The sequence below is a fragment of the Collinsella sp. HCP28S3_B9 genome (assembly GCF_052066095.1).
Lineage (GTDB): Bacteria > Actinomycetota > Coriobacteriia > Coriobacteriales > Coriobacteriaceae > Collinsella.
On record NZ_JBQHST010000012.1, the window covers coordinates 1 to 57,671 of the forward strand.

At 58.8% G+C, this 57,671-nt stretch carries 58 protein-coding genes (1 of these 58 running past the window's edge); 4 read left to right on the forward strand and 54 right to left on the reverse strand.

Features of this window, described 5'->3' with window-relative positions; genetic code table 11:
• From ACTNBB_RS04090 to ACTNBB_RS04120, 7 genes are all read right to left on the reverse strand, one after another.
• Window positions 1–186: transposase (locus tag ACTNBB_RS04090; protein ID WP_441056732.1), on the reverse strand; the 186-nt coding region annotated here is incomplete at its 3' end.
• 350 nt (window positions 187–536) lie between these two features.
• A complete protein-coding gene (locus tag ACTNBB_RS04095; RefSeq protein ID WP_441055697.1) occupies window positions 537–836 on the reverse strand; it encodes a hypothetical protein in 300 nt (99 codons plus the stop codon).
• Window positions 833–1,306, reverse strand: a complete 474-nt coding sequence (locus ACTNBB_RS04100; RefSeq protein WP_002604484.1) for a PcfB family protein — start codon at window positions 1,304–1,306, stop codon at window positions 833–835. Before ACTNBB_RS04100 ends, ACTNBB_RS04095 begins: the two co-directional genes overlap by 4 nt.
• Window positions 1,307–1,342: 36 nt before the next feature.
• Entirely contained in the window at window positions 1,343–2,287 is a 945-nt protein-coding gene (locus tag ACTNBB_RS04105) for a DUF6017 domain-containing protein (RefSeq protein ID WP_002604485.1), read from the reverse strand.
• A gap of 128 nt (window positions 2,288–2,415) precedes the next feature.
• Window positions 2,416–2,634, reverse strand: coding sequence for a hypothetical protein (locus tag ACTNBB_RS04110; RefSeq protein WP_002604486.1), 219 nt, complete (start codon window positions 2,632–2,634; stop codon window positions 2,416–2,418).
• Window positions 2,635–2,838: 204 nt separating this feature from the next.
• A complete protein-coding gene (locus ACTNBB_RS04115) occupies window positions 2,839–3,450 on the reverse strand; it encodes a DUF1836 domain-containing protein (RefSeq protein ID WP_441056737.1) in 612 nt (203 codons plus the stop codon).
• A 154-nt stretch (window positions 3,451–3,604) separates the two neighbouring features.
• Entirely contained in the window at window positions 3,605–4,543 is a 939-nt protein-coding gene (locus tag ACTNBB_RS04120; protein WP_441056739.1) for an NAD(P)/FAD-dependent oxidoreductase, read from the reverse strand.
• 186 nt (window positions 4,544–4,729) lie between these two features.
• On the opposite strand from ACTNBB_RS04120, the gene ACTNBB_RS04125 reads away from it, so the two are divergent.
• Window positions 4,730–5,962: an MGDG synthase family glycosyltransferase gene (locus ACTNBB_RS04125; protein WP_427717453.1), complete on the forward strand. Its 1,233-nt coding sequence runs from the start codon at window positions 4,730–4,732 to the stop codon at window positions 5,960–5,962.
• A 473-nt stretch (window positions 5,963–6,435) separates the two neighbouring features.
• Here ACTNBB_RS04125 and dut read toward each other — a convergent pair whose 3' ends face one another.
• From dut to ACTNBB_RS04140, 3 genes are read right to left on the reverse strand one after another with little or no spacing between them, the layout of a single operon-like run.
• Window positions 6,436–6,879: a dUTP diphosphatase gene (gene dut, locus ACTNBB_RS04130; protein WP_441056741.1), complete on the reverse strand. Its 444-nt coding sequence runs from the start codon at window positions 6,877–6,879 to the stop codon at window positions 6,436–6,438.
• A gap of 4 nt (window positions 6,880–6,883) precedes the next feature.
• Window positions 6,884–7,327, reverse strand: coding sequence for a transcriptional regulator NrdR (gene nrdR / locus ACTNBB_RS04135; RefSeq protein ID WP_154516361.1), 444 nt, complete (start codon window positions 7,325–7,327; stop codon window positions 6,884–6,886).
• Between the two features lie 52 nt (window positions 7,328–7,379).
• Window positions 7,380–7,829 (reverse strand): LysM peptidoglycan-binding domain-containing protein, encoded by a 450-nt coding sequence (locus ACTNBB_RS04140; RefSeq protein WP_441056743.1) that lies wholly within the window; start codon window positions 7,827–7,829, stop codon window positions 7,380–7,382.
• Window positions 7,830–7,991: 162 nt separating this feature from the next.
• On the opposite strand from ACTNBB_RS04140, the gene lexA reads away from it, so the two are divergent.
• Both lexA and ACTNBB_RS04150 read left to right on the forward strand, forming a co-directional pair.
• Window positions 7,992–8,636: a transcriptional repressor LexA gene (gene lexA, locus ACTNBB_RS04145; protein ID WP_427717464.1), complete on the forward strand. Its 645-nt coding sequence runs from the start codon at window positions 7,992–7,994 to the stop codon at window positions 8,634–8,636.
• A complete protein-coding gene (locus ACTNBB_RS04150) occupies window positions 8,636–9,340 on the forward strand; it encodes a heparan-alpha-glucosaminide N-acetyltransferase (protein ID WP_441056745.1) in 705 nt (234 codons plus the stop codon). The genes lexA and ACTNBB_RS04150 overlap by 1 nt, the downstream gene beginning before the upstream one ends.
• On the opposite strand, the gene hflX is transcribed toward ACTNBB_RS04150, so the two are convergent.
• The 42 genes from hflX to pyrR form a co-directional block, all read right to left on the reverse strand.
• Window positions 9,325–10,614 carry a GTPase HflX gene (gene hflX / locus ACTNBB_RS04155; RefSeq protein ID WP_441056748.1) on the reverse strand — a complete coding sequence of 430 codons (1,290 nt, stop codon included), beginning with the start codon at window positions 10,612–10,614 and terminating at the stop codon, window positions 9,325–9,327. The genes ACTNBB_RS04150 and hflX overlap by 16 nt on opposite strands.
• A complete protein-coding gene (gene miaA, locus ACTNBB_RS04160; protein WP_441056750.1) occupies window positions 10,614–11,552 on the reverse strand; it encodes a tRNA (adenosine(37)-N6)-dimethylallyltransferase MiaA in 939 nt (312 codons plus the stop codon). Before miaA ends, hflX begins: the two co-directional genes overlap by 1 nt.
• Window positions 11,552–12,922: a tRNA (N6-isopentenyl adenosine(37)-C2)-methylthiotransferase MiaB gene (miaB, locus tag ACTNBB_RS04165; RefSeq protein ID WP_441056752.1), complete on the reverse strand. Its 1,371-nt coding sequence runs from the start codon at window positions 12,920–12,922 to the stop codon at window positions 11,552–11,554. Before miaB ends, miaA begins: the two co-directional genes overlap by 1 nt.
• A 64-nt stretch (window positions 12,923–12,986) precedes the next feature.
• Window positions 12,987–13,304 (reverse strand): stage V sporulation protein S, encoded by a 318-nt coding sequence (locus ACTNBB_RS04170; RefSeq protein WP_118079896.1) that lies wholly within the window; start codon window positions 13,302–13,304, stop codon window positions 12,987–12,989.
• Between the two features lie 74 nt (window positions 13,305–13,378).
• The gene (locus ACTNBB_RS04175) at window positions 13,379–14,464 is read right to left on the reverse strand and encodes an ATP-binding protein (RefSeq protein ID WP_441015470.1); all 1,086 of its coding nucleotides are present in this window, start codon (window positions 14,462–14,464) and stop codon (window positions 13,379–13,381) included.
• Between the two features lies 1 nt (window position 14,465).
• Window positions 14,466–16,019 carry a ribonuclease Y gene (gene rny / locus ACTNBB_RS04180; RefSeq protein ID WP_427726813.1) on the reverse strand — a complete coding sequence of 518 codons (1,554 nt, stop codon included), beginning with the start codon at window positions 16,017–16,019 and terminating at the stop codon, window positions 14,466–14,468.
• A gap of 257 nt (window positions 16,020–16,276) precedes the next feature.
• Window positions 16,277–16,969: a regulatory protein RecX gene (locus ACTNBB_RS04185; RefSeq protein ID WP_441056754.1), complete on the reverse strand. Its 693-nt coding sequence runs from the start codon at window positions 16,967–16,969 to the stop codon at window positions 16,277–16,279.
• Between the two features lie 11 nt (window positions 16,970–16,980).
• Window positions 16,981–18,129: a recombinase RecA gene (gene recA, locus ACTNBB_RS04190; protein ID WP_154516331.1), complete on the reverse strand. Its 1,149-nt coding sequence runs from the start codon at window positions 18,127–18,129 to the stop codon at window positions 16,981–16,983.
• Window positions 18,130–18,386: 257 nt separating this feature from the next.
• Window positions 18,387–18,902, reverse strand: a complete 516-nt coding sequence (locus ACTNBB_RS04195) for a CinA family protein (protein WP_427717479.1) — start codon at window positions 18,900–18,902, stop codon at window positions 18,387–18,389.
• A 27-nt stretch (window positions 18,903–18,929) separates the two neighbouring features.
• A complete protein-coding gene (gene pgsA, locus ACTNBB_RS04200; protein ID WP_441041356.1) occupies window positions 18,930–19,478 on the reverse strand; it encodes a CDP-diacylglycerol--glycerol-3-phosphate 3-phosphatidyltransferase in 549 nt (182 codons plus the stop codon).
• A 99-nt stretch (window positions 19,479–19,577) separates the two neighbouring features.
• Entirely contained in the window at window positions 19,578–20,927 is a 1,350-nt protein-coding gene (rimO, locus tag ACTNBB_RS04205; protein WP_441056757.1) for a 30S ribosomal protein S12 methylthiotransferase RimO, read from the reverse strand.
• A gap of 26 nt (window positions 20,928–20,953) precedes the next feature.
• Window positions 20,954–21,451, reverse strand: a complete 498-nt coding sequence (locus ACTNBB_RS04210) for a YajQ family cyclic di-GMP-binding protein (RefSeq protein ID WP_427793479.1) — start codon at window positions 21,449–21,451, stop codon at window positions 20,954–20,956.
• A gap of 26 nt (window positions 21,452–21,477) precedes the next feature.
• Entirely contained in the window at window positions 21,478–22,968 is a 1,491-nt protein-coding gene (locus ACTNBB_RS04215; protein WP_441056759.1) for a RodZ domain-containing protein, read from the reverse strand.
• Window positions 22,968–25,751 (reverse strand): DNA translocase FtsK 4TM domain-containing protein, encoded by a 2,784-nt coding sequence (locus ACTNBB_RS04220; protein WP_441056761.1) that lies wholly within the window; start codon window positions 25,749–25,751, stop codon window positions 22,968–22,970. The genes ACTNBB_RS04215 and ACTNBB_RS04220 overlap by 1 nt, the downstream gene beginning before the upstream one ends.
• Window position 25,752: 1 nt before the next feature.
• Window positions 25,753–27,423, reverse strand: a complete 1,671-nt coding sequence (locus ACTNBB_RS04225) for a ribonuclease J (RefSeq protein ID WP_117654800.1) — start codon at window positions 27,421–27,423, stop codon at window positions 25,753–25,755.
• Between the two features lie 642 nt (window positions 27,424–28,065).
• The gene (locus ACTNBB_RS04230; RefSeq protein WP_427794772.1) at window positions 28,066–30,312 is read right to left on the reverse strand and encodes a polyribonucleotide nucleotidyltransferase; all 2,247 of its coding nucleotides are present in this window, start codon (window positions 30,310–30,312) and stop codon (window positions 28,066–28,068) included.
• 150 nt (window positions 30,313–30,462) lie between these two features.
• Window positions 30,463–30,741 carry a 30S ribosomal protein S15 gene (gene rpsO, locus ACTNBB_RS04235; protein ID WP_154516313.1) on the reverse strand — a complete coding sequence of 93 codons (279 nt, stop codon included), beginning with the start codon at window positions 30,739–30,741 and terminating at the stop codon, window positions 30,463–30,465.
• Between the two features lie 138 nt (window positions 30,742–30,879).
• A complete protein-coding gene (recO, locus tag ACTNBB_RS04240; protein ID WP_427794773.1) occupies window positions 30,880–31,629 on the reverse strand; it encodes a DNA repair protein RecO in 750 nt (249 codons plus the stop codon).
• 15 nt (window positions 31,630–31,644) lie between these two features.
• Window positions 31,645–32,718, reverse strand: coding sequence for a GTPase Era (era, locus tag ACTNBB_RS04245; protein ID WP_441056763.1), 1,074 nt, complete (start codon window positions 32,716–32,718; stop codon window positions 31,645–31,647).
• A gap of 12 nt (window positions 32,719–32,730) precedes the next feature.
• Entirely contained in the window at window positions 32,731–33,108 is a 378-nt protein-coding gene (locus ACTNBB_RS04250) for a diacylglycerol kinase family protein (RefSeq protein ID WP_427726826.1), read from the reverse strand.
• A gap of 9 nt (window positions 33,109–33,117) precedes the next feature.
• Window positions 33,118–33,627: an rRNA maturation RNase YbeY gene (ybeY, locus tag ACTNBB_RS04255; protein WP_427726828.1), complete on the reverse strand. Its 510-nt coding sequence runs from the start codon at window positions 33,625–33,627 to the stop codon at window positions 33,118–33,120.
• A complete protein-coding gene (locus ACTNBB_RS04260; protein ID WP_427747936.1) occupies window positions 33,624–34,610 on the reverse strand; it encodes a PhoH family protein in 987 nt (328 codons plus the stop codon). Before ACTNBB_RS04260 ends, ybeY begins: the two co-directional genes overlap by 4 nt.
• On the reverse strand, window positions 34,591–35,883 hold the full coding sequence (locus ACTNBB_RS04265; RefSeq protein WP_441056766.1) for a MiaB/RimO family radical SAM methylthiotransferase: 1,293 nt from the start codon (window positions 35,881–35,883) through the stop codon (window positions 34,591–34,593). The genes ACTNBB_RS04260 and ACTNBB_RS04265 overlap by 20 nt, the downstream gene beginning before the upstream one ends.
• Window positions 35,884–35,892: 9 nt before the next feature.
• Window positions 35,893–37,041: a molecular chaperone DnaJ gene (gene dnaJ, locus ACTNBB_RS04270; RefSeq protein WP_427726832.1), complete on the reverse strand. Its 1,149-nt coding sequence runs from the start codon at window positions 37,039–37,041 to the stop codon at window positions 35,893–35,895.
• An 81-nt stretch (window positions 37,042–37,122) separates the two neighbouring features.
• Window positions 37,123–38,226, reverse strand: coding sequence for a DnaJ domain-containing protein (locus ACTNBB_RS04275; RefSeq protein WP_441056768.1), 1,104 nt, complete (start codon window positions 38,224–38,226; stop codon window positions 37,123–37,125).
• 58 nt (window positions 38,227–38,284) lie between these two features.
• On the reverse strand, window positions 38,285–39,517 hold the full coding sequence (locus ACTNBB_RS04280) for a coproporphyrinogen-III oxidase family protein (RefSeq protein ID WP_441056770.1): 1,233 nt from the start codon (window positions 39,515–39,517) through the stop codon (window positions 38,285–38,287).
• A gap of 2 nt (window positions 39,518–39,519) precedes the next feature.
• Window positions 39,520–40,563: a tRNA dihydrouridine synthase DusB gene (gene dusB / locus ACTNBB_RS04285; RefSeq protein WP_427717514.1), complete on the reverse strand. Its 1,044-nt coding sequence runs from the start codon at window positions 40,561–40,563 to the stop codon at window positions 39,520–39,522.
• A gap of 4 nt (window positions 40,564–40,567) precedes the next feature.
• On the reverse strand, window positions 40,568–42,379 hold the full coding sequence (gene lepA / locus ACTNBB_RS04290; protein WP_441056772.1) for a translation elongation factor 4: 1,812 nt from the start codon (window positions 42,377–42,379) through the stop codon (window positions 40,568–40,570).
• A gap of 96 nt (window positions 42,380–42,475) precedes the next feature.
• Window positions 42,476–42,742 carry a 30S ribosomal protein S20 gene (rpsT, locus tag ACTNBB_RS04295; protein WP_022094714.1) on the reverse strand — a complete coding sequence of 89 codons (267 nt, stop codon included), beginning with the start codon at window positions 42,740–42,742 and terminating at the stop codon, window positions 42,476–42,478.
• A 133-nt stretch (window positions 42,743–42,875) separates the two neighbouring features.
• Window positions 42,876–43,838: a DNA polymerase III subunit delta gene (holA, locus tag ACTNBB_RS04300; protein ID WP_427747932.1), complete on the reverse strand. Its 963-nt coding sequence runs from the start codon at window positions 43,836–43,838 to the stop codon at window positions 42,876–42,878.
• 78 nt (window positions 43,839–43,916) lie between these two features.
• Window positions 43,917–46,220, reverse strand: coding sequence for a DNA internalization-related competence protein ComEC/Rec2 (locus ACTNBB_RS04305; RefSeq protein WP_441056774.1), 2,304 nt, complete (start codon window positions 46,218–46,220; stop codon window positions 43,917–43,919).
• Window positions 46,217–46,927, reverse strand: a complete 711-nt coding sequence (locus ACTNBB_RS04310) for a helix-hairpin-helix domain-containing protein (RefSeq protein ID WP_441056776.1) — start codon at window positions 46,925–46,927, stop codon at window positions 46,217–46,219. The genes ACTNBB_RS04305 and ACTNBB_RS04310 overlap by 4 nt, the downstream gene beginning before the upstream one ends.
• 214 nt (window positions 46,928–47,141) lie before the next feature.
• A complete protein-coding gene (gene thiI, locus ACTNBB_RS04315; protein WP_441056778.1) occupies window positions 47,142–48,386 on the reverse strand; it encodes a tRNA uracil 4-sulfurtransferase ThiI in 1,245 nt (414 codons plus the stop codon).
• A complete protein-coding gene (locus ACTNBB_RS04320; protein WP_370450597.1) occupies window positions 48,387–48,668 on the reverse strand; it encodes a DNA-directed RNA polymerase subunit omega in 282 nt (93 codons plus the stop codon). It lies immediately after the preceding gene.
• Window positions 48,669–48,673: 5 nt separating this feature from the next.
• Window positions 48,674–49,243, reverse strand: coding sequence for a guanylate kinase (gmk, locus tag ACTNBB_RS04325; RefSeq protein ID WP_370450596.1), 570 nt, complete (start codon window positions 49,241–49,243; stop codon window positions 48,674–48,676).
• Window positions 49,244–49,552 carry an integration host factor, actinobacterial type gene (mihF, locus tag ACTNBB_RS04330; protein WP_006236130.1) on the reverse strand — a complete coding sequence of 103 codons (309 nt, stop codon included), beginning with the start codon at window positions 49,550–49,552 and terminating at the stop codon, window positions 49,244–49,246. It lies immediately after the preceding gene.
• Between the two features lie 240 nt (window positions 49,553–49,792).
• The gene (pyrF, locus tag ACTNBB_RS04335; RefSeq protein WP_427747926.1) at window positions 49,793–50,509 is read right to left on the reverse strand and encodes an orotidine-5'-phosphate decarboxylase; all 717 of its coding nucleotides are present in this window, start codon (window positions 50,507–50,509) and stop codon (window positions 49,793–49,795) included.
• Window positions 50,503–51,411, reverse strand: coding sequence for a dihydroorotate dehydrogenase (locus ACTNBB_RS04340; RefSeq protein ID WP_427717595.1), 909 nt, complete (start codon window positions 51,409–51,411; stop codon window positions 50,503–50,505). Before ACTNBB_RS04340 ends, pyrF begins: the two co-directional genes overlap by 7 nt.
• Window positions 51,412–51,425: 14 nt before the next feature.
• Window positions 51,426–52,193, reverse strand: a complete 768-nt coding sequence (locus ACTNBB_RS04345) for a dihydroorotate dehydrogenase electron transfer subunit (protein ID WP_154516544.1) — start codon at window positions 52,191–52,193, stop codon at window positions 51,426–51,428.
• Window positions 52,194–52,309: 116 nt separating this feature from the next.
• Entirely contained in the window at window positions 52,310–53,599 is a 1,290-nt protein-coding gene (locus ACTNBB_RS04350; RefSeq protein ID WP_154516264.1) for a dihydroorotase, read from the reverse strand.
• Complete coding sequence (locus ACTNBB_RS04355; RefSeq protein ID WP_035138537.1) at window positions 53,583–54,527, reverse strand: aspartate carbamoyltransferase catalytic subunit; 945 nt, start codon at window positions 54,525–54,527, stop codon at window positions 53,583–53,585. The genes ACTNBB_RS04350 and ACTNBB_RS04355 overlap by 17 nt, the downstream gene beginning before the upstream one ends.
• A gap of 4 nt (window positions 54,528–54,531) precedes the next feature.
• Window positions 54,532–55,116, reverse strand: coding sequence for a bifunctional pyr operon transcriptional regulator/uracil phosphoribosyltransferase PyrR (gene pyrR / locus ACTNBB_RS04360; protein ID WP_138374176.1), 585 nt, complete (start codon window positions 55,114–55,116; stop codon window positions 54,532–54,534).
• Window positions 55,117–55,566: 450 nt separating this feature from the next.
• On the opposite strand from pyrR, the gene rpmB reads away from it, so the two are divergent.
• A complete protein-coding gene (rpmB, locus tag ACTNBB_RS04365) occupies window positions 55,567–55,755 on the forward strand; it encodes a 50S ribosomal protein L28 (protein ID WP_022094725.1) in 189 nt (62 codons plus the stop codon).
• 196 nt (window positions 55,756–55,951) lie between these two features.
• Here the strand turns inward: rpmB and ACTNBB_RS04370 are convergent, their stop codons facing one another.
• Window positions 55,952–56,257, reverse strand: a complete 306-nt coding sequence (locus tag ACTNBB_RS04370; protein ID WP_441056780.1) for a hypothetical protein — start codon at window positions 56,255–56,257, stop codon at window positions 55,952–55,954.
• Window positions 56,258–56,655: 398 nt separating this feature from the next.
• On the reverse strand, window positions 56,656–57,671 hold the 3' portion of the coding sequence (locus ACTNBB_RS04375; RefSeq protein WP_441056782.1) for an ATP-binding cassette domain-containing protein. It continues 472 nt past the right edge of the window; the window shows 1,016 of its 1,488 coding nt (coding positions 473–1,488); the start codon falls outside the window, past its right edge; its stop codon occupies window positions 56,656–56,658.

The window sequence follows — 57,671 nt, forward strand, 5'->3', positions numbered from 1 at the left end:
CCTCGTGTAGTGGCCGCTGCGGTAGGCCTCCCGGCCCGCCGTCCTCTCGTAGCGCTCGGCCCCGACGAGCTCGGACGCCTCCTCGTCGAGCAGTGCGTTGAGCGTCTCCTCTACGGTCTTCCTCACCAGATTCTTTATGTCGTTGCGCAGCGACTCCTCGTCGACTGATACTATGTTCGCAGACACGGCCCGTGCCCCCTTCGTTGGTGATTTGTTGTTTAGTCGCTAGAAATCATATGACGGGGCGCGGGCCGTGTTCCGCTATGCGGTTGTCAATTTGCGAAAGAAATTATGCGTCACCTTTCCGTTACAAATCGGACATTTTATCCAATATTTTTTAAGCATTATATTTCACTCGTCCTTTTTACACAAAAAAATGGGCTCTTCTGGTTCTGTATGGAGTTGCTTTCGCCGCCGTCCCTGTCCTCGTCCCCCACTGATAAGCGGGAGTAAAGGGCTGTGATTTTGCTGTAATCATTCATGTGCATACCCTCCTGCGTCAATATATGTGTTGCTTACAGTTAAGATTATGCACCTCATCGGGCAGAGCCGTACTCCGCGCCCTTGCGGTATTTCTTCGCGTTTTTCCCTTTGACATAGACTATCAAGCGGATAATCACCGCACCGACAATGCCGACAAGCAAATCCAACGGGTAAACGCTCGGCAAGGCGTTTTCAAAGGCTGCGGAAAATCCTTGTGTGATATTCAGTATCTTTGCAGAAATATCCGCGCCGGGGGCAAGCCGCACCGCCTGTCCGACTTTATCAAAGAGATAGACAAAGAACACATAGGGGATATTCGGAAGTATCAGCTTTTTGTAGTTGATCTGCTTCATATCTCGCGCCCCCTGTCCATTTTCTTTACCTTGTCGCGGGCGGCGTTAAGCTGCTTCGCCTTGTCCTTTGCAGCGGCAAGGGCTTTGCGGATAGAGGGCTTTTTCTCCCGGTTCAGCTTCTTTGCGGAAAACTCTTGAAACGCTGCGGTCATAACGTCCGCGTCCCGGCCTTTGAAAAACACAAGGTAACGGGTCTGCTCGCCCTTAACCTTTTTTAGCGAAAAATCTATGTTGTATTTCTTCGCCGTACTCTCAAAGGCTTTAATATTGCTGTCGGTGATCTCGATGTTGGAAACACCCGCGTTCTGCTTCATAAGCTGCCGCATGGTCTGTTTCCCATGCGCGGGTTTGCTTTTCTGCTCCAAAAACTTTTGGATTGCTTTCTGTAACGCCTGTTCGGTAAGCCGCGCCGCGCCTTTTCCCACTTTGACGTATAGGGCAATCGTTTTTTGGGTTACTTCCTCCTGCAAGGTATCAACTCCTTTCCCGGTAAAGTGCGGCTATGCTCATTCGCCGCCGTATAAGTCGTGATTGACAAGGGCGGTATAGTAGCTGTCAATGGTACTCGGCGCGTTGAACAGCACCGCTTTTAGATACTGCTTGATGTTGCGCACTTTGGTTGTGTTCTCCCTCATGCAATCCAAAACAAACTCAATATGGCTGCTGTTCAGCTTCAAAAACTTGGATTTCACCAATTCGGCGGGGTAGTCGTCCCCGGCAATACGGATTGTCTTTCGGGCTGTGCAGACGGTTTCCAGCATAAGGTCAACAATCTCGTCCAAACGGTCTTTGTCAATTTTGCAGTTTTGAATGAGATGGTCGTATTCGATATTGTCCTTGATAATCTCCCTGTAAATCTCTACTGCGCTATTGCTTTTCGCTTCCGTTCTTTTCCTTTCCGGCGGCGTAGCCGCTTCGCCATGCGCAAAGGGCAAGGGGTTTAGGGAATGGAAAGGAATGGAATCGGTACTTGATAAATCAGTAATTGATTGTTCTTTACTTAATATATCTTTATTTAATTGCGTTGGATTTTCCAACGTAGGTTTTTCCTGCGTAGGTTTTTCCAACGTTGGATTATCCAATGTTGGATTTTCCAATGTAGGTAAATCCAATATAGGCGGCTGTCCGCCGCTGGTAGCTGCTTCCGGCTCTCGCGGCTGCGGCTGCTCGTATATGACGTAATCTGCGCCCCGCAAGCGTCCCTTTTCGTCGCGCTCCCGGCTGCGCACGATATATCCGGCTTTTTCGAGTTCCTTTACCGCTTCGCGGATTGCGTCGATCTTCTCCCGGTTGATATGGGATAAGCCCGCAAGGGTATAATCCCAATCTTCGGGCAGCGAAAGCATTTGCGACAACAAGCCCTTTGCCTTTAAGGACAATTCCTTGTTTCGCAAGTGGTGGTTGCTCATAACGGTATATCCCGTATTTCGCTCCACTCTGAAAACTGCCATATTTCCTCACTTCCTCTCTTGGTATGCGTGGACAATTAGAAAGCCGTTTTCGGCTGTTTTGGTATTGCAATATGCCCTTTGCCGTTTTCGCGTCTGCAAAGCCGCATGGCACAAGGGCTTTTGCCCGTCTATTTGTCCATGCTGGCGTGCGTTTTCCGCGTCCTTTTGCCGGGGCAATAGGGACACTCTTTGAAAACGCAAAACTCATATTTCCACCCGGGGCGGTAGAAACGGCAAGTGCCGCAATCTTCATCATCTCCGGCACAACCGGATTGATAGCGGTCAAATCCCGGCTTCTGCTGCATGAGCAATTCAAACGCCCGCTGCTTGCCCTTTGTGAAATACATTCCGGCTGCACCTCCTTTCCTGCGGGCATAAAAAAACGGCGTTACTTTCTCCCCCAAAGGGGTTAAGGTAACGCCGTTTGTGTGCGTATTCAGTTTTTAACACATTCCCTGTCTATCCGCTGTCCGCAAAACCATTGATTTTATTAGCTTTTTGCCGCTATCGCTATCACACCTCATTATTATCCCGCCCGCGTTATACGTCGCCTAGCTATTAAACCCATTGAACTTGAGGTAGCTCATCAGGTACGCCTTCGAAACGAAGGAAGAAACCGCACTGCGTACAAGCAGCGATTCACGCGTAACCTGATGTGCGGTATCGGGCACGGGAGTCTGCTCAAGGGAAAAAGCCGCTCGAATCGATGCCTCAAGTTGATCGACTACATAATCGAAAGCCGTCGGAGCGTCGTAGCTCAAGCGCTGAATATTAAAGAGCGCCTGAACCGCAGCGATGGGCAGCACCTGCTTAAAGATACAAATGGCAATGAGACGCGCAATCTGCTCACGGCCATACTGCTTTTTAACCGGAGCAGGAACGAGACCGACTTTCACGTAGTTATTGATCATCGAAGGCGTGATAACGGGCTGCTCTACGCAAATCGAAAGCGGCTCCATCCACAGCGCAACATATTCAATAACCTGATCACGATAGAGTGTTACGTTGGGCAGCTGGTCATAGCGTGGCAAGCAGAGCGTATTGAGCTTGCGAACCATATCGGACTGAATAAATGCATCCGGCAGCACCGTCGGCTGAATATCCTCCGGCTTAATGCTGACCGATGTATCGGACATCGGGATAACAAGTTTGACGTGGTTCATAAGAGACCTCCGTTCGTTTTCTATATTGTATTCTAGATTATCTAGTTTTGCATACCACATAGCCGCTAAGTAAAAGTGGTTGGACAGCACATTGACGCACCGTCCAACCACTTTGTATAAAGATAACAACCTTACATAAGATATATTATCGTACTTATCCTCGTAAGAAGGCGTATGCGCTGGTAGCCGCTATGGCTCCGTCCGAAACGGCAGTCACAACCTGGCGTAAACGCTTGGAACGGATATCGCCGGCAGCAAACAAACCCGGCGTGCGCGTGGCCATCGAGTCGTCGGTAACGATACCGCCGTCAGGCGCCAGATCCACCAGATGCTGTACAAGCTCAGTATGGGGCTGTGTTCCGGCAAAGACAAAGATGCCAAACGAGCCAGGATCAAAGAACTCGGAATAGGTATCACCAGTGGCGTTGTCCTTAAACGTGATAGTTGTAGGCATGGCCTCGCCCGATAGCTCCACAATACTAGTTTGGTACCTAACAGAAATATTATCTTTAGCGAGCACCTTTTGAACCACGCCATCGGGAGCACGGAACTGATCACGGCGCAAGACGATGGTCACGCTGCTGGCAATTTCTGATAAGAACAGGGCTTCCTCGCAGGCAGCATTACCGCCGCCAATGACAAAGACCTGTTTGCCACGAAAGAACATGCCGTCGCACGTCGCACAATACGAAACGCCGCGACCGCGATACGTATCCTCGCCAACAAAACCAGCAGAGCGCGGCGTGGCGCCCATGCAAGCGATAACACTCGAGGCCACCGTGTCGCCCGTATCGTGATGCACCGTAAACAGCGCTGTATCAGCGTCGTAATCGATACCCGTAACCATGCTCCATGCAACCTGTGCTCCCAGGCCCTCTGCATGTTGCTGAAAACGCTCGCCGAGCTCGGCACCGCTCAAGAGCGGAATGCCCGGATAGTTCTCGACCTCATTGGTTGTGGCGATCTGTCCTCCCGACATGCCTTGCTCGATCACGGTCGTCGTTAGATTGGATCGCGCAGCATAAATGGCTGCAGCATAGCCCGCTGGGCCGCCGCCGATAATCGCAACATCGATCGGCTGATTGGTAGTCATGGAGTGTCCTCTCATCGAAACATTGGCGTTCTTTGCGCTCATACCCAAATTTAGGAGAACATGACAGTCATGCACTACAATGATTCTTTGCGAAACAACGATGAAGGGGAGTTATCGATGGATCAAACGCAGATGGGCAATGACGCTCCCCTGCCCACGCAAAGCGCCCCCCAATCGGAACAATTGATGCCGTCACCTGGACAAAAGCCCTTAGTGACCATTGTCCACGCATCGGTTGGTTCGGGACACAAAGCGGCAGCAAACGCTATCGCGCAAGCATTCGAGCTTATACGCGGCACCAAGGGCATACCGCAGGATGTCGAGATTGAGGTCTTGGATATCCTCGATTTTGGACGCATAAAATTCGACGGCAACAAAACGGCCGCATCGTTTACCGGCGCCACACGCCCAATTTATGACTTGACCTGGCGATATACCCTTACTGGACACCTGCTTTGGGGCGGCGGCACGGCATGGTCGCGCATTATGTTCCCCGCATTTAATGAATACGTTCGCACTCGTAGGCCTATTGCCGTGGTCGCTACACATATCACGGCAGCCAACGTTGCGGTTGGTGCGCGCGTCATTACGGGCATCGACTATCCCGTCATTTGCGTGCCGACCGATTACGAGGTCGAGGGCTGGTGGCCCCATAAGGACACTGACTTATTCTGCGTGGCAAACGAGTTTATGGCCGAGACGCTCCGCCCACGTAAGGTTCCCGAGGCAAAGATACGCATTACGGGCATCCCTATTCGCGCTGGATTTGACACGGATTACAATCGCGAGGAAGAACTCGAGAAGTTCAATCTCCCTACCGACAAGACCATTGTGCTGGTAATGGCCGGCGCCAGTTTGCCTCAACCGTACGTTCGCTTTCGCGCGGCGATGGACCAAACCCTCCCCTTCCTCCGTAGCTTCGAGGACATGCACTTTGTCTTTTTGCCGGGCAAGGACACGGAATACGCCACGCGCCTGAAAACGCTCTTCGAAGCCATGAAACTCGAAAACGTCACGGTCCTTGACTATGTCGATGACATGGCAGCGCTCATGCACGGCTGCGATCTGGCAATTCTCAAATCGGGCGGACTCACTGTTACCGAATGCCTGTGTGCACACCTGCCGATGATTCTGCTGGGCAAGTCCTATGGCCAGGAAAAGGCCAACACCACCATGCTCACCGACTTGGGCGCCAGCATGCATGTCACCACCGCACGCGAGCTCATCGTGACGCTGCGCCATCTCCACGATCATCCCGAGTCGCTCAAGGCACTGCTCATCAATGGCGAAGTGCTACGTCGTCCACACGCGGCCGAGGACATCGCCATCGCAACCATGGAGCTTGCAGGCAAGCCCCAAAAGCGCAAACGAGCCTTCTGCCGCTTCTACTGGGGCGGAAAACCCGCGCATATCCGCTAGCATTGGACTGTCCGCCGTGGCGCAGGCCGCCCACACATATCATTCCATGCTCAAACATTCTCGCTTCGCTTCGCTCGCTGCGAAACTGCGCGTGGAACGATATGTGTGGGCGGCCTGCGCCACGGCTATACGTACGCACTAGCAGCAATATCGGTTACCCTACTAAAAGCAGCGAAGGGGAACTCGAAAACAGGAAAACAAGTAATCAAAGTAATCCGATCTAACAAAGGAGCCGTCTCTTTGTCAGATCGGATTACTTATTAGACACAGCTTCTAGATGCAGCATTCGGCTTCAGATGGGAAGCCATAACCGATTGCGAGCATGTAAACGTAGCTCGCCCCTGGGAGGCCCCTATATATCGTCCCGCGCGCAGTTTCGCAGCGCAGCGAGAATGTTTGAGCACGGGATGATATATAGGGGCCTCCCAGGGGCGAGCGGGCATTACGATGCCCATTTTCAACGAAGAAATGGGCTAAGCCACACCAGAAGAACCGAAGCCGCCGGCTCCTCGGTCGGTTTCGTCTAGTTCGTCTACCTCCACGAGATTGACCGTGGGAACTTCTTGGATGACGAGTTGAGCGATTCGCTCACCCTTGTTGATCTGGATTTCATTGGATGGATCCAGGTTGATAAGGATGACTTTAAGCTCACCTCGATAGTGGGCGTCTATAAGACCGGGCGTGTTGACTATAGACAGACCCTGCTTAATAGCCAGGCCACTGCGAGGCTGAACGAAGCCAGCGTATCCATCGGGCAGCGCGATCGCAAGGCCAGTAGAGACCAAGCGTCGCTCGAAGGGCTTAAGGGTACAGTCCTCATTGGCACGGAGATCCAAACCGGCATCTGTGGGATGGGCGTATTTGGGAAGCTCGATCGTAGGGTCGAGACGCTTAATGTTGACTGTAATGTTGGACATAAAATCACCTTAGCTTGTCGAGCTCTTGCAAAAACTCATCGATGTCTTTGAAATCGCGATAGACCGAGGCAAAGCGAATGTAGGCCACCTTGTCGATCTTGGCCAAGCGCTTAAGCACCATATCGCCCAGGTCGTGGGACGTAACAGCCGTCAGCGTACGGGAACGCAGCTCCACCTCGATGTCATCGATGAGTTCATTGAGCTTTTTCGTGTCGATGTCGCGCTTAATCGTAGCGCGCATTAAGCCGACCAGCAGCTTATTGCGATCGAACCGCTGCTTTGACCCGTCAGATTTGATGACCTCGATGGGGTCTTCGCATCGCTCGAATGTTGTGAAGCGATAGTTGCACGAACAACATTCACGACGGCGTTTAATGGTGTTATTAGATTCCTGCATACGGGAATCGACAACACGGGTATGTGCATTGCCGCATCTGGGACAGCGCATGGTACCTCCCTCAAAAACGATAACAAGGGTACCATGTGCCGGAGTTTAAATCTTACGAACGCGCAGGAACTTTAAGAACGTCACCCGCATCGAGTGACCCATGCTCCAGATGATTGACACTGCGAATCATGTCAGAAGTCTCCTGTGTAGAAAGACCGTCAACGGAATGCTCCTGAGCAAGCGACCACAGGGAATCGCCAGACTGAACACGGACGGTCTCATAGGTAACGTTAGATGCCGACTCGGCATATGCGGCGTGACGAGCGCTGAAGATCGAGGTAGCAAGTACAAAGAAGAGCGTGAGCGCAACGGCCAGGGCGAAAATCGTCGAGGCCTTCAGAGGAACGGGGGCCGAAGTCGTGGCGACGCACTGGCTGCGAACGGGCTTGCCAGGCAGTGTTTGAAACCCAGATCGGCCGCCTATGACAACCGTGAAAGCCGGCGCCGCAGGCGTCTCGAGCTTAAGGGCGAGGTTTCCCTGGACCATATCCGTTGCATTCATCATGTTCTCCTCTCGCGTTTTTTGACGAGAACTGTTTTATCAAGCCGCGAGGACAAAAAGTCTAGCGCGGGAACGAGTGTTCGGTTATTATTATCTTCGAACAGTTGTTCCTGTCAAGCAAACATAGAACATTTGTTTGGGTTAGGTAGAGAGGAATCCCTGATGGCTCGCAAAATTACCAAGCGACAGCAGCAGATTTACGACTTCATCAAGGAGTATCAGCAGGAAAAGGGCTATCCGCCCAGCGTGCGTGAGATGGCTTCGGCTGTGGGTCTTTCCTCCCCTAGCACCGTACATGCACATCTCTCCGCACTGGAAGCACGCGGACTGCTCAAACGTGACGCCACCAAGCCTCGTGCCCTAGAGCTCTTTGACGAGGACGGAGCCTCCGTCTCCATCTCAAAGTCCGATGAGCCCACGGCACCCCGCGGAACCGTATCGCTACCCCTCGTGGGCCGTGTCGCCGCGGGGATCCCCATCCTTGCCGAGCAGAATATCGAGGACACCTTTACCATCCCGACCGAGATCGCAACGGACCAGGGGTCTTTTATCCTCGAGGTCCACGGCAATTCAATGATTAACGTCGGTATCCTTAACGGCGACTATATCATCGTTCGCGAACAGAAGAGTGCCATGAATGGCGAGATCGTTGTGGCCATGATCGATGGCTCCGCAACGGTCAAAACGTTCTACAAGGAGCAGGGACGAGTTCGCTTGCAGCCCGAAAACGACACCATGGAGCCCATCTATGCGACAAATCCGACGATCCTGGGCAAGGTCGTTGGATTGATGCGCCGGTTCTCGTAATGCAAAACCGCATCACGGTCTTTGATACCATTCGCGGATTTACCATGCTGTCGATGGCAGGATTTCATGCTTGCTACGATCTTTCTTATCTTTATGGTTGGGATATGCCCTGGTTTACTCAGACCATCTTCCAAGACATGTGGCGTGCCAGCATCAGTTGGGTATTTTTGTTTATTGCCGGCTGGATGTGCACCCTCTCGCGCAACAACATCAAGCGTGCCGTCAAATATGCCGCTGCCGCTTTTGTCGTATGGGTCGCGACGACGCTCGTCTCAGTCGATGACTCGGTGAACTTCGGCATCATGTTCTGCATGGCGGCCTGCACCGCCATTGTCGCGCTCGCGCGTCCGGTAATCGCTAAAGTGCCGTCGGTATGGGGTATAGCAATTTGCCTCACACTTTTTGCCCTTACCTGGAGCATTCCTAAAACGATTTATCCTATCCCCTATTTAGCTTGGCTGGGTTTCCCGGGTCCAGACTTTGTCTCTGGTGATTACTATCCAGTCATACCATTCTTATTTATGTACCTTGCAGGCTTCTTTGCCGCCCACACGACTCAGGAAGCAAACTATGAGACGCCGGGATGGGCCTATGCGAATCCCATCCCGGCGCTCGCAAGTCTCGGGCGCCATGCGCTGCCGTTCTACCTGCTTCATCAACCGGTTATCTTGGGTGTACTGGAGCTGATTTACTCTGTTCGATAACGCTCGAGACGCGGTGCGATACGGGCTGGAAGCTTTGCCACAATACGAACGCCGTCCTCGAGGTATTCCTCGTGCAGAAGGGTTCCCTGTTCGTGCACGAGCGTGATTAACGCGCCCTCTCGATACGGGATATCGGCCGAGAGCAACACGTCCGTAGCGGCCGCTTCACGAGCGATGCGATCGACTAAGTCATCAAGGCCCTCACCCGTCTGAGCCGAGAACAATACCGCCTCGGGATAGCGCCGGCGAAAGCTCAAGCGGTCGACGCTATCGAGCAGATCGATTTTATTGAACACGGTAAGCGTCAGGCGCTCACCGGCACCAATCTCGTCAAGGACACGATCAACCGCCTCAAGCTGACGCTCGTAATCCTCATCGGAAGCATCCACAACTTTAAGAACCAAATCGGCGCCGAGCACCTCGGAAAGCGTAGATTTAAACGCGTCGACCAGGCCATGGGGCAGCTTTTGAATAAAGCCAACGGTATCAGTGATCGTCATGCCACGGCCACCGGGTAAACGATACGAACGCGTCGTAGGATCGAGCGTGGCAAACAGCTTATCCTGCGAAAGTACCGTGGATCCAGTCAATCGATTAAGCAACGTCGACTTACCGGCATTGGTGTAGCCAGCCAACGCTACGCGAAACGCCGGCGATTCAATACGGCTTTTCGATTGCACATCACGACGTTGTTCAACCTGTTTCAATTCGCGTCGAAGCGCAGCGATCTTATCGCGAATCAGGCGACGGTCGACCTCGAGCTGGCTTTCGCCCTGGCCAAAACGCGATCCAATGCCGCCACGCGTCTGTTCCTTAGCAAGGTGGCTCCACATACCTCGCAGACGGGGCAGCAGATACTGCAACTGAGCCAGCTGCACCTGTAAGCGACCCTCACGCGTCTGGGCATGCAGGCCAAAGATATCCAAAATCAACGCCGTACGGTCAATAATCTTGACCGGTTCGCCCACGGCTTTCTCAAGATATGACTGCTGTGAAGGAGTCAAGTCGTCGTCGAAGATTACAACATCCGCATCCATACGATGCACCAAACCGCATAGCTCCTCGACCTTACCGGAGCCGATAAACGATTTGGGATAAGGTTTGACCAGATGCTGAGACAAGCGTGCCACGCATTGGGCTCCAGCAGTGTGAGCCAAGCGCTCGAGCTCGTCGAGCGAACGGTCGAGCGGCCAGGCGTTATCACGCCACTCAACACCAACCAAGACGGCACGCTCAGGTTCAGGTGCCGTGGGAACCAAGGGAAAACGTGCCATTAGGCAGCCTCAATACGACGGTAGATATCATCGACGACCTCATCGACCGTAAACTCATCCATATCGAACCACACGATGCGATCGTCACGCTTAAACCAGGAAAGTTGGCGCTTGGCATAGCGACGTGAGCGCATCTTGATAAGCTCGCGGGCCTCGTCCATGGTAATAGCGCCTCGCAAGGCATCAATAATCTCTTTGTAACCGATTGCCTGCATCGACGTGAGTGCATCACCCAGGCCCTGGTCCATAAGGCCACGGACCTCATCAACCAGCCCCTGCTCAAACATAAGGTCGACACGCAGGTTGATGCGCTCATACAGCACTTCACGGCTACGCGTCAGACCAAACCACATGGCATGATAGCGCTCATGCGGAACGCTGAATTTCGACTTCTGCTGGGCATACGACACACCGTCATCGTGCATCTCGAGCGCACGGATCACGCGGCGCACGTTATGGGGATGAATCACGGCAGCCGATTCCGGATCACGCTCGGCAAGCAGGGCATGCATAGCTTTCTCGCCAATACGCTCGGCAAGATCCTGATAACCCGCGCGACGTTCGTCCTCGAGCTCTCCCGAAGGAAAATCCATTTCATCGAGTGCGGCCTTAAGATACAAGCCCGTGCCGCCGCAAAAGACCGGAAGCCGTTGCTCACCAAGCAAACGCTCGATATGCGCCCGGGCATCAGACTGATAGAGCGCAGCAGAATACGCGACGCCCGGGTCCACGATATCGACAAGGCGCAGGGGCACCGAGCACTCCTCGGGCATCATCTTGGCCGTACCGATATCCATACCGCGATAGATTTGCATCGCGTCACACGATAACACTTCAGACGACAGACGAGCAGCCAGGCGGTCGGCAACATCACTCTTGCCGACCGCCGTCGGACCGACGATCGCTACGGCAGAAAGGTTTGTGCCGGGGAAAACCATTAGCGAGGCTCACCCACAACGGAGCCAGACAGATACCACGTCTTGGCGACATCCACATCGACGTCGACGATTTTGCCGATAAGCTGATCGATGCTATAACCAGCGGGAATCGGCGCATGCACTGTCTGGTTCTTAGGACTTTTACCAAGAAGGACAGCGTCGTTTTTCTTGCTCGTGCCCTCAATAAGCGCAGGTACCACGGTGTGAAGCTCGCCCTGGTTATACTCGTATGCCGTCGTCTCGATAACCTTGACCAGACGGTTAAAGCGCTCAAGGATAACCTCATGCGGGGTGGGATCATAGATCTCAGCTGCCGGGGTACCGGCGCGCTTGGAGTAAATAAACGTGTAGGCCTGGGCATAGCGCACCGTCTCGGCAAGCGAGAGCGTCTGCTCAAAGTCTTCCTCGGTCTCGCCCGGGAAGCCCACGATGATGTCGGTCGAAAGCGCAATTTCGGGCATACGGTTACGAATGCGGTCGACCAGGCCCAGATAATCCTCGCGCGTGTACCGACGATTCATCTCATTAAGGATGCGCGTGGAACCCGACTGAACGGCTAGGTGAAGCTGCGGCATAACGGCAGGCGTCTCGGCCATAGCATCGATGGTCTCGGGAAGCAAATCCTTGGGGTGCGAAGAAGTAAAGAAGATACGCTCGACGCCCGTATCACCCACGGCGCGCAGCAGGTCGGCAAAGCGCGGCTTGCCAAAGAGATCGCGACCGTAGGAGTTTACGTTTTGTCCCAGCAGCGTAATCTCGCGCACACCCTGACGCACCAGACCCGTCACCTCGTCGACAATCTCCTCGAAGGGGCGGCTCTTCTCGCGACCACGGACGTACGGCACGATGCAGTACGTGCAGAAGTTGTTACAGCCCGTCATGATGGGCACCCATGCATGATACTGCGTCTCGCGATGCCACGGCATACTCATGGCGTCCGTATCTTCATGCTCATTCGTGCGGATATGGCGCTTGCCATCCATAAACGCCTCGGCGATAAGCTCCGCCACGTGCGCAATCGAATGCGTACCAAAAATAACGTTGACGTTATCGACGTTGGTGAGCAGGCCCTCGCCATCGCGCTGAGCGATGCAACCACCCACGGCGACCACACGCTTGCCCGAAGGAGAAGGAGGAAGACTCTTGCAGGAATTGCACTGACCGTACAGGCGCGTATCGGCAGCCTCGCGCACACAGCACGTCATGAATACGACAATATCGGCATGCTCCGGATCGAGCGCCATAAGACAGCCATAGGAATCGAGCAAACCGCTCACGCGCTCGGAGTCGTGCTGATTCATCTGGCAGCCGAATGTGCGGATAAAATAGGTTTTACCGGCAAGAATATCGCGTACGAAGCGCTGGTCCATGAGCTTACATCCTAACGATGATATCGACGGGGCACAAAGGTGCTACAAACGTGCGAAAACTCGCTTACGCAACAGGCTTAACGTCGTCCATGACGACATTGTCCATAGCAGCCCGATTAATCTGATGAACGTAGATAGAGAGACGGATTGCCGTGCGAGACTCCCCGTTAATGAGGATGTCAGAGAACACCGGCGCACAAGAGACATCAAAGCCAGTCGGAATCAGAAAACCTCGCGCAATGGCAACGGCCTTTATGGCCTGGTTGACGGCGCCGGCACCGACGCACTGAATGTTGACGGGAACGCCATCTTTGACCATACCGGCAATGGCGCCGGCAACGGACGCGGGCGATGATTTGCTTGATACCTTCAGGCAATCCATGAAGAAACTCCTGCGTTTAAAAGTACGTTTTAACTGCAATAACTGTATCGTACCGAGCGGACTCGGTAAAGATGCTACTCCTCTTTGGCAAGATCGAACGTCACGGTGATGCGATCACGTGAAACGCGAATCTTAGGGTCGCCGCACAGATTGAGGTAATACCGGGCGGCGAGGTCATTGAAGTCGCGCTCGACAGCACGCGAAAACTGCGCCATGTCATCCTTGGCAATGCGAAGGCCTCGACGGTCCTTGGCAAGATCGACTGAAGCCGGCAAATGCGTGGTGGAATCGCGCTCGCGCAGCAGGCGCGCGCACACACCGCGAACGGGCTTAATCTGTCCTGACAGAATACGGTGGGCAGTACGCTCGGACATCTCGAGACCCAGCCCGGAGCAAATCCGGATAAAATCCTCGGCATCCGAAGCGAGACCTAAACGATCGATAACCGGAAGCTCACACTCGTCATCGATAAAGAGCAGGCGTGACGTATCGAGACGACTGGAAGCCTGGGCGTACAGGGTCGCCGCGATCTCGGACGGAGAGCCCAGATACACGTCGCAGTCGCGCAGCTCCTCAAGGGCAAACTCGCAGGCTGCGCGAATGATGTTGTGAGGACCGCGAGCGCATACATAGCGGCCGTCTTCGTCTTTAACCGCCTGAGGCCAGCTCGACTGGTCGGCGCGCTCAGCCAAGCGATCGGTGTCAACGCACACCTTAAACGCTGAGCCCAAATCGACGCCCGATGTAACAACGCGTGCCTCATCGGTGTTCTGCTTGATAGAGAACAGCGCCATACCACGACCGTGAACACCCCAACGGTCCATCTTCATGCTCTCGAGCTTGGAGGTGACACGGGCATCGAAGATACGCTCCTGCATATCCTGCGGCACACCCGAACCGTTATCCAGGAAGAGGAGGGTACGAACACCCTCCTCCTTGGTCGTGGCTAGATAGACCTTATCGGCTCCGGCATCGCGAGCATTACGCAGCATCTCGATGACAATGTCCTCTACATGCTGAATGTCATGCTTGGCCTGACGGCGCTCGGCCTCCGAAACGCGGAGGCGGACATACCCCTCGCCAAGGTTTTCCTCGACGCGAAGGTTGCCCTCCCCCGACATCGACGCGATAAATGAGATGAGCTCGTTCGCGTCGTTCATGTTATTTAGCGATATCGACGGCACGGCTCTCGCGAATCACGACAACGCGCACCTGACCGGGATACTCCATCTCTTCCTCGATCTGATGGGCGATATCGTGCGCAAGCACCGTGGACTGGGCATCGGAAATCTTGTCCGGCTGAACCATGACATGGACCTCGCGACCGGCCTGCATAGCATAGGTACGCTCGACGCCGTCATGAGAGTTGGCAATCTCCTCGAGCTTCTCAAGGCGCTTGATGTAGCTCTCGGCCGACTCGCGACGGGCGCCGGGACGAGAAGCGGAAACAGCATCGGCAGCCTGGACCAGAACGTCGAGCACCGTGTTGGGGTCGACATCGGCATGATGGGCCTCGATTGCGTGGACGATAACGGGCTTCTCGCCATAACGGCGGGCAAGCTCGGCGCCAATCACAGCATGCGGACCCTCAACGTCGTGATCGATGGCCTTGCCCAGGTCATGCAGAAGACCCGCGCGCTTGGCGGTCACAACATCCAGACCAAGCTCGGAGGCCATGATGCCGCACAGGTCGGAGACCTCAAGCGAGTGCTGTAGCACGTTCTGACCAAACGAGGTGCGGTAGCGCAGAGCGCCCAGGGTTTTGACGATCTCGGGATGCAGGTCGTGGATTCCGGTATCGAAGGCGGCCTGCTCGCCGGCTTCGAGCACACGCTGCTGAACCAAGTCAGCGGCCTTGTGGTACATCTCCTCGATGCGGGCGGGGTGAATACGACCGTCGGCAATGAGGTTCTCGAGCGCCACGCGGGCGGTCTCACGACGGACCGGATCAAAGCTCGAAAGCACGACAGTCTCGGGGGTGTCGTCGATCACAAGGTTGACGCCGGAAACCTGCTCGAAAGTACGGATGTTACGACCCTCGCGACCGATGATACGGCCCTTAAGATCATCGGAGGGAATATGAACGGACGTGACGGTGACCTCGGCGGTATGGTCGGCGGCACAACGCTGGATCGCCAGGGAGAGAATCTCCTGAGCGGTCTTGTGGCACTCGGCGCGGACCTGTTGCTCGGACTCACGGATGATGGTGGCCGCCTCATGGGTAACCTCGCCGCGGACCTTGTCGAGCAGCTCCTTGTGAGCATCCTCGCGCGTAAGGTCGGCAATACGCTCGAGCTCGGAGGTCTGCTTGGCGCAAAGCTCCTCAAGTTCGCGAGAGCGCTTCTCGACCTGACCGGCCTGGCTGGACAGCTGATGCTCGCGCTTATCGAGTGCATCGTTGCGTCGGTCGAGCGATTCCTCGCGCTGCATCACGCGATTTTCGAGCGCGCGAATCTCGCTCTTACGCTGCTTGTCCTCGGCCTCGGCGGCCTGCTTGTTCTTGATGATCTCTTCCTTAGCCTCGAGCAGAGCCTCTTTTTTGAGGGTCTCGGCCTGACGCTTAGCATCACCGATCAGGGACTCTGCCTGCGCGTGTGCCGACTGAATCTTTTCTTCGGCCTCGTGAAGACTTCCCTGCTTGGCGGTGCGCATGTAGGCAATGGCGACGATGGCACCCAAAACAATGCCAACGAGCGCTGCAATGATAAGCGGCATGCTCACTCCTTTTTATGGATTCGTTACACAACAAAGCGAACCGTCCATACGAACGGCTCGCGACATTTGAGTAATATGGGCGCAGCTTATGCGGGTCGGATACAGATAAACATATAAACAAACTCATCGCAGATGAGCACATATCACAATGCAAATGACAGTTATTATCCTACGTTGAACCGCAACAACTGTCAAATCAACGCACCCAGCACGGCGCCTATCGAGCGGTGAACGGCAGGAGCGTAACGTGCGCATGCTTAAACGTCGCATTTCTCGCTTAAGGCATCGAGGCGCGCCTTAACGGCATCCGCGGAAATGTGATAAGAAAAGCCCTTGCCCATCAAAAATCTGACGAGCTTTTCGAATGCACGTGCCTCGGGAACGCGACGCTTAGCGAGCAAAGCCGATGCGCGAGCCAAGTCGTCATCCTCGGCAAAATAAGCCTCGGGATACCCTGGAATCTCATCAAGTGCAACATGGCGACGCTTCAGTTCAGTCTCGATTTTGCGCTGCCCCCAACCACGACGCTTACGCTCCTCGATAAAGTACGAGCAAAAGCGGTTCTCATCTAAAAAACGATACTCGATGGCACGATTGACGGCAAAGTCGATCGCGGGCTGACGAAAGCCATAGCGCGCCAACTTATCGCGTACCTCGCCCGTAGCATGATCACGACGCGAAAGCATCTCGGTCACCATGGTGAGCGCACATTTGCATTCGATAAGCTGTACCGCCTCGCGAAAGTCATCCCAGCCGCAGGGAAGATCGGGACGGTTCTGAACGTACACACGTGCCACACGCACGGGAATCCAAATGGACCGTTCAAAACCGCCCTCCAGATCGCAATCGATATGTGCACAGGGCTTTTTAGACGCATAACCGCTCGAGAACGAGGAGGCCGTCTTCTTATCCGGAAAAACGACCCTAGCCTCGGTCACCGTATACGACATGTCGGCAACCGTTACTCGTCGTCATCGTCGAGCATCGCGGAGCCATCGATGGCATACAGCTCGTCAAACTCCTCGGGGGCGGGCTGATCGGTCAACTCAACCTCGGAGGGGGCATCATCGTCATACTCAAGACCGCAGGCAAGGCGAACCTTGTGCTCGATCTCGTCGGCGCAATCGGGATGCTCGCGCAGGAACGTCTTAGCGGCCTCGCGACCGTTGCCGAGTTTGTCCTCACCATAGGCAAACCAAGACCCCATCTTTTTGCATATGCCGCACTCGACAGCCATATCCAGAATCGAGCCCTCTTTAGAAATGCCAGTGCCATACATGATGTCAAATTCGGCCGAGCGGAACGGAGCAGCCACCTTGTTCTTAACGACCTTGGCACGAACGCGATTGCCGATAACCTCGTCCTTGAGCTTGATGGTATCGATTTTGCGAATATCGATACGCACGGAAGAGAAGAACTTGAGTGCGCGGCCGCCTGTGGTGGTCTCGGGGTTGCCGAACATGACGCCGATCTTCTCGCGCAATTGGTTAATGAAGATGCAGGTTGTGTTGGACTTGGCAAGCGAGCCGGCGAGCTTGCGGAGCGCCTGACTCATCAAGCGAGCCTGCAGACCCACCGTCGTGTCACCGATCTCGCCCTCGATTTCTGCACGCGGAGTCAAAGCGGCAACAGAGTCGACGACGATGGCGTCGATGGCACCGGAACGTACAAGCATGTCAACGATCTCGAGCGCCTGTTCACCCGTATCGGGCTGGGAAATCAGCACCTCGTCGATATCGACGCCGATGCGCGCGGCGTAGGTGGGATCAAGCGCATGCTCAGCGTCGATAAAAGCCACGACACCGCCCATGGCCTGCGCCTCTGCAAGAATCTCGAGCGAAAGCGTTGTCTTACCGGAGGACTCGGGGCCATAAATCTCAACGATACGGCCGCGCGGCACGCCGCCGATACCCAAGGCGGCATCGAGCGCCAGAGAGCCCGTCGGAATAGCCTCGACCTCGAGCTCGGGACCGCCGTCGCCATACCTCATAATAGAACCCTGGCCGAACTTCTTCTCGATCTCGGCCTTGGTAGTGGCGATCATCTCGTCGCGCTCTTTACCCGTCGTGCGCGTATGAACGGTACGTACGGGACCTGAATTCTTGGCCATGAATAGCCCTCCTCTTAACAACCTGAATCGATGATAAACGAACGGCTGTTCGTGGTCAACCGTTCAGGTTCATCATATGCACCCGTCCATTCCAAAACCCGACCAAACGCCGACCAAACGCCGACCAAAAGCTTGACCATGCCAATCGCAAATACGAGTGCTCGTACAAATTAAAGACATGTGCCAGCGCAAGCGCATTCCTTGCCAAAGGTCCCTATCTCCACAATTAAGGGGCCCTAAGGCCCCTTAAAACACGTCTATTCCATGGAATTGAGCACGCGGACAATGCGTTCCAAAGCCTCAGCGACCGCATAGGCACGGACGCACGACCGATCACCCTCGTAGTGACAGCGCGCAGACTCAACGACCGTCGCTCCCCCATCGGCCGCGCGATACGCCCAGCCGATATAGAACGTGCCGGCGGGGTCTTGCTCGGTACCGCCGCCGGGCCCAGCGTAGCCCGTTGCGCTCACGGCGACATCGCTCTGATAGAGGTCCAGCGAGCCCGCGGCCATCTCACGCGCCGTCTGATGCGACACGGCGCTAAACCGATCGAGTGTTTCCTGCTCGACGCCGAGCACGCGATGTTTGATCTCATCGCAGTAGGTCACCGCACCGCCACGAAGCACCGCCGAGGCACCCGGGATATCGGCAATCGTCGAGGCGATCATGCCCGCCGTCAGCGACTCCGCCGTCGACACCGTCACGCCACGGGCACTCGCGCGCTCGACAATATCGCGCGCCAGCTCCTCGTTGTTTGCGGCGATCTGCAAATAAGACTCCGTCATACCCACCAGGACCTAGACCGAAAAGACGATCTTACGGCAGTTCCAGAAGTACTGGGCACCCGAGATAATGGTCAAAATGACAGCGATGACGTACAGGAAGCGCGACACCGAATAGACACCGAGCAGCAGCGACGCCGGCCCCAGCTGAAGACCGGCCATCGCAAAGACGCACAGATAGCCACAGATGGAGACCATCGTGGTCGCCGTCTTGTACTTGCCGAGCTTATCGGCGGCAACGACCACACCGGCAGCACTCGCGACCATGCGAAGTGCGCTCACCAACAGCTCGCGGAACAGGATAATGAACACGGACCACACGGTCACCGCGCCAAAATCCAAGAACAGCAGCAAGGCCGAGAACACCAGCAACTTGTCGGCGATGGGGTCCAAGAACTTGCCGAAATCGGTGATCTCGTTGCGTGAGCGCGCCAGATAGCCGTCGACCTTATCGGTGCACGACAGGATCACATACAGAATGAAGGCAGCGGCGGCGAGCGGGCCGTCGAAGGTGCTCCAGTCCGTACAGGCAACGCTCGCGTGAGACAGGGCCGAGACGATCATGAACACCGGAATAAAGACGATGCGAACGCACGTCACGATGTTGGCGGGCGTCCAAACGCTCGTCAGTTCCTTATTGCTCTCGTTTGCCACGACGCTCTCCTACTCCACAACATGGCCGATAAGCTCATAGCAGAAGCTATCGGTAAACTCGACGGTCAAAATATCGCCCACGGACGCCTCGCTGGCGTCCAGATGCACCGCGCCATCGGAATCGGGCGCCTGGAACCAGGCATGACCGATCAGCTCGGCGCCGTCCTCGGTCTCCTCGATACCGTCGACGATTACCTGGGCGCGCTCGCCCACATGGGCTGCCGTGGCGGCAAAACCCAGCGACTCGGCCAGATCCATGGCCTCCTGGGCGCGCTCGAGCTTGACCTCCTCATCGACCTGGCCCTCCATATTGGCGGCCAGGCTGCCCTCCTCCCGCGAGTAGGCAAAGACGCTCGTATAGTCAAAGCCGACGGTGTCCATAAAGTCGATAAGATCACGGAACTCGTCGTCGGTCTCGGTCGGAAAGCCGACCATGGCCGTGGAACGAATCACGATGCCGGGGATACGATCACGAAGATCGCGGAACAGTTCCTCGAGCTCCTGACGCGAACCGGAGCGACGCATGGCCTTGAGGATGCGCGCGTCGCAGTGCTGCACGGGGATATCGATATAGGGCAACACCTCGGGCGTATCGCGGATTGTCTCGATAAGCTCGTCGGTCATGCCCTCGGGCTGCAGATAGAGCACACGAACCCAGACGTTGTGCGGGCGCACAGCCTCGGCGACGGCGCGCAGCAGCTGCGCCAGATTGCGCGGTGAGGCCTCGGCGGCGTCCTCATCGGCAAAGTCGGTGCCCCAAATGCCCGTGTCCTGGCCGATCAGCACGATCTCGCGCACACCGCCGGCAACCAGGTCGCGCACCTCGGAGATAATGCTTTCGGCATTGCGCGAATGATAGCGACCGCGAATGTAGGGAATCATGCAGAAGCTGCAAAAACGATTGCAGCCATCGGAGATCTTGACGTAGGCGACAGCGCCCTCGACGGTACGCTTGACCTGCGGGATATAGGCAGCGGTTTCACGCTCCACACCAAGAACGCCATCGATGACAGAGACGATACCGTCTTCCTCACCGGCCTTCACAAATGCCGCGACCTCGGGCAGCTCGTCGGGCAGGTCGTCGCCGTAACGAGACGGCACGCAACCGCACATGACAATGGGGCAGGAGCGAACGCCGTCCTGCACCTCGTTAGCGAGCTCGAGCGTGGTCTCGATGCTCTCAGACGTCGCCGAGGTAAGAAACGAGCACGTATTGACAATGGCGATATCGGCATCCTGAGGATCGAATGCCTCCTCGTAGCCCGCAGCGGCCAGCAGCGAACGCATGCGGTCGGTATCGACCTCGTTCTTGGCGCAGCCAAGCGTGATATAGAGTACGGAACCCAACGGAGTATCCATGTTGGAGAGCGGTCCTTTCGAGTAAATTAGCGGTAGTTGGTAAACTGCAGCGGCTGGCCGTAGTCCTGGTCGCGCAGGAACTGAATCACCGTCTGTAAAGCGTCCTTAGAAGCCGAGGAAACGCGCAGCTTATCGGCCTCGATGGTCACCTTGACCTTAAGCTTTTGATCCTTGATGTCTTTATTGATCTTCTTTGCGGTCGTCTGGTCGATGCCCTCGACGATATGACCGAGCACGCGCACGGTACCGCCCGAAGCCGCCTGCGGGGTGTCCCAAGAGACAGCCTTGAGGTCGATACCGCGCTTGATGAGCTTGGAGCTCAAAACATCGATGATCTGCTTGGAGACAAAATCGGCCGGAGCGTTAATCGTAAAGAGCTTGTCGCCCTTCGAAAGCTCGATGGTGGCGCCGGAGTCTTTAAGGTCATAGCGCTGGGAAATCTCGCGGGCGGTCTGCTGGAAGGCGTTATCGACCTCCTGCATGTTAACCTCGGACACAACGTCAAAGCTGGAATCTTTAGCCATGGTTCTTCCTTTCGGTACGGGGAGCCTTAGTAGCTGTCGTACGAATAGTCATCTGTATCGTTCACTGTCTGGTCGTCGGATGCCGTGTCGGTGCCGACGGTAGACTGGGCATCGGTGCCGTCGGCATTATCGGTACCGCCGGCATTATCGCCGTTCGCGGAGTCAGCGGTCTCCTTCTTGGGAACGGTAATGGTCACGCGCGCCACACCCGATGTCTTGGTGTCATAGCGAACCTTTTCACCATTCTTGGTGACCGTGACATCGGAGGGCTTGGACGTGGTGATCTCAATCGAGGACTCGGGCGTGTACTCCTGCTCAAAAGGACCGGTCGCTTGAGCGCCATAGACCGATTTACCGTCGACCTTGACCTCGATCCAGGCGGTCTTGCCCTTGGCAACAGAGACCTTGACCTTGGTGACCTCGTCCTCTTCCGTTTTGACCGTCGCCTTGGCGGCATCGGAACCGGCCGCATCCGTCGCCTCGTCGGCGTCTTCATCCTCGTCAGTGGATTCGGTCTTCTTGGAAGATTTCTTAGTCGTCGTCTTGGTAGCCACGGGTGTCTCGGGCGTCGACTCGGGTGCAGCAGAGCCGCAACCACGCAGGAGTACCACGATGAGCAAAATCAACAGCAGCACCACGGCACCGATGCCGACGTAAATAATGCGCGGATCGATCGTGTTGTATTGAGAGGCGCGCCCAACGCCGCGTCCGCGATTGGAGCTACCACGACCATTACCCTGCGGTATGCGGCCGCGACCGCTATCGGGACGACCACGATAGCTACTCTGGCGCTGCGAACCCCGCCGGCCCGGACGCGGCGCAAGCTCGCCACGGCCCTGATAGCCGCGCTGGCCAGAGCGAGGCACCGAAGAGCGCTGCCCATAGGGCTGGGATTGCGAACGGAGGCGCGGCGTCACCTGCGTGGTATCGGCGTCGGAATAGCCATCGCGGGAACGCCCGGCGGGTACTCCGCGATAGCTACGACCGGAGTATCCACCGTCGCCGTAACCGGCGCGAGGATCGCGACTCAACCCGCGAGCGGCGGGAAGCGCACGGTCATCTGGCAGGGGCGTACTGCGAAAACGATCTCGCTGAGAACGAATTTCCTCGCTGGAGCCCGTCTCGGTGATATAGCCCGCTTGCGGAGGGCGCTGGCCGTACCGTGTCGTACGACCACCCTGAACCATCAAAAAACGACCGTTATCGACCGAAGAACGCGAGTTAACGTAGCCGGCAGCATCCTGAAAACGACCGCCCTGCTGCGAGGTATCGCGTTCATATGCCATGAGGTCGTCAAAATAAGCGTTGACGACCTCGCGCGGGTTAAGCCCCAAAAAGCGAGCGTAGCTCGATATCATGCCCTGCGCATAGCCACGCGGAGGCATCGATGCAAAGTTACCAGTCTCGAAAAACTCGATGATCTGCGGCCTGATTTTGATGGTGTTGGCGACCTGCTGGATGGAAAGGCCCATCCGGCGACGCTGCTCGAGCAGCATGTCACCAAAGCGTGCAGCCATCAGAATCCTCCAAACTCACGATCTTCACGTACCATCTCGGCGTCGACAGACTCCAGCGCGGCAAGCCCTTCGTCATCCAGCAGGACCTCGCGCGGCTTGGAACCGTCGGGCGGGCCGACGACGCCCTTTTCTTCCAGCATGTCCATAATACGCCCGGCGCGCGCATAGCCAACCTTGAGGCGGCGTTGCAGGCCAGATGTGGAGCCAAGCTGCGATTCCACCACAATATGAGCGGCCTCCCAGATAAGCGGGTCGTCATCCTGCGGCTCGGCAACGCCCATGCGGACAATACCGCCGCCACCAGCCATGGACATGGAAGCAGGCGCCACGGCAGACAGAATCTCCTCGTGGTAGTCGGGCTCGCTTTGCGACTTAACGAACTCGACGATCTCGTTGATCTCGTCATCCGAGACAAAACAGCCCTGGATACGGCGGGGCTTGCCCCAGTCGACCTTGGAGAACAGCATGTCGCCCAAACCGGTGAGCTTTTCGGCGCCCATCTGGTCGATAATGACGCGGGAATCGATGCCCGTGGCCACGTTAAAGGCGATACGATTGGTGATGTTGGCCTTAATGAGGCCCGTCACCACGTTGGAGCTGGGGCGCTGCGTAGCCACGATAAGGTGAATACCGGCGGCACGGCCCAGCTGGGCGATACGAACGATCGAGGCCTCGACATCCTTGCCGGCAACCATCATCAGGTCCGAAAGCTCGTCGATGATAATGACCAGATAGGGCATCTTTTGCGGCGGGTTATCGTAGTGTTCGAACTCGCCGGCAGCCTGCTTTTCGTTATACGTCGAGATCTTGCGAACGTTGAGGCGCTCGAACACCTTCAGGCGACGCTCCATCTCGGAAACAGCCCATTGCAAGGCACTCGCAGCCTGCTTGGGTTCGGTCACCACGGGCACATAGAGATGGGGCAGGCCGTTATAGCCGGCAAGCTCAACGCGCTTGGGGTCGACCATGATCAAGCGAACGTCCTCGGGAAGGGCGCGCATGAGCAGGGTCGTGATGATGGAGTTGATCATGACCGACTTACCGGAACCGGTGGTACCGGCAATAAGCAGGTGGGGCATCTTGGCGAGGTCGGCGACAACCGGCGTACCCTCGGCATCGCGGCCGATGGCCAGCTCGAGCGGACCGCCCTTCACATAGGGAAGCACGTCGCCCAGGTTAACGTTCTGGCGCTTGCGATTGGGAATCTCGATACCCACAAGCGAGGTGCCGGGAATCGGCGCAAAGATACGCACCGACTGGGCGGCAAGCGAAAGCGCGATATCGTCCTCGAGGCTCGAAATCTTGCTCACGCGCTCGCCCTCGCCGGGCTGCAGCTTAAAGGTCGTCACCGTGGGACCGGCAATCCAGCCGACGACGCGAGCGCTACGGCCAAACTCCAGCAACGTGGACTGCAGCGACTCGGCAGTCTGCTCCAACTCCTTGTCAGAAGACGCGGCGGACGCCGACTGCGGGTTGGCGTGCAGGATTTCGAGCGGCGGGAGTTTGAGGCCATCCTCTTGCTCGCCCTCGACATCGGCAGCAGTGCCGTCAGCTCCCCCATCGCCGGCTGCAACAGGAGCAGCGGAAGCCGTAGGGGTGGAGGCATCGGCAACCTTGGGGTGCTTCAGGAAATCGGGGATCTGCGGGGCAGCAGACACGGGGTTCACGGCAAACGGCGGCTCGGACTCGTCGACCTTGTCCGGGTCGTCTTCCATCGAAAGCTGTCCGGTGACCTGTCCTCGCCTGTCTTGGCGACGCGGCAGCAAAGTTGTCTTGGCGGTCTCGAGCGGACACTCGTCATCCTCGTCATCGCCCGCGGTGAGTTCGATTTCGCTATCGGACCAAGACGGGTCGGGCTCACTCGTGTTGAGCTTGGGCGCGGACTTGCCATTCTTGGCATGGCGACGCGGCAGAAGCGTGGTCTTGGCGCGCTCGGCCTCCACGGCCTCGGACACGTCGACAAACGGATCATCGTCCTCGTCATCATCGTCCAGAACAGGGTCCGCGTCATTGCCCATGACCGTGGTCACGGCCATATCGGAGCCCTTCTGACGAAGAATGCTCAGGTGCGGACGGGCGACGCCGGGAACCGACAGGGCCTCTTCGTCGCCCCACGGGCTCGCATTGACATCGGCACGACGGCGCTCGGCAAAATCGGCAGCGCGATCGCGCGCAGAGCGCAAAACGCCACCCACCGAAAAGCCGATGATGACAAAGCCAACGACGGCCAAACCCAACAGGACCACCATCGCGATAGGTTTACCCAGGGCATTCTGCAGCGCACTCGCAATAAACGCACCGATGTAGCCACCCGAGGCGGACAGGTTTTGCGGCACAAACATGAGGTCGCACGAATCGCTCGTGCCCGGCACCATCAACGAAAGAATGGAGACGACGGCGATAAAGACAACGGCGCCACCCGCGACCGAGCGAATGTTGAGCGGCGAGTCCTCACCCAAAAAGAGCGTAGCGGCAAACAGCAAAATGACGATCGGCAGCACGTAGGCGCCCAGGCCAAAGCCAAGATGGTAGAAACCGGCAACCACTGCCGTCACGGGTGCCGTTGCCGGAGAAATCACGGCAATGAAAGACGCAATCGCCAAAACGGCAATGACCACGCCGGCGATATCGCGGTTGGCCGAAGGCTCGACCAGGGGCTCAACATCGTCGAACTCGGCCTCGTGGCCCTTATTGGCACGAAGATGGGAACCGGCACCCTTAGCAGATGCCGGTTGGTTGTTGGCTTTATTGCCTTTGGCGTTTTGTGCAGATCCGCGCGCCAAACTAAACCTCCATGACGACCGGGATGATCATCGGACGGGTGCGCGTACGGCTCCAAATGAAGTTGGAGAGCGAATCGCGCACGGCCTTGCGAATGGCATCGGAGCCGCTGCTCGTAAAGCTAAACTTGCCCTTCTCGATCGTCTTCATGATGGATGCGGAGGCATCCTCGGAGAACTGATCGTCGATAGCAAAGGAGACGCCACGGCCCGAGAACTCAATAGCCTCGATCTTCTTGTGCTTGAGCGAGACGATGGCGACGGCTGTGACCATACCGTCATTGGCGAGCTTCTGACGATCGCGCAGGACGATGGGGTCGGTATCACCGATGCGCAGGCCGTCGACGTAGACGACGCCGGACTCGACGGGCGTGCCGCGCTTGACAATACCACCGCGCATCTCGAGCGTGTCACCGTTATCGAGGATAAAGATGTGATCATCCTTAATGCCCATCTTACGGGCAAGCTGGGCATGGGCACGCAGGTGCACGGCCTCGCCGTGAACCGGCATAAAGTAGGTGGGCTTGGCCATGGCCATCAGAAGCTTGAGCTCCTCTTGGCTGCCGTGACCCGAGACATGGACGAGGGCACGGTTCTTGTCCCACACGTCGCAGCCAAGCTTGGCCAGGCTGTTGACGACCTGCTGGACGGCCTTCTCGTTGCCGGGAACAGGGGTCGCCGAGAGGATGACGGTATCGCCCTCGTGGATGGAGAGCGTCTTGTGCTCGCCGTTGGCCATACGGGACAGCGCCGACAGCGGCTCGCCCTGAGAGCCGGTGCACATGACGACGATCTTGTCGTCAGGCAGGTTATCGATATCGAAGGCATCGATGATATCGGCATCGTCGATGTTGAGGTAGCCCAGCTCGCGCGCCACGCGGGTGTTGGTGAGCATGGAACGTCCGGTCACGACGACCTTGCGGCCGCACTTGCGGGCGGCGTCGCAGATCTGCTGCAGGCGATGGATATGGCTCGAGAACGACGCGACGAACACGCGGCCCGGGGCATTCTTGATGGCGTGCAGCAAGTTGGGGCCGACTTCGGCCTCGGACTTGGTAAAGCCCGGAACCGTGGCGTTGGTGGAGTCGGAAAGCAACAGGTCGATGCCCTGCTTGGCAAAGCGACTGATGGCGGCATAATCGGGCGTGACGCCATCGATGGGCGTCTGGTCGAGCTTAAAGTCGCCCGTGTGCATAACGGTGCCCTGGTTGGTGCGAATGAATACGCCCAAAGCGCCCGGAATTGAGTGCGTCATAGAGAAGAAGTCGAGCGAAATGCCACCAAGATTGACATGGCTACCGCCCTTGACCTCGCGGAACTTGGGCGCGCGGATGCGGAACTCGGAAAGCTTGCCCTCGATGAAACCAAGCGTCAGCTTGCTCGAGAAGATGGGCACCTTGTTGTTGAGGTCCTGCAGCAGGTACGGAAGCGAACCGGTATGGTCCTCGTGGCCGTGGGTGACGATGATGCCGCGGAGCTTCTCCTCGTTCTCCAGAACATAGGTGTAGTCGGGAAGCACCAAATCGATACCGGGCTGGGAGTCGTCGGGGAACATAAGGCCGGCGTCGACGAGCACCATGTCGTCGCCGCACTCGAAGACCGTCATATTCTTGCCGATGCCGTCAAGGCCTCCGAGCGGAATGATCTTCAAGGGAGATGATTTTTTAGCTGCCATAGGTTCGTGCGGTTTCCTTTCTTCGAAACGGGTCTGGAACAACCGACGGGGCGCTTCTGGCAAACCGACCGCCGGGAACGTACAAACATGCATCACGGAGTCGATGCAGTAACCGCATTATGATACCCATTTGCCCACCAACAGACCACCCATGCATCAAAGCCCCATCTGAACTGGTCTATCCCGCCGGTTTCCCGTGGGGCGGGCACTGATGAAGTTTCCTGCTCTACAGTCCTGCTCACGACGGAGGCCACATTAAGTGGCCTCCTGTTCGTGCGGAACTCGCGATAAACTTCATCAGTGCCCGCCCCACGGGAAACCTGCCAAAAAGGGACAGGTTTATTTTGGTCGGTTTTATCTGGGGTAATGCCGCACATGCGATTATCTAAAGATCTGAATTCAGATAACTGAATAGACTATCTGACAAAATCGAAACCCGCACCCACCAGCCCTTTTGCTATTCCCGGCGGGGGCCGCGGGTAAAGTTTATCGCGAGTTCCGCACGAGCCGGAGAGCACTTAATGTGCTCTCCGTGCGAGCAGGACTGTAGAGCAGGAAACTTTACCCGCGGACCCCGCCGGGAATAGTAAAAGGGCGACCCCTGTCCGGAGTCGCCCTTGTTGAGCTGCTTATGTACGGCTGTTACTCGGCGTCGTGGTGACGGCGGGGCTTGCGGCCTCCGTTGTCACCGGGACGGCGCGGACGGTCGCTGCGCTCGGAGCGCTCGCGACGCGGACGCTCACGGCGCTGGAAGTGCTCACCGTCGCCCTCGGAGGCACCCTCGGCACGAGCCGGAGCCTCGGGCTTATCCAGACGATCGAGCGAGATCTTGCCGCGATCGTCGACCTCGATGACGACGACCTTAACCTCGTCGCCCACGTTGAGGACATCCTCGACCTTCTCCACGCGACCCTTGGCGACGCGGGAGATGTGCAGCAGGCCGTCCTTACCGGGCAGCAGGTTGACAAAGGCGCCAAAGGGCTGGATGGAGACCACGCGACCGGTGTACTCCTCGCCCGGCTCGGGAACCTTGATGATGAGCTTGATGCGCTCGACAGCCTGGTCGACGGACTCGCCGGTGCCGCCGACAAAGACAGTGCCGTCCTCCTGGATGTCGACCAAAGCACCGGTCTCGTCTTGGATGCCGCGGATGACCTTGCCGCCGGAACCGATGACGTCGCGGATCTTGTCGGTCGGAACCTGGATGGAGACGATGCGCGGAGCGGTGCTGCGCGTGGTGTGGCGCGGCTCGGGGATCACATCGAGCATCTTCTGCAGGATGAAGGCGCGACCCTCCTTGGCCTGCTGCAGGGCGCGGGCCAGGATGTCAAAGGTAAGGCCGGTGGCCTTGTTGTCCATCTGCAGAGCGGTAATGCCCTCGGTGGTGCCGGTGACCTTAAAGTCCATATCGCCCAGGAAGTCCTCAAGACCCTGGATATCGGACAGGACCACGGTCTTGCCCTCCTCCTGAATCAGACCCATGGCGATACCGGAGACCGGGCGCTTAATGGGCACGCCGCCGTCCATGAGGGCGAGCGTGGAGCCGCAGGTCGAAGCCATCGAAGAGGAGCCGTTGGACTCCATGACCTCGGAGACCACGCGGATGGCGTAGGGGAACTCGTTCTCGTCGGGGAGCACCGGAAGCAGGGCGCGCTCGGCCAGGTTGCCGTGGCCGATCTCGCGGCGCTTGGGGCTACCCATGCGGCCGGTCTCGCCGGTGCAGAACGGCGGGAAGTTGTAGTGGTGCATGTAGCGCTTGCCCTCGGTGGGCTCGATGGTATCCAAACGCTGGCCCTCGTTGAGCATGCCGAGCGACAGGACGGAGAGCACCTGGGTCTGGCCGCGCTGGAACAGGCCGGAGCCATGAACGAGCGGCAGGTAGTTGTCCTTCACCATAATGGGGCGGATCTCATCGGCGGCACGGCCGTCGACGCGCTCACCGGTCTCGACGACCATGGTGCGCATGGCCTTCTTCTCGAGCTTCTTGAGTGCCACGGGGATCTCGCGCTCCCAAGCGGCCTGCTCCTCCTCGGTGAACTCGGCACGGATGGACTCCTTCAGAGCCTCGACCTTGCCGATACGGGAGAGCTTGTCGGCGTCGCGAAGGGCGGCTGCCATCTCGTCGTAGTGGGCGAAGATGCGCTCCTGGACCTCCTCGACGGGCTGGTCAAGCGGGTACTCCTTCTTGACGATAGCGCCGTTGACCTGCTCCCACTCGGCAACGAACTCGTCCTGAGCCTGGCAGAAGGCAGCGAGGGCCTCCTGGCCAAACTTCATGGCGGCGAGCATATCGTCCTCGGAGATCTCATCGGCGCCGGCCTCGACCATCGAGATGAAGTCGGCAGAGCCGCCCAGCTCCAGGTCCAAATCGGAGTTCTCGCGCTCCTCATAGGTGGGGTTGACGATAAACTCGCCGGTCTCCACGTTGCGGCCGATGCGCACGCACGCAAGCGGGCCCTCGAAGGGCACGCCGCCGAGCGTCATGGCCAGGGAGGCACCCATGACGTTGATGACGTCGAAGGGGTTGACCTGGTCGGCGACGAGCGAGGTGGCGACGATGTGCACCTCGTTGCGGAAGCCGTCCGGGAAGCTCGGGCGAATAGGACGATCGATCATGCGGGCCGTGAGCGTGGCCTTCTCGCTGGGACGGCCCTCGCGCTTGAGGTAGCCACCCGGAATACGGCCGGCAGCGTACATCTTCTCGTTGAAGTCGACGGTCAGCGGAAAGAAGTCGTAGTTCTTGCGCTCCTTGGAGACGACCACGGTGTCGAGCATCGTGGTATCGCCCTGCTTGACCAGACAGGCGCCGGTGGCCTGCTTGGCAAGCTCGCCCGACTCAAAGGTGTAGGTCTTGCCGTACAGCTCAAAGGTCTTGGATACGAGTGTCATTGTTCTCCTTTACCCCGCAGGCCCCTTGCCTGCGGGCTTCTCATGTGACGCGGGCCCCCTGCCCCCGCCACGCTTCAGAGCGTGATTGTTCACGCCCTTACACAAAAAGAGCGCCCCGCTGCGCAGGACGCTCTTAGCATGTACAAATCCTTACTGGATGTTGTCGCGGATGCCCAGAGCCTTGATGAGCTCACGATACTCGACGACGTCGTTCTTCTTGATGTAGGAGAGAAGACGACGACGGCGACCGACGAGCATGAGCAGACCACGACGGGTGTGGAAGTCCTTCTGGTGGGACTTCATGTGCTCGGTCAGCTCCTTGATGCGCTCGGTCAGGATGGCGACCTGAACCTTGGGGTTGCCGGTGTCGACCGGGGTGTTACCGAACTGGGCAGTCAGCTCCGCCTTGCGCTCTTTGGAAACAGTCATTGTTTCACCTTTCGTTTCGCGTCGCCCGCGGGCGACTCTATTCGCCTCGGACTGGGAAGCCGCCGGTGGAGCGAGCATCCAAGGTCGAGGTACCAACAGGTCGGTATGTTACCACAAGCGGACCGCGTATGCCCATCATCACCGACCCAACATGAATTCCATCGCGCGAAGACGCTGATCGGCGTGCGTCGCAGCCCAAACATGCGAAAGCCCCAGCAAAAAGGCGGCAGTATGGGGATCGACCCTCTCGGCCATGAGCGCATCGAAGGTCATGGACATGAGGGCGCGCAGCCATGCGACCTCGCCGGTCGACACCAGCTCGGCACCCGGAACGCTCGACGCGCACGACCCGCACATGAGCCCGCCCGCCTGGGGCGAAAAATACGACAGCATGGGGTCTCCGCACAGTACGCAGGCCGAAAAATCGGGTCGATAGCCAACGTGCGACAGCAGCTTAAAGACATATGCCGCCACAAGCAGGTCCATATGTGCCGTGTCGAGCCTGCTGCCCACCAGGGCAAGTGCTCGCTGCGTAATGGCAAAGGTAAACGGGTCCTCGGCGTCCTCGAACGAGCACACGCGCGCGACCTCGGCGATCGCGCTTGCGGCGCAGGTCGTCTCGTAATCGGGCGCGGCGCCGAGCGGCGCCTCCATAAGCTCGGCCTGGGAAACCACGTCGAGCGACCGTCCGTGCGCGAGCAGCATATCGACGGTACAGAACAGCTCGCAGCGCGCCGCCAGGCGCCCGCCGGGTTTGCGCGCGCCCTTTGCCACGGCACGGACCTGCCGACCCCGCTCATCGAGCATCGTCAAGATCAGATCGGTCTCCTTGAGCTTGGTCTTATCGAGGACGAGCACCTTTGTGCGATATGTCCGTGAGCCTGCCATGAGCGCCGCGCGCCCTTAGTCCTCGGCGTTGTAGCCAAAACGGCGAATCTGGGCCTCGTCGTCACGCCAGCCGGCCTTTACCTTCACATCCAGCTCCAAAAAGACCTGCGTGCCAAAGATGCGCTCAAGATCGCGACGGGCGTCGATGCCGATATGCTTGATCATCTCGCCGCCCTTACCGATGATGATGCCCTTTTGGCCCTCGCGCTCGACGTAAATGGTGGCATGCACGCGCAGCACCTTCTTGGTCTGCTCGAGCGCATCGCAGATTACGCCAACGGAGTGCGGAATCTCATCACGGGTGCGGCGCAAGACCTTCTCGCGCACAAACTCGGCAACGAGCGTCTCGTCGGAAGCGTCGGTACCCATGTCCTCGGGGAACCAACGCGGGCCCTCGGGCAAAAAGTGCGCAACGGTCTCGATGAAGGCATCGACGTTGAAGTTCTTGACCGACGACGTCACGATCTCATCGTCATATTCCATGAGCTCGTGGGCGGCCTTAAGCTGCTCCATGACCTGTGCGGGGTCGGCCTCATCGGCCTTGGTGAGCACCAGAACCTTCTTGGAACGGGCGCATCTGACGCGCTCGGCAACCCAGGCGTCTCCCCTGCCGATCGGTTTGGTGGCATCAATCAAAAACGCGACGACATCGACATCGTTTAGCTCGAACAACGCGCTCTTGTTGAGCTCGGACCCCAGACCGTCCTTGGGTTTGTGAATACCAGGGGTATCGACAAAAACCAGCTGGTAGCCAGGGCGATTGACGACGGCGCGCATGCGACGGCGGGTCGTCTGGGCCACCGGCGAGGTGATGGCGACCTTTTTGCCATAGCAGGCGTTGAGCAGCGTGGACTTACCGGCGTTGGGGCGACCGACCAGGGCCACGAAGCCGCTGCGGAAACCGGGCTCAACGTCGCCAAAGCCCGCGAGGCTGTCGTCCTCGTCGCACAGGGCGTCGAGCTCCTCGTCACTCATGCCCTCAAACGGGTCGAACTCCTCGACCTCGCAAGCCTCAGTCGCTTCGGCATCCACGGCATCCAGGGACTCGTCGTCCAGCGTTTCATCGATAGGCTGCATATTGTCGGACATGAAGATCCCTTTCTAAATAAAGCCGAGCGCGTGGGCAAATACCAACAAGCCCACAATCGCGGCGGTGATGGAAAGAACGTATACGGAGGCGGCGGCGATATCCTTTGCACGCTTTGCCAGCGGATGGAACTCCTGGGTCGCCAAATCGACAATCGCCTCCATGGCGGTGTTGCACAGCTCGCCGTGAATCACCAGGCCGCAGCAAATGATAATCGTAGCCCACTCGGCAATGTCGAGCCCCACGATGCAGCCGGCAATGACAGTGCACACACCCGCCACGAGCATGACCTTAATGTTACGCTCGGTCTTGACGGCGGTAACGAAGCCCTCCATGGCGTAGGAGAACGACTTTAAAAAGGACGGATGGTCCTTGTTCGATCCGGGAATCATAGACGGCTCCTAGTCGTGGGCATGGTTGGTGATGGGGCCGACGTGAACCAGCTTGGGGTCCTCGCCGCGCTCGAGCGCCAAATCGCGCAGGATGGCGTCCTCGCGGGCCTCCATGACCTCGGCCTCGTCGTCCACGATATGATCGTAGCCCAGTAAATGCAACATGCCATGCACGAGCATCAGGCGGCACTCATCGGCAGGGCTATTGCCAAAGCCGGGGGCCTGACGGGCAATGACCTGCGGGGCCAAGATGATATCGCCGAGCTCGAGCGTCTCGTCGGCTGGGATATCCTCGTCAAAGGCCGAGTCGCATTCAAACGAGAGGACATCGGTGGTACGGTCGATACCGCGCCACTCGTGGTTGAGCTCGCGCATCTCATCCTCATCGACATACGAAAGGGAAATCTCGACTTTTCGCTCAACGCCCTCGGCAGCAAGCACGACCTCGCAGATGTGCTCTACCTCCTGCGCGTCAAGCAGCGTATCGAGCTCGGCATCGTTGCTGATCAATACACTCAACGGGACTCCTTTCGGTCGCGCACGCGTTTCTCGCGCACGTCATCATAAGCATCGTATGCCTCGACGATTCGCCCCACCAAGGCGTGACGCACCACGTCGGCACGCTCGAGGTGCGAAAACGCGACATCGTCGACACGACCCAAAATCTGCTCAACGTCGGCAAGACCGCCGCGACGACCTACCAAGTCACGCTGGCTCAGGTCACCGGTAATCACAAACTTGGAGTTAAAGCCCAAGCGCGTCAGGAACATCTTCATCTGCTCGGGCGTGGTATTTTGAGCCTCGTCGAGCACCACGAAGGCATCGCTCAGCGTACGACCGCGCATGTAGGCAAGCGGGGCGATCTCGATCACGCCACGCTCCATAAGCTCATCGGTGCGCTCGCGATCCATCATGTCAAAAAGGGCGTCGTAAAGCGGACGCATGTAGGGATCGATCTTTTCCTCGAGGGTACCGGGCAAAAAACCCAAGTTCTCCCCCGCCTCGACAACCGGACGCGTCAAGATCAGACGGCCCACCTCGTGACGCTTGAGCGCGGCAACGGCAAGTGCCATGGCCAGATAGGTCTTACCGGTACCGGCAGGACCCAAGCCAAACGTGATGGTATGCGAGCGGATGGCATCCACATAGCGCTTTTGACCGAGCGTCTTGGGGCGAATGGCACGACCGCGATACGACAGCAGCACATCATCGCGAAGCGACGTAGCCCCGTACTCACCGTCGCGCAAGACGGCCAGGCAGCGAGAGACATCGTCGACAGACAGCGTCCGTCCGGCGGCAGCCTCGCGAAAAGCATGCTCGAAAAAGCGCGCCACGAGCTCGACCTCGTCCGGGTCACCGCACACGGCGATACTGTCGCCACGGGCGACCACGTGGGCGCGAACCAAGCTCTCGAGCGCACGAAGGACGCCGTCGCCGGCACCCAAAACGCGCGAGGGATCAATTCCATCGGGAACGGTAAGTCTAATCTTCGAGGCTTCCATGAACCTCCCTGCGTGCATGGACCAAGCCGGAATCATCGACTCCGATGATAGCAACATCGAGCAGGCACGGGGCTGTGAGTCCGCAGGTATCGTCAAGACGGGCATGATGGAACGAACCGAGCGTCAGGTTGTCGCCATACTCGAGCACGGCACGCTCGACGGTGCCCACGCGACGGCGGGCGTCGGCAATGGCGAGTTCCTGCGCCGCGGCTCGCATACGACGGCTGCGCTCAGCCATGACCTCGGGCGGCACCTGGTCGGGCATATCGGCAGCAAGGGTACCGGGACGCTTGCTATAGCGAAAGACATGCATGCGCGAAAAGCCCACGCGACGGCACAACGCCAGCGACTCCTCAAATTCCTCATTCGTCTCGCCGGGAAAACCGACGATGACGTCGCACGAAAGGGACGCCTGAGGCAAGTTGGCGCGGATCATACGCACCGTCTCCTCAAATGCCTCGGCGCTATAGGGACGGCCCATGCGATGCAGGGTCGCCGTGCAGCCAGACTGCACGGGCAGGTGCAAAAACGGGGCGATGCGCTGCGGATAGCGCGCCATGACCTTAAGCAGGGGCTCGGAGATATCCATGGGCTCGACCGAGGAAATGCGCACATGAGGAATAGACGTACGCTCCATGATGGCCTCGAGCAGCTCGTCGATCTCGACGTGTTCGTCGGTCGCACTCTTGCCATCGTAGGCGCCCAGGTTCACGCCCGTCAGCACCACCTCGGGCACGCCGGCCTCCTGAGCCTCACGAACTTGTTCGAGCACAGACTCGACCGGCACGGAGCGCTCGGGGCCGCGGGCCTTCCACACAATGCAATAGGTACAACGATGGTTGCAGCCGTCCTGGATCTTCACACCCAGACGCGAGCGACCGAGCGCGTCGACCACGTCGCCGTCGCTACAGGCGGCCACACTATCGGACTCAACGCCCAGCACCTCGCAGACGCGTTCGGCGACATCGATCTTAGACGGCTCCGCGATCACGCGGTCCGAAAGCTCCAGAAGCTCCTCGGGGTGCAAATTGACAACGCACCCGGTCACGACCACATAGGGCTCTTTTGGATGAGCCAGCGCATGGCGGACGGCCTTACGGGTCTTGGCCTCGGCCTCGCCCGTAACGGCACAGGTGTTAATGACGATCAGCTCCGCATCCTGAGGCTCCACCATTGCAAAACCCAGGCGCATAAGATCGGCAGTGATACGGTCGGACTCAACCCGGTTGACACGGCAGCCGAGGTTGACAACAGAGATATGAGGTGCGAGCACGCGGGCTCCTTAATCGAGGATGTCGTCGAGAGCGCTCTTAATGCGATCGGTCACCGATTTCTTGCCGGAAGCGACATCGTCGCCCGACTCGGCGGCGAAAGCCTCGAGCAGCTCGCGCTGCTTGGCGGAAAGGTTCGTGGGGACGAGCACGCGCAGCTGAACGATCAAGCGTCCACGCGAGCCGCCACCGCCGATACGGGGCATACCGTAGTTGTTGACACTCACGGTGTCGCCGTACTGCGTACCGGCGGGGACGCACACCTTGACGACCTCGTCGGGCAAAATGCCCTCAACCTTAATCTCGCAGCCGAGCGCAGCCTGCGCAATCGAGATATCGCTCACGAGGTACAGGTCGTCGCCGTTGCGTTTAAAACGCTCGTGGTCGGCGACGCGCACGTTGACGATCAGGTCGCCCGAGGGCTCACCACGAAGGCCTGCCTCGCCAAAGCCGCTCACGCGCAGCTGGCGACCGGTCGAGACGCCGGCGGGGATATCGATGTCGATCTTTTCGTGCGAAGGCGTGCGGCCCTGACCGTCGCAGGTCTCGCAGGGATGGTCGATGACCGTGCCTTCGCCATGGCAGTCGGGGCAGGGCGAAGAGGACTGAACCTGACCCAGGAACGAGCGCTGGACCGTCGTGACATAGCCCGTGCCGTGGCAACGGCTGCACTGCTTTTCGGCCGCTCCCTCCGCCCTACCGGTGCCATTGCAATCATCACAGGGGGCAAGGCGGTCATAGCTGATCGTCTTTTTGCAACCGAGCGCCGCCTCCTCAAGGGTCACCGAAAGGGAGATGGCCATATCGCGGCCGCGACGACGCTCGCGGCGATTTCGGGCGCCACCGCCGGCGCCGCCGCCAAAGAACGACGAAAAGAGGTCGTCCATGCCCATGCCGCCAAAGATATCGTTAATGTCGACATAGCCGGAGCCACCGGGGCCGTCGGGCGAACCGTAGCGATCGTAGTTTGCACGCTTCTGCTCGTCGGAAAGAACGGAATATGCCTCGTTGAGCTCTTTGAACTTGGCCTCGGCATCGGGGTCGTCCGAAACGTCCGGGTGTACGATACGGGCCTTCTTTAGAAACGCGCGCTTAATCGTCCGCGCGTCGGCATCCTTGTCGACGCCAAGTACCTCGTAGTAATCCCTATTTTCCGACACGACCGAATCCTTCCGACTTTCATTATTGTCACAGTGCGTCCTATACCCAAGCTGGGCCGACCGCAAACAAAGGGTTTGATGTTATTGCATTGCGTAGGGCGAAAGCATGGCACGTTGCGAGCAGCTCGCAAACCAAACCGACACGAGAGCAAACATAAATCCGTTGGCAAAACCGTTGGCAAACTGCATCGCGCCGCGCTTCCACCACAGCAGGCTGCGGTGAAGCACGCCGTCCGAGAGCACCATGAACAAGCCCATGACAAACGGAACAAAGCACATCATGGCAAAGGCCGAGAACACGCCCGAGATGGCCGACAGCACCAAAAAAGGCGCCACGATGCCCATCAGGTAAAAACCGGTACGAGCCTTGCCCTCCAGGCGTTCGGCCTCGACATGGGCGCGCCCGACCAAATCGCCGCCCGAGGCGCCGTTGGTGCCGGCGTGACCCATGCCGTCAATATGGACCTCGTCGCCATCATGCGTGCCGGCAGGAAACTCAATCGTCTGCTCGGAGGTCACACGGGTCCGCCCGCTGCCACCGCAATCGGGGCAGGGGTCGGCGACGACCTTACCGGAACCGCCGCACTCGGGGCAGACCGACTGGAACGTGCCGGCACCAAACAGGAAGGACAGGTCGACGTCGATGTGGCCGCGACCGCCGCAGCTCGGACAGGTATGTGCATGCTCGGACGAGACAGAGCCCGAGCCTCCGCAATGACCACAGGTATCGAAGCGCGTATAGCGGACGGTCTTGCGGGCACCGCCCTTGGCCTCCTTGGCGTCGAGCTTAATATCGACCACCACGTTGGCGCCGTTCTCGGGATTATAGGCAGCCTGGCTGCGACGCTGCTGGCCCCAGGCGCCACCAAAGGGGAAGCCGCCCTCAAAGGGATTGCCATAGCCTGCGCTGCCGGCGTAGCCGCCGCCATAGGGCGAAGCAGAAGGAGCGCCGGCGAAGGGATTGCCCGAGCGCATGGCATCATAGCGCGCACGCTTCTGCTCGTCCGAAAGCACGGCATAGGCCTCGGAAACCTCTTTAAACTTTTCCTCGGCATCCGGCTCTTTGTTGACGTCCGGATGGAGCTTGCGGGCCTTTTGCTGAAAGGCCTTCTGGATATCACGCGAGGTGGCGTCCTTGGAGACACCCAAGATCTCGTAGTAATCTTTTTCGTTCATCGTCGCCATGCGCGGCAACCTCCTGCTCACAGCAGCGTATATATTGCGGTAATTCTACCCGAGAGGCCTAAGCTAGACCCCAAAACAGCTCGAACAGCATATTTCCATCGAGCCAGCCCAAGTGGGTGGGCGCTAAACGGGCGCGGGCGCGACCTGCTACAACATCTTTTGAGGTGATGCGCCCCGCATGCCCCTCGACATCAATGGGCACCCAGGTGGCAAGGCCCAACTCGAGCGCACGGTCGCAGGACGCCGCCAGCTCGTCTGCAGGAATCACGCTTGCCGAGCGAACCAACAGGTCGGGCCCAATGCCACGCGTCATGCGGCAGGCAAGCATCAAATCCTCCGCCGCCGCCTCGCGCCGCGACAGATACTCGGCATCAAACGTCGTCGAGGCATCGTCGCGTTGTACCAGACGCACGCGATACGCATCGCCGCGAACGGGCACGTCGGGATAAAGCCCGGCCAAGCGATCGAAATCCTCGGCGTCGAGCATACCCGCGGCAGAACGACCCAGGCCCAGGTAACCCCGTCCGGTCCAGTAGGCAATGTTGTGGGCGCACTCATGATCGTCGAGTGCATAGCTTGCCACCTCATACGGGTGATAGCCGGCCGCACCCAGACGCTCACGCGCCGCTTCCATGCACGCAGCCTGAAAATCCTCGTCGGGCTCGAGCGACTCGTCGTAACACGCCATGCGGTAGAGCGGTGTGCCTTCCTCGAGCGTGAGTGGGTACACCGACGCATGTTGCGGCGCCGCTGCCAACACGCCATCGAGCGTGCGCTTCCAACTCGCTGCGGTCTGCCCGGGAAGGCCGCACATAAGGTCGCACGACACATCGAGTCCAGCGTCCTTAACCGTCGTGATGGCAGCGAGCGCCCGATCGGCATCGTGAATGCGGCCGATGGCGGTAAGTTCGGCATTATCGAGCGTTTGCACACCCAGAGAGACGCGTGTGACACCAACCTTGGCAAGCGCAGCGGCAAGCTCGGCGGTCAGCGACTCAGGATTAGCCTCGCAGGTAAACTCAACGGGCTTGCACCACATGCAAATACGCCGGGCAAGCTCCACCAGACGCTCTCCCGCCAGCGACGGTGTGCCGCCGCCAACATAGACGGTGCGGACTTGCGCAAGCGCCCCGGTGTCTCCAAAGGCATCAAGGCGCGCATACAGCTGCTCAAAATAGGCATCGAGCGCAGCGCTCAGGTCGCACGGAGCAAAACTGCGTGAGTCAAAGTCGCAGTACCGACACTTTTGAGCGCAAAACGGCACATGCACGTACAGCGCGGTAACGGCCACCGTTAGGCCTCCAGCGGATGGGCGGGCACCGACTCGCCAGCGGCAAGTGCGGCCTCGCAGGCCACCACATCGCGCTCGATATCATCGACCAATGCCATGAACTCCTCATATGTGGAGCAACGCACCACCTGGGCGCGCCAGGCGGCGGCATGGGGCATGCCCTTTAGATACCAGCTTGCATACGTACGGGCACGAGACATGAGCGGCAGAAGCTCATGCGTCAGTGTGAGATGCTCGCGCAGGGCGTCCAGGCGCTCGACAGAGCTGCGCACCGGCACCGGTACGCCATTGAGCGCAAGGGCGCGAGCATCACCAAAGACCCAGGGATTACCGTAGATACCGCGTGCGATAAACACCGCGCTGGCACCCGAGTTGCGCAGATGCTCCGCGGCATCCTCGGCCGAGAACACGTCGCCCGAACCGATAACGGGAATCTCGACAGCATCGGCCACCTCATCGACGACCGACCAATCGGCCTGACCCGTATAGAGCTGCGTGGCACAGCGACCATGCACCGCCACAGCAGCGGCGCCCGCCCCCTCGAGCATCTGGGCAAACGTCGCGGCATTGCGATCTTCGGCGTAAAAGCCTTTGCGGATCTTAACGGTCACGGGCACGTGCGCCGCGCCCACCGCCGCCTCGACGATCTTTTCGGCCAGCTCGGGCGTGCGCATGAGCGCCGAGCCCTCGCCTTTGGTGACGACCTTGCGAGCCGGGCAGGCCATGTTGATATCGATCAGCGACAGGCGATCGCCCACACGCTCCTCGACGGCAGCGACGGCGCTCGCAAATTGATCGGGCTTGGAGCCAAAGAGCTGTACGCAGATCTGCCGCTCCTCGTCTGCCGGCAGCACCAGGCGCCACGTCTTATTGCTGGCATAGGCAAGGCCCGCCACGCTCACCATCTCGCTATAGGCAAGATTGGCGCCGCGGCGGCGGCACATGATGCGATAGGCGGGATCGGTCACGCCGGCCATGGGAGCCATAAGGAACGGCTGCTCGGCATAGGCACCCAGCAGCCGCGTACTGTATTCAGAAAGCGCCATGGAACTACTCGTCCACCTTGAGGATCGCCATAAAGGCCTCTTGCGGGACCTCGACCGAACCGATGGCCTTCATGCGCTTCTTGCCCTCTTTCTGCTTCTCGAGCAGCTTGCGCTTTCGCGAGATATCGCCGCCATAGCACTTGGCCAAAACGTCCTTGCGGCGCGCCTTGACGGTCGAGCGGGCAATGATCTTGTTGCCGATGGCACCCTGAATGGGCACCTCGAACAACTGGCGCGGAATTATTTCCTTAAGCTTGTCGCACAACCCGCGGGCCAGGCCATAGGCCTTGTCCTTGTGCACGATAAACGAAAGCGCGTCCACCTCGTCGCCCGAAAGCAGGATATCGAGCTTGACGAGCTCGGAGGGACGATACTCGTTGAACTCATAATCGAGCGACGCATAGCCCTTGGTGCGGCTCTTGAGCTGGTCAAAGAAGTCCAGGATGAGTTCGGCGAGCGGCATGTCGAAGCGCATCTCGACCGATTTGCTCGTGAGGTGGATCATGTCGGTCGTAATGCCGCGGTGCTCGATAGCGAGTTGCATGACGGCTCCCGTATACTCGGGCGGGCAGATAATCTTGGCCTTGAGGTAGGGCTCCTCAATGCGCTCGATGCGCGTAGCCTCGGGCAGATCCTGCGGGCTGCGGACATCAATCATCTCGCCGTCGGTCTTGTAGACGTGGTAGTCCACCGAAGGGCTCGTGGCGATGAGGTCCAGGTTGAACTCGCGCTCCAGACGCTCCTTGACGACCTCCATATGCAGCAGGCCCAAGAAGCCAACGCGGAAGCCAAAGCCGAGCGCCACCGAGGTCTCGGGCTCCCACACCAACGACGGGTCGTTGACATGCAGCTTATCGAGAGCGTCACGCAGGTTCTCATAATCCTTGTTGTCGATCGGGAACAAGCCCGTATAGACCATGGGCTTGGCCTCACGGTAACCGGGAAGCGGCTCAGGGCAGGGATTCGACGCCCACGTGAGGGTATCGCCCACGCGAACGGCCTCAGGGTCCTTCAGGCCCGTGACCACGTAGCCCACCTCACCGACCGTCAGCGCGTCGACCGGAGTCTCGGCGGGACGCTTGACGCCCACGCCATCGACCAAAAAGTCGCCCTCAGCCTGCATCATGCGCAGGGTATCGCCCTTCTTGATGGAGCCGTCAAAGACGCGGACCGTGGCGACGACGCCGCGGTACTCGTCAAAATACGAATCCAAGATGAGCGCCTTGAGCGGCGCCGTCGCATCGCCCTTGGGCGGTGAAATCAAAAAGACGATGGACTCCAGCAGGTCATGGATGCCCTCGCCGGTCTTGCCCGATACGCATACGGCATCGTCGGCAGGAATCGCAAGGTCATCCTCGATCTCGGTCTTAACCTCGTCGGGGTGTGCCGACGGCAGGTCGATCTTGTTGATAGCGGGCACGATATCCAGGTTGGCGTTCATGGCGAGCGTCGCGTTGGAGACGGTCTGCGCCTCGACGCCCTGCGTGGCGTCGACGACGAGCACCGCACCCTCGCAAGCGGCAAGCGAACGCGAGACCTCATAGGTGAAGTCCACGTGGCCCGGCGTATCGATCAGGTTGAACTGATACGTCTCGCCATCGTCGGCGTCATAGGAAACGCGAACGGCATTGGACTTGATCGTGATGCCGCGCTCGCGCTCGATATCCATGGTGTCGAGCAGCTGCGATTCCATGTCGCGCTCGTCGACGGTATGGGTGAGCTCGAGGATGCGGTCACTGATCGTGGACTTGCCATGGTCGATGTGCGCAACGATCGAGAAGTTGCGGATGTGGGAAATGTCAATTGAAGTATCCATGCGGACTATCTTACCCGAGCGGTACAAAAAATGGAGCCTGTTCCATAAAACAGGCTCCATTTATGCGCGTAATCTGTGTGGTGTGAAATTTACAACTTAGGCGTTGATGCTGTTCACGAGCTTGGCAAGACCGGACTTGCGGTTGGAAGCCTGGTTCTTGTGGATAACATGCTTGGCGGCAGCCATGTCGAGGCGCTTGGTGACGGTCTTGAGGGCAGCCTGGGCCTTCTCGGCGTCGCCCTCGGCGACGGCGGACTGGACGTGCTTGGTCAGCGTCTTGAGCTCGGACTTGACAGCCTTGTTACGCATGCGAGCTGCCTCATTGGTGCGGATACGCTTCTTCTGAGACTTGATGTTTGCCACTTCTGGAGTTCCTTTCGAGTTCCTTGCAAAAAATGTATGACACCTCTGAGACACGGTGAGGTCATGCAAGCGCCTACTATAGCACGCTCCCCCTCAAAGGGATAGAACGAATTTGTCAAATAGACAGCTATCATCACGATTTTCTCAAGATGTTCGTAATCCAGAGCAAAAGCGCGTTCTGAGAATCGGCCGAACCCTTAAGAGCGAGCTCAACATCGACCGCGCCCTCGAGCGCCGCGACGAGCTCCGCCATCGAAAAGCGGCGTGCCCAAGTCAGGTGATTCTTAACCTGCCAGGGTTGAAGCTTGAGCGTCGCGGCAAGCTCGCGACCCTGCCCACGCGCATCGAGCGCCTTGGCGACGATAAGCTCGCGAATGCGTCCGCACAGCAGCGTGTAGGTCCACACATAGCTCTTGGCGGGTAGCAGCCCAAAGAGCTCAAGCGAGCGGCGCATATCACGAGCCGAGACCGCGTTGAGAAAATCCCAGGGCTGAACTTCGGCCGTGCGCACGATCCAGCGTTCCACATCGGCAAGCTCAATTTGCGGCGCATCGACCATCTGGGCAAGCTTGGCCAAGTCGTTATCGAGCATGCGAGTGTTTTCACCCGAACGCGAGACGAGTTCCTCGGCGGCCGCCGTCGAGATCGACTTGCCGTGCTGCGTCGCCATCTGCTGCACGCGGCGCGGTAGCTCCCAGCGCTTGGTGCCGGAGCAATCGATCACGGCCTTCTTGTCGATCTTGGCGATCGCCTTATACAGGCGCGTGTTCTTGGCAAGCGAGTCGGCGATGATGAGACAGACCGTTGTGGGGCTTGGACTCGCCAAATACTCGACAAGCGGCTCCGAGACCGCCTTGGCGAGCTTTGAGCAGCCGTCAAGGATTACCAAGCGAAACTCGCTGCCCATGGGAAAAGTGTTGAGCGATCCGATAATGGACTCGATATCGGGGTCCTTGGTCATGTCGCGCTCGTCGAGGTTGAACTCGACCATACCCGACTTTTCCAGACGTGCTTTCATACGCGAGACGGCGTGGTCGCGCTTGACTCCGTCGGTACCGACGATCAGATATGCCGGCAGCAGACCGGTTTCAGACATCGCGCTCCCCTCCCGCAGGCTCTCCTGTTCGTACCGTGCCATTCTATCCCACGGGTTGGTCCCGCGCCAACGGCAGCATCACGGTCGCTGACATCGCATGGCAAAACCGGCCGCAGTCGGCGAGACGTTAATGTCGCCTCTCTCGATAGTGCATGCGAACGCGCCGACCGCATCGCTAACGGCATCGATGCAGGCATCGGATGGATGGCCGTAGCGGTTGCCCTCGCCCGCGCTCGCAATAGAGAGCTCGGGCTTAAGGGTTTCCAGCAGGTCTGTATCGACAGAATCTTTTGAGCCGTGATGCCCCAGCTTGAGCACATCGATATCACCCACCTCCTGTACAAACTCGCGCTCCTGATCGAGCTCGGCATCACCAGTGAGGAGCATACGCAGGCTTTTGCCTTCCTGAGCATAGGAGAGCAGCAAGACAAGCGAGTCCTCATTGCCCTCACCGTCAACCGTATCAAACGGCCACATCACACGAGCCCGAAATGCGCCGATATCGACTGTGTCTCCGCGAGCCACCTGCCGATACGTGACGCTTGGGCGATTCAGAACCTCAGCAGGCGCGCTGCCCAGCGCATCCGCAGCAACCGCAATGGTTCCCACCGAAAACCGATCGAGTACGTCGGGAAGACCGCCCCAATGGTCTTCATCCCAATGCGTCAAGAAGACGGCGTCGATATGGTGGACGTTATTGCGAACCAACGCCGACACCACGCGCGCGTCGAGCCCACAGTCGACGAGCGCCACGGAGCCACCCTGACGAACCAGAATCGCATCGGCCTGGCCAACATCAAGGACTGTCACCGAAGGCGGCGCACATCGATCCCAATAGACATACGGAACGCCCGCCGCAAGCATCAAACACAGCAGCCCCACCGCCATGGGCCGCGCGCGGGGGCGTGGCCACAAGACCAAGAGGACCACCAGCGAAAAAGGCACCACGTATACCAGGGGCGTATCGGGCGGCACGCTTACGGATGCGCCCGGAACGGCAGCAAAGAGCTGCTCAAAGAACAGGGCACAGCGAGCGATAGCCATGGGCACCACAAGCGCCCCGTGACGCAAGAGCGGCACAAGCGAGCAAGGCACCAGCACAACCGAAGATGCGAGCAGAACGCTTATCACCGGACCGATCACGGCATTTGCAAGCGGGGCAATGAGCGAAAACATCCCAAATGCGGGAATGGTTACGGGAAGTGTCGCGAGCTGCGAGCACAGCGTGACGGACAAAATACTGGCAACCCCCGATGGCACACCCAGCTCGCCCAAGGCGTAGGTAGCGTAGGGGCAAAAACAAAGGATGGCAAAAACACTGGCGCACGATAGCTGAAAACCCATCTCGAACAATACTGTCGGCCGCAGCAACATAAAGATTGTCATGGTCAAAAATAGAGCCGAAAGGCCATGCCGACGACGTCCGGCGCCGTTGACGACAAGCGTCACCGCCACCATACAGCACGCGCGCACGGCCGAGGGCGAAGCGCCCGTAAAGACGGCATAGGCAGCGAGGGCCAGCACCAACAGCCCTCTCTGCAGCCCACGAGAGAGGCGAGTCTTTTGCAGGGCGCTCTCAATCACAAACCCAACGATGGCAAGATGGCTGCCCGAGACGGCGATAAGATGTGCGGTGCCCGTTACCGAAAACAAATCGCCCGCCGGCTGGGCACGCAGCTCGGAGGAGCGTCCGCAGACAACGCCGGCAATGAGCGAGCGCGCCGGATCGGTCTCGGGCGCGATAGCGGCAAGGAGCTCGTTTCGCAGCCAGGGCAACAGCCCCGGAAAGCCCTCGTCAACCGATACCAACCGGATGACCTTAACTTTTCGAAGCTCGCCCCGAAGTACGCGTGAGCGCCCATACGCATCATTCTCAAACCGCGACATTCGACCGATAGCATGCACATGCGAACCGGCGCCGAGCTCACGGTCACACGACAGCCGTATCTCGCCCAAGCGCTTTCCACCCGCATATGAATCACAGGTATAGGAGTACGTCCCGTCATTGATGGATGGATCGCCCTGCACAACAAACTCGAGACTGCTCGCAGCTCGATTATCCAGTGCCGTCGAAGCACGCAACGCCCCTATCGCCCAACCCGCGGACACGACCGCTCCCGCCAGGAGGCCGAGGGACGCGGCATACAGCCATCGCCTCCACCGCACAAGACGCATACAAAACCGAGCCAATACGATGCACACGGCAGCCGCAACGGGAATGGCCATAAGCAATGTGACGGGCGCTGCCCGCTCTCCCAGCAGCAAATCGGCTGCCACGTTAAGCACCAGGCCGCAGCTCGCACACAAGCCAGAACAAAGGGCCATCGTCCACGGCATCAGGGGCCGCGGCGGCATCACATGCTCGCGCTCGGACACACTCATACGCAGATGCAATCTTTAATTTTGGCGAGCTTTTTCTCACCGATCCCCGATACGCGCATGAGGTCATCGACCGAGGCAAAGGCCCCGTTTTGAGTCCGCTCATCGATAATCGACTGGGCCGTAGAAGGCCCGATGCCCGAAAGCGTCTGCAGTTCCGCCGCACTTGCCGTATTGATATTCACAAGCCCCGACGAAGACCCCGCACCAGCAGTCATGGCAGCACCGCTATCGACCCCGCCGACCGCCGCAGCCGCTTGTTGCTCCCCCACCATCGGAACATAGATTTTTTGACCATCTGTGATCTTGGACGCACGATTAAGCCCTGTCACATCCGCCTCAGCCGTGAGCCCTCCGGCGGCATCGATCGCTTGGGACACCCGCGCTCCGTCTTTGAGCCGGTACACGCCAGGCCTCGCAACGGCGCCATCGACATCGACGTACACCTCAGCAGCAGAAGAACTCTTGGCAGACGACTCATCGGCATCATCAGGTAACCCATCCCCGGCCCCGCGCACATCCGAGGCGCCCGCCTCATCACCACGCTCAAACGACACGCCGCTGGAGCGGCTACCAAAACTTGCCATCGCCAAGCCGCTCGCGGCGGCAATGACAATCAGAATCGCCACGACTATCGCCTTATGGCCCAGCAGCTTTTCTGCCCAGCGGTCCATCCGTTTAACCCGTTCGTGTTGCTCGCGTTGCGCCATAGCAAACACCTCCCAACACCATCGTGTCAGGAAACGAGCGCCGTAGCCTCCGCACGCCCACACCGGTTATCGAAGTCAAACCAAAAGCTGACCAAAACCTTGCAGGATAGTGTCCATTTATTCAGATACACGTCGACAAATGAACCGTTTATCGCCTAATGCCCAGGTAGATTAAGACCGACGATGCAAATGCACCGCCGGTCTATACACAACATTATTCGTGATCTTGGTAAATCTCACGTGGAGCAAGCTGAGGATGTTTACGTTTTAAGGTCTTAGGGGCCTTGTACGTGTTGCTCTCGAAGTCGATGTACTCGGTCTGTTTGAGCAAGCGCTCAATCATCTCCTCGTGATCGAACAGCTCCCACGCCTCATGCACGGCATCGAGTTTTGCGTGCGTCTCGGGGCGGCGCGGCATAAAGAGCGTGCAGCAATCGGGAGCAACCTCGGTCGAGATATCGAAGGTACCGATTTCCTCGGCACGCGCGATGATCTCCTGCTTGTCCGAACCGATCAGCGGGCGGAACACGGGGATCTTGACGGCCTCGTTGACGGCCATAATGTTCTCGAGCGTCTGGGAGGCAACCTGACCGAGCGATTCACCGGTCACGATAGCCTTGGCGCCCTCGATATGCGCAATGCGCTCGGCAACCGAATACATAATGCGGCGATACATGATCACGCGCAGGTTGCTGGGGCAGGTGACGGAAATATCACGCTGGCAATCGCCAAACGGCACTACGTACAGGCGGCCGATCTGGACGCCCGGCGCAAGCGCACGGATAATGTCCTGCACCAAATACTCGCTCGTATCGGGTGTCTGCGGACGACCGGAGAAATGTACCGGCACGCACACCGCGCCGCGACGCGCGAGCATCCAGGTCGCCACCGGAGAATCGATGCCCGACGACAGAAGCGTCACAACCTTGCCGGCGGAACCCACCGGCAGACCGCCCACGCCGCGCTCGGAGCGCGCATATACGTAAACGCTACCCTGGACCACCAGTACGTGCACCATCGCGTCGGGGTCGTGCATCTGGACCTTTTTATCGGGGAAGGCCTCGCACAGTACCTCGCCAACCTGACGATTGATATCAATCGAGGTGAGCTCGTAGTCGGTGTTAGAGCGTTTGGCATGCACCTTAAACGAATCGAAAGGACCAAACTCGCGCAGCGCCTTCACGGCGGCGGCGCAGTACTCCTGCGGGTCGCGGTTGGTGTGATATGCCAGGGATACGCGGGCAACGCCGGGGACGGTGCGAATGACACGCGCCGCCTCGTCGGCCTGATGCTCGTTAAAGGTCACGAGGATATAACCGGAAATTCGAGACACGGCATTCACGGAAAAGGCGGCCAAGGCCGCCTTGATGTTATCCATGAGGATATGCTCAAAATGTGCGCGGTTCTTGCCCTTCAGTCCAACCTCGTGATAGTGGACCAGGCAGACGCGAGCCGCCATTTAGGCTTCAGCAACCTTGTGGCCGAGCGCCTTCTTGTAACGAGCCTCGTCGTAGGAGATATCGCCGTCGACAATCTCGTCCATAGCCATCGAGATGGTATCGGCGCCGGAGAGGCCAATGGTAATGTCATCGACATCCTGAACGGCAAGCACGCGGTTGTGCTGGCCGCGCAGCATGCTGTTAATGTCGCAGGCGCGCTTGGAGGCAAGCGAGGCGAGCAGGAAGCGGTTGTGATCGGTCTTCTCCAGAAGATCGTCAATACAAGGCTTTACAACGGACACGGACCTCAGATCCTTTCATGCATATCGAGAACGCGAACGAGCTCATCGGTCGCGCGGTCGAGATCGTCATTCACCACGACGTCGTCGTAGCGGTCGGCAAGGGCAAGTTCATCGGCGGCGTTTGCCATGCGCAGCTCGATCGTCTCGGGCGTCTCGGTACCGCGACCGACCAGGCGATCGCGTAACACCTCAAGCGAAGGCGGCTTGATAAAGATCAACACGGCCTCGGGGAAACGCTCCTTGACCTGCAGGGCACCCTGGACATCAATCTCCAAAATCAGAGACGAGCCAGAGGCGAGCTTGGATGCGACCTCGCTCACCAACGTGCCGTAGCAGTTACCGTGGACCTCGGCCCACTCAACAAACTCACCGTTTGCCACGCGGCGGTCGAACTCCTCGCGCGTCAGGAAAAAGTAGTTGACGCCGTCGACCTCACCTTTACGTGGCGCTCGCGTGGTAGCCGAAACCGTCAGGCCCAGGTTCGAGCGGCGCTCGCGCACACGAGTGACGAGCGTCCCCTTGCCTGCACCTGACGGTCCAGAAATCACAAAGAGCTTTGAATCCTGAGCGCTCACTTATTTGGTCAGCTGCTCGAGGAGCTGCTCGCGCTGACGGACGCCGAGGCCCTGGACGCGACGGGTAGCGGAGATGCCGAGCTCCTCCATGATCTTGGCGGCCTTGGCCTTGCCATAACCGGGCAGAGACTCGATGAGGGTGGAAACCTTCATGCGGGAAGCGATGGGGTCATCGGAGTTGAGCACGGACTCGAGAGACTTCTCGCCCTTCTTGATCTGCTCGCGAAGCTCAGCGCGGGCGTGACGTGCGGCGGCAGCCTTCTCAAGAGCCTGCTTACGCTGCTCGTCGGTAAGCTGAGGGAGTGCCATTCGAACCTCCAAATAGTTGGGTTATATCTGATGCAATAATTGGCATTTTAGCACGTCAAACGCACTAAATGCCCAATCGACGGCTCCATAGGTTAGACGATACCTGCGAAAAGTGCAATATACGGAGGTCAAAGTTGAGCCCCTGACCTGTGATTCCACACAAAGGATGGGAAAGTTTTCGCAGGCACAAGGGCTAATTTGTGCTAATAAGACCCAAAAGTGGTGACTTGAGGGAATCTTTTACGCGACGTTTTCGACCAGCTCGGCGACGATGGCGTCAAAGGCCGCAACCGGATCGTCGGAGCCGGTAATAGGACGGCCCACCACGATGTGGCTCGCACCGCGCTCGATAGCCTGGGAAGGTGTCGCCACACGGGATTGATCGCCCAGGGCGGCACCCACCGGACGCACACCCGGAGTCACGATCAGCGCGTCGGGGCCGAGCAGCTCACGCATGTCGTGAGCCTCCATCGGCGAGCACACGATACCGTCGATGCCGTTGGCCTGAGCGAGCTTTGCCAGGCGAGCGGCCTCCTCGGCCACGGGCGACTCGACGCCGATCTCCGCCAGCGCATCCTGATTCATGCTCGTAAGTACGGTAATGGCGACGAGCTTGGCGCGGTCCTCGCGCGCCTCCTCGGCACCCTCGCGGCAGGCAGCGAGCATGGCGCCCGAACCCAAGCCGTGGACCGAGAGCAGGTCGGCACCGGCAAGCGAGGCCGAGCGAGCGGCACCGCGCACCTGATGCGGAATGTCATGGAACTTGAGGTCGAGGAAGACCTTAAAGCCCAAATCCTTGAACGTCTTGACGATCTCGGGACCCTCGGCGTAATAGAGCGTCATGCCCACCTTGAGCCAGGCGGCATGGCCCGAAAGCTCGTGGGCGAGCTCGAGTGCGCGCTCACGGTCGCAGTCGAGGGCGACGATAACACGGTCGCGGGCATCGGTCTCTAGCATTCGAACGCACCTACCAGCTCGTTGATGTCCTTTACGCCCTGGGACTCCGCCCAGGCCTCGAGCTCGTGCGCAATCTTAAGCGAAGCACACGGGTCGACGAAGTTGGCCATGCCGACCGACACGCAGGTGGCGCCGGCCAGGATAAACTCGGCCGCATCCTCGCCGGTCATGACACCGCCGACACCGTTGATGGGGATATCGACGGCCTGGGCGACCTCCCAGACCATGCGCACGGCGATGTGGTGGCACAGCGGGCCCGAAAGGCCGCCCTTGGGCTTGGCCACACGGGACTTGCGGGTGTGCACGTCAATGGCCATGCCCTGGATGGAGTTGATGACCGAAAGGCCGTCGGCGCCGGCAGCCTCGAGGGCGCGGGCGATCTCGGCGACGTTGACCGGAGCCATCTTAACGAACAGTGGCTTATCGGTCACCTTGCGGCAGGCAGCCATAACGGAAGAGGCGCCCTCGGGCGTGGAGCCCATGGCGGCACCGCCGGCGGCAATGTTGGGGCAGCTCACGTTGATCTCATAGCCGGCAGCCCAGGGGCACAGCTCGACATACATCTCGAGCGCGCGCACGAACTCATCAACGGAGTGACCGGCAACCTGGCAGATGACCTGGCAACCGTCCTTGGAGAGCTGCTCGAGCCACGGACCGGACTCGCGGGCGAAAGCGGCCACACCGGGGTTCTGCAGGCCCACGGAATTGATCATGCCGCCGGGGATCTCGGCCATGCGGGGTGCAGGATTGCCGGGCCAGGGCTCGGCAGCGCAACCCTTGGTGGTGATGGCACCCAGCTGGGAGACATCAAAGAAGTTCTGGAACTGCCAACCGTAGCCAAAGGTACCGGCTGCGGTGTTGATGGGGTTCTGCATCTTGACGCCGCCGAAATCGACGGACATGTTCACGGTACCCACTAGAAGACCACCACCTTGGAAGCATCAAACACGGGGCCGCACATGCAGGCACCCTTCATACCGTCGACCGTCTCGACATTGCAGGTGTTGCAGGCACCAAAGCCGCAGCTCATCATGCGCTCGAGCGACACCTCGCAGTACGCGCCGGCCTCGGCGGCAGCGGCGGCGACTTTCTTCATCATAACGGCGGGACCACAGCTGGCGACGTAGTCGTAACCGCCCTTGCCGAGCAGCTCAGCGGCAGGATCGGTGCATAAGCCATGCGTACCCAACGAGCCGTCGTCGGTGCACACGTTGACCGTGGCTCCCAGCGCGCGGAACTCATCGACGCCCACGACCTTGGACGCGGTGCCAAAACCCAGGCACACGTCAACAGCCACGCCCTGCTCGGCAAGCATGCCAGCGAGGCACAGCACGGGCGGAACACCGATGCCGCCCGCCACGAGCAGCGCCTTCCTGGTGCCCTCGGGTACCAGCCAGCCGCGGCCGCCAGGGCCCAACAGGTTGGACTTGGAGCCGGGGCCCATCTGCGACAGACGACGGGTGTCGTCGCCCACGACGGCGTACCACAGCTCGACGGTACCGGCCTCGGCGTCAGAGCGATAGAAGCTCAAGGGCACGCGAAGCAACGAAGAGGCATCGCCGGGCACGGCGATGTTCACAAACTGACCGGGCTTGAGCGCACTTGCAAGCTTGGGGGCCGAAATAACGAGCGAGAAGATGCCGTCGGCGATCTCCTGGTTCGAGACGACCTCGAAGTCGTGCATGCGTGCAGTGGAAGGTGTGGGCATAGACGCTCCAATCCCCCATGCAGTTGCATGGACCAAACGAACAGAAAGCGCGGCACCGCAAGGGCACCGCGCACAAAAGCGATAAGGCTATGCTAGCAGATGCAGCCGTCGGCAAGCGTCTGTTTACCGCCGACAAACACATCGGTGGCACGACCGGTGAGCGTGCGGCCGGCAAAACCGGAGTTCTCGGCGCGCGACTCGTAACCGTCCTCGCCGACCGTCCAGGTGACAGACGCGTCGAAGACGGTCAGGTCGGCAACAGAGCCCGCCTTGACCTGAACCTGGTCGAGGCCCAGGATCTCACGCGGCTTAATAGCCATGAGCTCGACCATGCGGCCCATACCCATCTTGCCCGTGTTGACCAGCTCGGTGAGCACGAGCGACAGCGAGGTCTCGAGGCCGATCATGCCAAAGGGCGCGAGCTCGAACTCACGGGCTTTCTCCCACGGCGTGTGGGGAGCGTGATCGGTGACGATGACGTCGACGGTGCCGTCGATGACACCCTGGCGGATGGCCTCGGCATCCTCGTCGGTACGCAGCGGCGGGTTAACCTTGAGCGAGGTGTTGTAGGTCTCGTCCAGGTCGTTCTCGGTCAGGAACATGTGATGCGGGGTGGCCTCGCAGGTAACCTGAACGCCAGCGGCCTTGCCGGCACGCACGAGCTCCAGGCCATGGGCGGTGGAGATGTGCTGGATGTGCAGCTTGGCACCGGTCAGTTTGGCGATCTCGATGTCGCGGGCGATCTGGAGTTCCTCGCCGGCAGCCGGCCAGCCCTCGAGGGCCAGACGAGTCGAAACCTTGCCCTCGTTGATCTGGCCGTGGCCGACCAGGTCCTCGTCCTGGCAATGGCTCATGAAGACCTTGCCGAACATCTTGCCGTAGTCCATGCAGCGACGGAGCATGCCTGCACCCTGCACGCCGCGACCGTCGTCGGTGAAGGCGACGGCGCCGTGGGCGACCATATCGCCCATCTCGGACATAGCCTCGCCCTTAAGACCGCGGGTCATGGCGCCAGAAGGATAGACGCGGCAGTGGCCGACCTCGGCAGCGCGGGACTTGACGAACTCAACAACGGTACCGTTATCGGTAACGGGGTCGGTGTTGGGCATGGCGCACACGCCAGTGAAGCCGCCCTTGGCAGCTGCGCGGGTGCCGCTCTCGATGTCCTCTTTGACCTCGTAGCCGGGCTCGCGCAGGTGGACGTGCATGTCCACCAGGCCAGGGACAAGGTACTTACCGGAAAGGTCGCGGACCTCGGCTCCCTCGGCGGCGAGGTTCTCGCCGACCTCGGCAATCTTGTCGCCGTCGATCAGGACGTCAACGACACCGTCAAGCTCGACGGACGGATCGACGACGTGGGCATTCTTAAGAAGCAAGGCCATTATCGGCACCTCCAAGCAGCAGATACAGGATAGCCATACGCACGCAGATACCGGCGTAGACCTGCTCCAGGATGACGGAGCGTTGCGGGTGGTCGGCCATATAGGAGTCGAACTCGACGCCGCGGTTGATGGGGCCCGGATGGCAAATGATCGCGTCGGGCTTCATGAGCTTCTCACGGTCCTTGGTCAGGCCGAAGAGCTTGTGGTACTCGCGAATGGTCGGGAACGGGGCACCCTCGAGGCGCTCCTGCTGTACGCGCAGCATGTAGACGACGTCCAGCTCGGGCAGGACGGAATCGAGGTCGCTCGTCACGTGGTCGCAGCCCAGAACCTCGGGCGCCGGCGGCAGCAGCGTGCCGGGGGCGACGGCGTAGGTCTCGCAGCCCATGATCTTCAACGCGGGGATCAGCGAGCCACAAACACGGGAGTGGGCGATGTCGCCGACGACGGCGACTTTCAGACCGTGGAAGTCACCCTTGTGCTCCCAGATGGTGTACAGGTCGAGCAGAGCCTGCGTGGGGTGGTTGTGCTTACCGTCACCGGCGCAGATAACACTCGCGGGCGAATTCTGCGTGACAATGTAGGGAGCACCGGCATGTTTGTCGCGCACGACGATGCAGTCGATCTTGTAGGCGTTGAGCGTCTCGACGGTATCGACGAGGCTCTCGCCCTTGACCGTGGAGGTCGAGGAGCCGCCAAAGTTGAGGCTGTCGGCCGAAAGACGCTTCTCGGCAAGCTCGAAGGAGCTGCGGGTACGCGTCGAGGGCTCGTTGAACATATTGACGATGGTCTTGCCCTTGAGCGTGGGGACCTTCTTGATGGCACGCTCGTTGACCTCGGAGAACGCCTTGGCGGTCTCGAGGATGAGCTTGATGTCCTCTTCGGAGTACTCGGTAATGTCGATCAGGTGCTTATGATTGAACGCCACGGTACTACTCACCTCCCAGCGGCGCGGAGCCCACGTGGGAACCCGGCGCGACGTCGTTGATCTCGACAGCGGTGCGGCCGTCGACTTCCTTCATATATAGGTGCACGTTCTCCTCGTGCGACGAGGGAACGTTCTTGCCGACAAAGTCCGGCGAGATAGGGAGCTCGCGGTGACCGCGGTCAACGAGAACTGCCAGCTCGATGCGGCTCGGACGGCCCAGGTCCATAACGGCGTCCAGAGCGGCGCGGATGGTGCGACCCGTGTACAGGATGTCGTCCACCAAAACGACGCGCTTGCCGTCGACGCTGAAGGGAATGTTGGTAGCGTGGATCGCGGGAGCGAAGTTAGTCGCATAGTCATCGCGATAGAAGCTGATGTCCAGGCTGCCGAGCGGAACGTCAACACCCTCGATCTCCTTGATCGCCTCGGCGAGCTTCTTTGCCAGAAGGTCGCCGCGCGTGACGATGCCGACCAGAGCGAGGTCTTCACAGCCCTCGTTGCGCTCGAGAATCTCGTGCGCGATGCGGGTCATCGCTCGGTTGACGGCGGTCTCGTCCATGATGACCGCCTTGGGGGAAGTCGTGCCCATCGATCTCCTTCCTCACATGTCTTGACTGCTGATACAGTCAAAAAAATAGATGCCCGACCGCTCAAAGCGGACCAGACACCCACAGGAAGGACTGCTCTATGGCAGCAATATAAATCCATGTGGGTATCTCGTACCCCTTTAATGGTCAAGGGATAGTGTAGCCAACCCCGAGCTTAATTGCGAGCATTAATACGGAGCAATCCGCAAACGGACTCAACGCTCCATAAACCTATATATATTTGCGGGACAAGCTTGAAAACGTCGATGCGAGCTGGCATAATCCCCTCTGCTACACGCAAATCGGATCTACGTCCAGGGCCGTAGCGTGGGCACTATCGCCATAAGAGAAATATCTCTGTGTAGATTACGCACAGGGAGCTGCTTCTGTGCTATAGTTCAGGCTTGTTTGTTAACGCGACATGTTCGTTTGTCGCCCAAGGAGGGTCAGTTATGTCCAAAGTTTGCGAAGTTTGCGGTAAGCACCCCGTTGCCGGTCGCTCCATCAGCCACTCTCACCGCGTCACCAACCGTAAGTTCCGCCCCAACATCCAGCGCGTCTACGTCGTCGTCGATGGTCACCGTCGCAAGATGAACGTTTGCTCCACCTGCCTTAAGTCTGGCAAGGTTGCGCGCTCCTAAATAAGGTCTTACCAACAAGTACCTCGGACTCTCCGGGTCAAAGACCTCGCGTTCACATAGAACTTACCAAAGGCGTCCTCTCTTGTGGAGGGCGCCTTTTTGCACTCATTGGGGACAGACTTACATGGGTGTTTTCACTCATTGGGGACAGACATGATGCGTGTCTGCGGCGCCCCGACTAGCTCCGGCCCCTGCCTCACGCAGCTTCCTTCCAGCCCGCAGTGGCCTTGGTCACACTTGTAGCGCCGATACCGGTGATACGGGCAATTTGCTTGACCGTGAGATGTGCCTGCCTGAGCCTCAGCAGGCAGGCATCGCGTTCGGGGCGTGGCAGGGCCTTAAGCAGCTTAGGATCTATGCTCGGCAGGACTTCGCGCGCAACGGAAAGGGCCTCCTCATCGGGGATCCGACGGCGTGGAAGAACCTCCACCGACCAGATGCGCCCGGCAGCTTCCTTGAGATGTTCGCAATAGCAACGGGAGCCTCCGACAATATCGAGCATAGGGGCCGCATCACAAATGTCAAAGGGATCGTAGTTTTATTATGTAATGGCTTAGTGTTATTGAAGACTTACTTACTCACTGTAATCATGTTAGCACACCGACCAAGGGTTTCTATGAGTCCTTATTTGTTTGTCCGTGCTAGATATTTGACGGTGACTTTGATGGGACTTTCATCTTGGTGTCGAACTCCACGACTCTGTCATCACCTTTAAGCCACTTGCAACCACAGGATAACAATAGTCGCTGTCATCACGAGCAAACCGCTTGCGTCCACCCTTTGGCAATAGTCGCTGTCGTCACGAGCAAGCCGCTTGCGACTACCCACGCGGAGTTAAACAATAATTGCAAACTGAAGCTGCAAATCCACCCGACAAGGCTCTTTTATAAAACCCATTGTTTAGACGACCAGCAATCTCATCAGGCTCTCACCTTGAATAGTTTCCCAGCCAATCTGCGTGACTGCCTCCGACAGCTGTCTATCATGCGTAACCAACAGTAACGCGCCAGAGAAACCGCTCAGCATCTCCTGCAGCGCCTCAATAGAACCCACATCAAGATGATTCGTCGGCTCGTCGAGTACGAGGAGGTTGGGATTCGTAACAAGCTGTTCAGCAAGCATGAGTTTGCGGAGTTCGCCAGGACTCAAATCGTCGCCATCGAGCAGTCTGTCAGGGTCGGAGTTCAACCGCGCCACGATGGAGAGGATGCGACCTTTCGTCTCCTGGTCCTGGTCTCGGAGATGCCTCAGGGCTCGCTCGCGTTCCTCTGGCCCGACGTCCTGGGGAACGTACGCAACTTTGACATTATCAGGAACAGATTCGATGATGCTTCGTACCACCAGGCTCTTTCCCGTTCCGTTCGCACCGGTCAGCACCACGTGATCCGTTGGTGAGATCCAGAGCTCCGGCACATCTATCGAGAACTCGCCAGCAGACAGTCGCGATGCCTCCAAGTGCGCCACGCAACTTGAGCGTGCAGTGACGCCGAACTCGCCGATACGATGGTCGTATCTTTTCGAGACGGTTTTCTTGGAAAGCTCTGCCTCGGCCTTTGCGAGCCGTCCGCTCATTTTGGACGAGAGCCTCCCTGCAACGCCGTCCTTGCCAGAGACTATGGCGCGTCCGATCTTCTCGCGAGCGTCGCTGTCTTTTTTGCTCAAACCGCGCTTGCTTCGCTTGCCCTTCTGACGCGCCGCCTCTTCGCTCCTGCGCTGGGCTTCTGCCTTCAGGCGCTTCGCTTCACGAGAGGCTTGCTCGCGATCCCTCATCGCAGAGGCGCGTTCGCTCGCCGCTTGGTCGCTTGCCTTCGAGTACCCGCCGGGGCGCATGGTCCAACGCGCGCCCTCGCACATGAGGCTCTGGCCCACAAGGCCGTCGAGCAGGTCTCTATCGTGCGAGATGAGGATGCCGATGC

Coding starts and splice junctions, on each gene's coding strand:
- hflX (WP_441056748.1), bottom strand. CDS start 10,614: ATGGCACGTTTTCCCTTGGTTCCCACGGCACCTGAACCTGAGCGTGCC.
- ACTNBB_RS04125 (WP_427717453.1), top strand. CDS start 4,730: ATGCCGTCACCTGGACAAAAGCCCTTAGTGACCATTGTCCACGCATCG.
- pyrR (WP_138374176.1), bottom strand. CDS start 55,116: ATGGGCACGACTTCCCCCAAGGCGGTCATCATGGACGAGACCGCCGTC.
- ACTNBB_RS04110 (WP_002604486.1), bottom strand. CDS start 2,634: ATGTATTTCACAAAGGGCAAGCAGCGGGCGTTTGAATTGCTCATGCAG.
- ACTNBB_RS04305 (WP_441056774.1), bottom strand. CDS start 46,220: ATGAGTGTGTCCGAGCGCGAGCATGTGATGCCGCCGCGGCCCCTGATG.
- thiI (WP_441056778.1), bottom strand. CDS start 48,386: ATGGCGGCTCGCGTCTGCCTGGTCCACTATCACGAGGTTGGACTGAAG.
- ACTNBB_RS04250 (WP_427726826.1), bottom strand. CDS start 33,108: ATGATTCCCGGATCGAACAAGGACCATCCGTCCTTTTTAAAGTCGTTC.
- ACTNBB_RS04105 (WP_002604485.1), bottom strand. CDS start 2,287: ATGGCAGTTTTCAGAGTGGAGCGAAATACGGGATATACCGTTATGAGC.
- pyrF (WP_427747926.1), bottom strand. CDS start 50,509: ATGCTAGAGACCGATGCCCGCGACCGTGTTATCGTCGCCCTCGACTGC.
- ACTNBB_RS04175 (WP_441015470.1), bottom strand. CDS start 14,464: ATGAACGACGCGAACGAGCTCATCTCATTTATCGCGTCGATGTCGGGG.
- ACTNBB_RS04095 (WP_441055697.1), bottom strand. CDS start 836: ATGAAGCAGATCAACTACAAAAAGCTGATACTTCCGAATATCCCCTAT.
- ACTNBB_RS04185 (WP_441056754.1), bottom strand. CDS start 16,969: ATGTCGTATACGGTGACCGAGGCTAGGGTCGTTTTTCCGGATAAGAAG.
- era (WP_441056763.1), bottom strand. CDS start 32,718: ATGTCCGACAATATGCAGCCTATCGATGAAACGCTGGACGACGAGTCC.
- rpmB (WP_022094725.1), top strand. CDS start 55,567: ATGTCCAAAGTTTGCGAAGTTTGCGGTAAGCACCCCGTTGCCGGTCGC.
- lexA (WP_427717464.1), top strand. CDS start 7,992: ATGGCTCGCAAAATTACCAAGCGACAGCAGCAGATTTACGACTTCATC.
- ACTNBB_RS04310 (WP_441056776.1), bottom strand. CDS start 46,927: ATGGCGCAACGCGAGCAACACGAACGGGTTAAACGGATGGACCGCTGG.
- ACTNBB_RS04345 (WP_154516544.1), bottom strand. CDS start 52,193: ATGCACGACTTCGAGGTCGTCTCGAACCAGGAGATCGCCGACGGCATC.
- ACTNBB_RS04120 (WP_441056739.1), bottom strand. CDS start 4,543: ATGACTACCAATCAGCCGATCGATGTTGCGATTATCGGCGGCGGCCCA.
- recA (WP_154516331.1), bottom strand. CDS start 18,129: ATGGCCAAGAATTCAGGTCCCGTACGTACCGTTCATACGCGCACGACG.
- recO (WP_427794773.1), bottom strand. CDS start 31,629: ATGGCAGGCTCACGGACATATCGCACAAAGGTGCTCGTCCTCGATAAG.
- rimO (WP_441056757.1), bottom strand. CDS start 20,927: ATGGATACTCCGTTGGGTTCCGTACTCTATATCACGCTTGGCTGCGCC.
- miaA (WP_441056750.1), bottom strand. CDS start 11,552: ATGGTTTTCCCCGGCACAAACCTTTCTGCCGTAGCGATCGTCGGTCCG.
- holA (WP_427747932.1), bottom strand. CDS start 43,838: ATGTCTGAAACCGGTCTGCTGCCGGCATATCTGATCGTCGGTACCGAC.
- rny (WP_427726813.1), bottom strand. CDS start 16,019: ATGCCGCTTATCATTGCAGCGCTCGTTGGCATTGTTTTGGGTGCCATC.
- ACTNBB_RS04225 (WP_117654800.1), bottom strand. CDS start 27,423: ATGGCAGCTAAAAAATCATCTCCCTTGAAGATCATTCCGCTCGGAGGC.
- ACTNBB_RS04215 (WP_441056759.1), bottom strand. CDS start 22,968: ATGGCTGCACGCTTTGGTGACATGCTGCTCGAGCAGCGTCGCCGGATG.
- ACTNBB_RS04260 (WP_427747936.1), bottom strand. CDS start 34,610: ATGGAAGCCTCGAAGATTAGACTTACCGTTCCCGATGGAATTGATCCC.
- ACTNBB_RS04350 (WP_154516264.1), bottom strand. CDS start 53,599: ATGGCCTTGCTTCTTAAGAATGCCCACGTCGTCGATCCGTCCGTCGAG.
- ACTNBB_RS04140 (WP_441056743.1), bottom strand. CDS start 7,829: ATGAATGCAACGGATATGGTCCAGGGAAACCTCGCCCTTAAGCTCGAG.
- miaB (WP_441056752.1), bottom strand. CDS start 12,922: ATGGACCAGCGCTTCGTACGCGATATTCTTGCCGGTAAAACCTATTTT.
- ACTNBB_RS04370 (WP_441056780.1), bottom strand. CDS start 56,257: ATGCTCGATATTGTCGGAGGCTCCCGTTGCTATTGCGAACATCTCAAG.
- lepA (WP_441056772.1), bottom strand. CDS start 42,379: ATGGATACTTCAATTGACATTTCCCACATCCGCAACTTCTCGATCGTT.
- dut (WP_441056741.1), bottom strand. CDS start 6,879: ATGTCCAACATTACAGTCAACATTAAGCGTCTCGACCCTACGATCGAG.
- pgsA (WP_441041356.1), bottom strand. CDS start 19,478: ATGATCGTCTCGGCCCTGTCTCACGCGAGCGTTGCCTGTACGGACTGG.
- ACTNBB_RS04230 (WP_427794772.1), bottom strand. CDS start 30,312: ATGACACTCGTATCCAAGACCTTTGAGCTGTACGGCAAGACCTACACC.
- rpsO (WP_154516313.1), bottom strand. CDS start 30,741: ATGACTGTTTCCAAAGAGCGCAAGGCGGAGCTGACTGCCCAGTTCGGT.
- ACTNBB_RS04150 (WP_441056745.1), top strand. CDS start 8,636: ATGCAAAACCGCATCACGGTCTTTGATACCATTCGCGGATTTACCATG.
- dusB (WP_427717514.1), bottom strand. CDS start 40,563: ATGGCGCTTTCTGAATACAGTACGCGGCTGCTGGGTGCCTATGCCGAG.
- nrdR (WP_154516361.1), bottom strand. CDS start 7,327: ATGCGCTGTCCCAGATGCGGCAATGCACATACCCGTGTTGTCGATTCC.
- mihF (WP_006236130.1), bottom strand. CDS start 49,552: ATGGCACTCCCTCAGCTTACCGACGAGCAGCGTAAGCAGGCTCTTGAG.
- ACTNBB_RS04340 (WP_427717595.1), bottom strand. CDS start 51,411: ATGTCCGTCGATTTCGGCGGCGTCAAGATGCAGAACCCCATCAACACC.
- ACTNBB_RS04275 (WP_441056768.1), bottom strand. CDS start 38,226: ATGGCGACGATGAACGAAAAAGATTACTACGAGATCTTGGGTGTCTCC.
- ACTNBB_RS04210 (WP_427793479.1), bottom strand. CDS start 21,451: ATGGCTAAAGATTCCAGCTTTGACGTTGTGTCCGAGGTTAACATGCAG.
- ACTNBB_RS04115 (WP_441056737.1), bottom strand. CDS start 3,450: ATGAACCACGTCAAACTTGTTATCCCGATGTCCGATACATCGGTCAGC.
- ACTNBB_RS04170 (WP_118079896.1), bottom strand. CDS start 13,304: ATGGATTGCCTGAAGGTATCAAGCAAATCATCGCCCGCGTCCGTTGCC.